We start from the raw sequence: 55,715 nt of genomic DNA, 5'->3' as shown, positions 1-55,715 counted from the left end.
GTCCTGATCATCAACCAGGCCGGGATGTACTACCTGGCGGCCCTCGCGGTGGCCATCGGCTTCCGCATGAACCTGTTCAACATCGGTGTGGACGGCCAGTACCGGCTCGCCGCGATGGTCACCGCCGTCGTCGGCGCGCACGTCGCGCTGCCGTCCTTCCTGCAGATCCCGATGCTCATGCTGGTCGCCATGCTCACCGGCGCCTTCTGGGCCGGCATCGCGGGCATCCTGAAGACCACGCGCGGCGTCAGCGAGGTGGTCGCCACGATCATGCTCAACGCCATCGCGACGAGCGTGATCGCCTACCTCACCCTCACCGAGAACTTCGGCGTCCCGGTCGGCAACAACCAGACGACCGGCGTGATGGAGAAGTCCGGCTGGTTCCCCGGCATCAAGGTGGCGGGCGGCGAGATCTACGGCTTCGTGGTCATCGCGGTCCTCGCGGGTGTCCTGTACTGGCTGGTGCTCAATCGCACCCGGTTCGGCTTCGACCTGCGCGCCACCGGCGCCTCCGAGTCGGCCGCCGCGGCCAGCGGCGTCAACGCCAAGCGCATGGTGCTCAGCGCGATGCTGATCTCCGGCGCGGTCTCGGGCCTCGCGGGCCTGCCGATCCTGCTCGGCGACACCCACACCTACAGCCTCTCCTTCCCCGCGGGCCTCGGCTTCACCGCCATCGGCATCGCCCTGCTCGGCCGCAACAACCCGGTCGGCATCGCCTTCGCCGCACTGCTCTGGGCCTTCCTCGACAAGGCGTCGCCCGCCCTCGACTACGCCCAGCCGGAGCCGTACGACAAGGAGATCGCGGTGATCATGCAGGGCCTCATCGTGATCGCGGTCGTCGTCTCCTACGAGGCCGTGCGCCGCTGGGGCCTGAGCCGTCAGCAGCAGCGCGTCGGCGAGGAACTGGCCGCCGCCGCACGGGCCAAGGCCCCCAGCGCCGGCAACGGCAACAACGGCAACAACGACTCCGTGAAGGAGGTGGCTGCCCGATGAGCACGGCAACCGTCGCCAAGCCCTCGGCCAAGCAGCCCGCGCCGGGCCGCCGCCGCGTCTCGCTCCCCGTCCTGCTGCTGATCATCGCGGGCGTCCTGGTCCTGACCTCCGTGGTCCGCATGATCACCGGCGCCGACGGCATCACCTCCACCGGTCAGATGTCGACGGCCCTCCAACTCGCCGTGCCGATCGGCCTCGCGGGCCTCGGCGGCCTGTGGGCCGAGCGCGCGGGCGTGGTCAACATCGGCCTCGAAGGCATGCTGATCCTCGGCACCTGGTTCGGTGCCTGGGCCGGCTTCCAGTGGGGCCCGTGGGTGGGCGTCCTCTTCGGTGTCCTGGGCGGTGCGCTCGGCGGTCTGCTGCACGCGATCGTGACGGTCACCTTCAACGTCAACCACATCGTCTCCGGTGTGGCCCTCAACATCCTGGCCCTGGGTGCCACGCGCTACCTCTCCACCTTCGCCTTCGAGGGCGAGGAGGGCGGTACGTCCAAGCAGTCGCCGCCCGTCGAATCGCTCGGCACCTTCTCCGTGCCGGGGCTCTCCGACTGGCTCTCCGACCTCAACGGCAAGCACTGGTTCCTGGTCTCGGACCTGGCGGGCCTGCTCGGCGGTCTGATCACCAACCTCTCCCCGCTCACCGTGGTCGCCGTCGCGATGATCCCGCTGAGCTGGTGGATCCTGTGGCGCACCTCCTTCGGTCTGCGCCTGCGGTCCTGCGGCGAGAACCCGATCGCCGCCGAGTCGCTCGGCGTCAACGTCTACAAGTACAAGTACCTGGCCGTGGTCGTCTCCGGCGGCCTCGCGGGTCTCGGCGGCGCCTTCCTCTCGCTGGTCGCCTCCAACATCTACCTGGAGGGCCAGACCGGCGGCCGCGGCTACATCGGCCTCGCCGCGATGATCTTCGGCAACTGGATGCCGGGCGGACTCGCGCTGGGCGCGGGCCTGTTCGGTTACACCGACAGCCTGAAGCTCCGGGGTGGCGGCACGAACGTGCACGCACTCCTGCTGCTCCTGGCGATCCTGCTGGTCATCGGCGCGATTTACCTGGCCTGGCGCAAGCGGTACGTCCCCGCGGTGATCACCGCGGCCGTCTCCGCGCTGATGTTCCTGTGGTACGGCTTGACCGACGAGGTGCCCAACCAGGTCGTCACCGCGACTCCGTACGTGGTGACCCTGCTGGTCCTCTCGCTCTCCGCCCAGCGGCTGCGGATGCCGAAGGCGGACGGAATGCCGTACCGAAAGGGACAGGGCAAGTGACGACTGCTGCCGCGGACACCGACTGGGACACCCTCAGGGAGGCCGCGCGCGAGGCCATGTCCCGCGCGTACGCGCCCTATTCGGGCTTTCCGGTCGGCGCCGCGGCACTGGTCGACGACGGCAGGACCGTCTCCGGCTGCAACGTGGAGAACGCCTCCTACGGCCTCGGCCTGTGCGCCGAGTGCGGTCTGATCTCGCAGCTCCAGCTGACGGGCGGCGGCCGCCTCACGCACTTCACCTGCGTGGACGGCAAGGGGGACATTCTGATGCCGTGCGGCCGCTGCCGCCAGCTGCTCTACGAGTTCGGCGGCGCGGAACTCCTCCTGGAGACGCCGTCGGGCATCCGGACCCTGGGCGACATGCTCCCCGACGCGTTCGGCCCGCAGCACCTCAACTGAAGCCGGGCCCCCGTCCGTTGACGGGGGCCTTCTCCACACCTCCGCTCTATGCGCGTAGAGTCGATCCGGTACGACGCCGTATCTGCTGGAAGGACATGCCATGGACGTCATCTCCGTCATCCGCACCAAGCGCGACCGGGGCGAGCTCAGCGACGAACAGATCGACTGGGTCATCGACGCGTACACGCGCGGCGCGGTCGCCGACGAGCAGATGTCGTCCCTCGCGATGGCGATCCTGCTCAACGGCATGAACCGCAAGGAGATCGCCCGCTGGACGGCCGCGATGATCGCGTCCGGCGAGCGCATGGACTTCTCGTCCCTGTCCCGCCCCACGGCGGACAAGCACTCCACCGGCGGCGTCGGCGACAAGATCACGCTGCCGCTCGCCCCGCTGGTCGCCGCGTGCGGCGCGGCCGTGCCGCAGCTGTCGGGCCGCGGCCTCGGCCACACCGGCGGCACCCTCGACAAGCTGGAGGCCATCCCCGGCTGGCGCGCCCTGCTCTCCAACGAGGAGATGCTGAACGTGCTCGACGGCGTCGGCTCGGTCATCTGCGCGGCGGGCGACGGCCTGGCCCCCGCCGACAAGAAGCTGTACGCGCTCCGCGACGTGACCGGCACGGTGGAGGCGATCCCCCTGATCGCTTCTTCGATCATGTCCAAGAAGATCGCCGAGGGGACGGGCTCGCTGGTCCTGGACGTGAAGGTCGGCACCGGCGCCTTCATGAAGAACCTCGACGACGCCCGCGAACTGGCCTCCACCATGGTCGAGTTGGGCACGGACAGCGGCGTCCGCACGGTCGCGCTGCTCACGGACATGTCGACCCCGCTCGGCCTGACCGCGGGCAATGCCCTCGAAGTACGGGAGTCGGTGGAGGTCCTCGCGGGCGGCGGTCCTGCGGACGTCGTCGAGCTGACCCTCGCGCTCGCCCGCGAGATGCTGGACGCGGCGGGCCTGAAGGACGCCGACCCGGCGAAGGCCCTCGCGGACGGCTCCGCGATGGACGTGTGGCGCCGGATGATCGCGGCACAGGGCGGCGACCCGGACGCGAAGCTGCCGGTGGCCCGCGAGAAGCACGTCGTGACGGCGCCGTCGTCCGGCGTCCTGACCCGCCTCGACGCGTACGACATCGGCGTCGCGGCATGGCGCCTCGGCGCGGGTCGTGCGCGCAAGGAGGACGTGGTGCAGGCGGGGGCGGGCGTCGAACTCCACGTCAAGCCGGGGGCGGCCGTGACCGAGGGCCAGCCGCTGCTGACCCTCCACACGGACACGCCCGAGCGCTTCGCGTACGCGCTGGAGTCGGTGGAGGGGGCGTTCGACATCGCTCCCGCGGGGACGGAGTTCTCGGCGACGCCGATCGTTTTGGACCGGATCGGCTAGGAGCTCGGCGGCGGTTCTGGTACGCCGACTGCGGGTTGTCCGTGGCTGATCGCGCAGTTCCCCGCGCCCCTTTCAGGGCACGGTCTGCCCTTCCGTACCTGGACCCGGCAGGGGCATTCCGCGTATGCAGGGATGAGTCGCATCCTGCGCGGGAAGGGCAGCCACCTTGCACGACCACGAACACAGCCGGGCCGCCGGGGCCGGGCCCGTCCGCGGCCCGGCCCCGCGGCATGCCGTCCAGGACTCGGCACCGCCCGCCGGACTCCTCGCCCTCCAGCACGCCGCGGGCAACGCGGCCGTCGTCCAGCTGCTGCGCCGGTCCGGGCACGCATGGGCGGGCGAGCAGCCGCAGGTGCAGCGCTCGGCCGTGCACGACGTGCTGCGTTCACCGGGGCGGGCCCTGGACGACGCGACCCGCACCGACATGGAGGCCCGGCTCGGCGCCGACTTCTCCGACGTACGCATCCACAGCGACGCCGCGGCGAAGGCCTCGGCGGCGGAGGTCGGCGCCCGTGCCTACACCTCAGGCAGCCATGTCGTCATAGGGGAGGGCGGGGCCGACCGGCACACCCTCGCCCATGAGTTGACCCACGTCATCCAGCAGCGCAAGGGCCCGGTCGCGGGCACCGACAACGGCGCGGGCCTGAAGGTCTCCGACCCCTCCGACCGGTTCGAGCGCGAGGCGGAGGCCAACGCCCACCGCGCGCTGACGGGCGACGCACCCGTGGTGGCCGCCCCGGAGTCCGACGCGACCCCCACCGGCGGCATCCAGCGCACCGGCATCCAGCGCTACGCCTCCGGCCGGGTCAAGAGCCTGGTCAGCGAGCAGGGCGAGGGCCCCTACTTCGAGTCGCAGTCACCGCAGGGCGTCCTCGTCCCCGACCCGGACCGCGTCTCGAAGCACTCGGTGGACCACCTCGGGGCCCGCACCCACGACCCGTTCCAGCAGGACGTGGAGGAGGAGACCGGGCAGCAACTGCCCGCCGGGGAGCTCGGACTGCCCCTGAGGGTCGCGGGAGACGGCACGCTGGCCGTGCACGACACCGAGCGCGAACCGAAGGAGTTCTACGCGGAGCCCGGCGTCCTCGCGGCGAGCAACCAGGCACTGACGGACGCCGGCAGCAACTACACCCTGGAGGCGCGCGGAGCGCGGATCTCCGTGCAGAACCCGTCCGACCCGCGCCAGGGCGTCGAACTCGTGCGGGTCCAGCCGAGGACGAGGGAGAACCCCAAGAACTCCGAGTCGGGCTTCGCGAACCTGATGAAGTCCGAATGCATCGACGTGGCACGGGAGTTGATGGGCGGCGGCAGGCAGACGGACGTCGTCCTGACGGGCGGCGTCAGGCCTTGGGGGAACAGCACCGCGGACTCCGTGGCGGGTGAACTCGCCGACCGCGTCGACGCACCGGAGGAAACCGTCCCGCAGCGGTACGGCGGCGCCCTGCGCGAGCATCCCGACGAGATGGACGCGGCGTCGGCGGACCTCGGCGTGAACAAGGCCGCGGCCCCCGAGGTCGGCGAGGGCTACACGACGGTCTCCCTGGGCCAGGGCGACAAGCTGGACTTCGCCGAGTCCGCCACCCCCACGGAACGGCCCCAGGACATCTGGGGCTTCCACTTCGCGGGCGTCGCGGCGCTCAGCGCGGACGGCCAGGACCGCGTCACCCTGGAGAACTACACCAGGACCGCGAACTCCGGGGACGCGCTGCAGGAGCTTCTCCCCAAGCTGGTGGAGGAGTTCAAGAAGAAGACCGCCATCCCGCTGCTCCGCCCCGGCGGCAAGACGCCGCCCACCGGCTTCGACATGGACCGCCTGAACAAGCTGCTGCGCGAGCTCTCCGGAAGCGCCGCCAAGGCGGGGGAGGAGTTCAAGCGGCTCTCGGACGCGAAGAACGAATGGAACAGCAAGTGGTTCTTCCGCATGTACGGCTCAGGGGCGGGCCAGACGTTCCATGAGCAGCAGTACGACAACGGGCGCGGCGACTTCGTGAACCCGCTGACGCTGCGGGTCCGCAAGCGGCAGCAGCCGACGGAGTCCTGACCGCCGCAGGCACCGATGAGTTCCACCGGCCCCGCGAGTCATCCTTGCGTGGCCGATTCCGAAGAGAACCTCATCCGCATCGCCGGGCCCCTGGGCCCGGACGATGTCCCGTCCCTGTGCCAACAGGTCGCGACGGCCCGGCACGGGCCCGGCGGCGATGTGATCTGCGACGTCGCCGCCGTCACCACCGCCGACCTGCCCACCGTCGACGTCATCGCCCGTCTGCAGCTTGCCGCCCGCAGGGCAGGGAGCCGGATCCGCCTCAGGAATCCCACCCCCGCCCTGCTGGCCCTGCTCGGGCTCGTCGGCCTCGTCGAACTCCTCGGCCTAGTCGTCGAGATGGAGGGGTACCCCGAACAGCGGGAACCACCGCTGGGTGTCCAGGAAGCAGTGGAAGCCGGCGATACGGCCCTCTGAGATCTCGATGACCTGGATCGACCAGGGCATGAAGCCGCCCTTGTCGGGGTCGGGCTTGTACTGCGCGAAGCCCGGCGTGCCGTTCACGTTCACCGGCAGCAGGCGGCCGTTGGCGCACGGGGCGCCCATCGTCGACATGAAGCCCGTGATGTCCGCGGTGCCGCGCAGCCAGAGGTCGAACGGCGGCATCGTCATGACGGCGTCCTCGGCGAGCAGCGCGGTGAGCGCCGCCATGTCATAGCCCTCGAATGCGGCGACATAGCGGTCGAGGAGCTTCTGCTGCTCCTCGTCCAGCGGGTCGGAGACCGCGGCGTCGTCCTCGGGCCGCTCGGCGAGGGTGGCGCGGGCCCGCTGCAGCGCGCTGTTCACCGAGGCGACCGAGGTGTCGATCAGCTCGGCGACCTCGCTGGCCTTCCACGCGAGGACCTCGCGCAGGATGAGCACCGCCCGCTGCTTGGGCGGCAGGTTCTGCAGGGCGGCGACGAAGGCCAGGCGCACCGACTCCTTGGCGACCGCGGCCTCGGCGGGGTCGCTGAGGCTCGGCAGCACACGGGCGTCCGGCATCGGCTCCAGCCAGGTGTTGTCCGGGCGCGGAGTGAGCGCGGCCTGGGCCAGCGGTGCGGCGGCGGTCAGGTCCATGGGGCGCGCGCGGCGGTTGCCGGCGTTCAGCATGTCCAGGCAGACGTTCGTCGCGATGCGGTACAGCCACGAGCGGACGCTGGAGCGGCCCTCGAACTTCTCGAAGCTGCGCCAGGCGCGCACCATCGTGTCCTGCACGGCGTCCTCGGCCTCGAAGGCCGAACCCAGCATCCGATAGCAGTACCCGGTCAGTTCGACCCGGTGCTTCTCCAGCGTGACGTCCAGATCGGTCGTCGTCCCTGCGGCGTCGCTCATCCCAACCCACCCCTGCGATTCCGAGAAGGGCCCGAGAGTGAGGCCCGACACTTCGGAAGCTACAGGAGCCCACTGACAACGGCCCCCGGAGTGGGAAAAACAGCAGGTCGAATCCGTCGGCGCGCGGTGAATCCGTCGGCGCGCGGTGAATGCGTCAGTGCTCGGCGAATCCGTCAGTACACGGCGAGTCCGTCAGTGCGCGGCGGCCACGACCCCGCGCCGCTCCTGCGTCCGCGCGGCGTGCGAGCCCCACACCGTGATCGACACGACGCCGAGCACCGCGAGGATCCCGAGCCCCACCGTCCCGGCCCAGCCGCCCGCGTGGAAGGCGACCGCGCCGAGCGTGCCGCCCGCGCTGGAGCCCAGGTAGTACGCGGACTGGTAGAGCGCGGATGCCTGGGCCCGCCCGGTGGTGGCCGTACGGCTCACGGACGAGGACGCCACCGCGTGCCCCGCGAAGAACCCGGCGGTGATCAGCACGAGCCCGAGCAGCACGAGGACCAGCGAGGCCGAGAGCGAGAGCAGCAGTCCGCCCGCCGTCGTGCTCACCGCGAGGTACAGCGCCCCGCGCCGCCCGAGCCGCGCCACGAGCCTGCCGGCCGCCGCGGAGGAGACCGTACCGACGAGGTAGACGAGGAAGATCGAGCCGATGACGCCCTGGGGGAGCGAGAACGGCGCCTCGGTGAGGCGGTATCCGATCACCGTGTAGACCGCGCCGAAGACGGTCATGAACAGCGCCCCGATCGCGTACAGACGGCACAGGAGAGGGTTCGACAGATGCGTACGCACCGTACGCGCAAGGGACTTGGGGCTCAGCGTGCCGGGCGTGAAGTGCCGCGGTGCGGGCAGCAGCGCGCGGAACGCGAGGGCGCACAGCACCGCGACGATGCCGACGACCCCGACCGCCACGCGCCAGCCCCAGGCCTGCGCGACCCAGCCGGTCACGATGCGCCCGCTCATGCCGCCGATGGAGTTGCCCGCCACGAACATACCGATCGCGGCGACCAGCGCCTTGGGCCGCACCTCCTCGGCGAGGAACGCCATCGCGGACGCGGGGAGCCCGGCGAGGGCCGCGCCCTGCACGGCGCGCAGCGCGATCAGTACCTCGACCGACGGGGCGAAGGGCACGACGAGCCCCACCGCGACCGCGACGGTCAGGGACGCGGTCATCACCGCGCGCCGCCCGTAGCGCTCGCTGAGGGCGCTGAGCGGAAGGACGAAGAGGGCCAGTGCGCCGGTGGCCGCCGACACCGTCCAGCTGGCCGTGCTCGCGCTCACGCCGAAGTCGGCGGAGACGAGGGGGAGAAGGGCCTGCGTGGAGTAGAGGAGGGCGAAGGTGGCGACGCCCGCGAGGAAGAGCGCGAAGCTCATGCGGCGGTAGCCGGGCCCGCCGGGGGTCAGGCGTGTGTCGGTGGAAGGGGACGGCGGGGGGAGGGCGACCGCATGGGTGGCGGCCGCCCCGCTACTGGCAGGAGGCATGCCATGAACGTACGACCACCTTTTTGATGCGTCCAATGCATGGAAAAGCCATAATCGTTCCCATGCCGCATCAGCAGAGGTCACAGCAGCGCCTGTCACGGAACAGTGACGCGGAGGACATCGTGACGCTGCTCGCGCCCCGCCTCGCGTACTTCGCGGGCGTCGCCCGCACCGAGCACGTCACGCGCGCCGCCCAGGAGATGCAGATCCCCCAGTCGACGCTCTCCCGCGCCCTCGTACGCCTGGAAAGGGACCTCGGCGTCGACCTGTTCGCGCGCCGCGGCCGCACCGTCTCGCTCACCCCGGCGGGCCGCACCTTCCTTGCCTCGGTCGAGCGGGCGCTCGGCGAGGTGGAGCGCGCCGCCGATTCGGTGCGGGCGGACGCCGACCCGGCCTCCGGCAAGGTCGCCTTCGGCTTCCTGCACACCATGGGCTCGGAGACCGTGCCGGGCCTGATCCGCGCCTTCCGCGCCGACCACCCGCGCATCCGCTTCAGCCTCGTCCAGAACTACGGCGAGGCGATGCTGGAGCGGCTGCGCGCGGGCGAGCTCGACCTCTGTCTCACCTCGCCGGTGCCCGACGCCCCCGACCTGGTCGCCCGCCGCCTGGACGAGCAGCGCCTGCGCCTGGTCGTCCCCGACGACCACCGCCTCGCCTCCCGCAAGCGCGTCCGCCTCGCCGAGACCGCCGACGAGGCCTTCGTGACCCTGGAGCCCGGGTACGGCCTGCGGCGCATCACGGACGACCTCTGCCAGGAGGCGGGCTTCAAGCCCCGCGTGGCCTTCGAGGGGGAGGAGGCGGAGACCCTGCGCGGCCTGGTCGCGGCGGGCCTCGGCGTGGCTCTCCTGCCCCCACCGGCCGTGCCCCGCCCGGGAGTTGTGGAGCTGACCGTGACGGGCCAGCGGGCGGTGCGTGAGATCGGCGTGGCCTGGCTGGGCGGCCACCCGGACACACCGCCGGTGGCGGCGTTCAAGGAGTTCCTGCTGAGCCGGAAGGGCAAGCTGCTGCATTCGAGCTTGTCAGGGGGGTCCCTCCCCGCTCCTCAAGGGCTTGGGGGAGATTGAGGGCGAACTCGGCGAAGCCGGTGATCGACGCCGGGCCCACCGCGGGGTCACCGTCGAAGCGACTGACCGAAGCCGGAGGCGAGCGGCATGCGCAGACCCAGCGGCGGCGGTGCCGCCAAGGCGTCCTCCAGGGGCCGGGCGAAGTCCGTCCCGAACAGCACGCCCATCACGAAGTCCGAGGCCAGCGCCAGGACTTCGGACTGATGCTGATGCAGCCGGTGCCCGTCGGAGTGCACCTCGAACCGGCACACGTCGCGGTTCGCCTTCTTGGCCCGCTCGGCAAGCCGGAACGACAGCTCGGGATCGGTCCGCTCGTCGTTCGTGCCGTGCACGATGAGCACCCGCCGCCCCATGAGCTGCTTCACCGGCTCCGGCGGCGCCGCCATGTCCGCCTCGGGAAGCCAAGGGGCCAGCGCCAGAACGGAGTTGACCGCTTCGTGGCCGCCCGCGCGCAGCGCCGCACGACCGCCCATGTCCACTCCGGCCAGGCAGATGGGGACGTCGCCGTAGAGACGTACGATCTCGTCCGCCGCCCAGGTCGTGTCGTGGGCGAGCTGCGCCTGCGCGCCGTTCCAGCCCCGGCAGCGGTAGTGCACGACATGCGTGGCGAGGCCTGCCTCGCGGCCGTCGTGGGCCAGTCTGCGCCCCAGTGCCCGCACGCCGACGGTCGCCATCGGCGAGGGCTTGCGGGTGGAGGTCTCGGTGCCGCCGGGCAGCAGGAGCACCACTCCGCTGACCGCCGAGGGCGCCGTCCCGATCACGCGCCCGAGCCTGGCCGCGCCCGCCGGCCCCGCGGTCCCTTGCTGTGCCATGACAGAACAGTGTCAGAAGCCATGGTGTACGCCACCCGTCCGCAGGGTCACTGTTACGTATCGACCAGTGAGTTCTACGCGCGTAGGGGCTACAGTGCCGAAATGACGAGCCAGACTCACACCACCGGTCACACGGACCGTGAAACGCCCAGCGCCGAACAGATCCGCCGCGCCCCGAAGGTGCTCCTGCACGACCACCTCGACGGCGGCCTGCGCCCCGGCACGATCGTCGACCTCGCCCGCGAGACGGGGTACGACGGCCTGCCCGAGACCGACCCCGACAAGCTCGGGATCTGGTTCCGCGAGGCGGCCGACTCCGGCTCCCTGGAGCGGTACCTGGAGACCTTCGCCCACACCTGCGCGGTGATGCAGACGAAGGACGCCCTCAAGCGCGTGGCCGCCGAGTGTGCCGAGGACCTCGCCGAGGACGGCGTGGTCTACGCCGAGATCCGGTACGCCCCCGAGCAGCACCTGGAGAGCGGCCTCACCCTCGAAGAGGTCGTCGAGGCCGTGAACGAAGGCTTCCGCGAGGGCGAGCGCCGCGCGAAGGCGAACGGCCACCGCATCCGCGTGGGCGCGCTGCTCACCGCCATGCGGCACGCCGCCCGCGCCCTGGAGATCGCCGAACTCGCCAACCGCTACCGCGACTTGGGCGTCGTCGGCTTCGACATCGCGGGCGCGGAGGCGGGCTTCCCTCCCACCCGCCACCTCGACGCCTTCGAGTTCCTCAAGCGCGAGAACAACCACTTCACGATCCACGCGGGCGAGGCCTTCGGCCTGCCGTCGATCTGGCAGGCCCTGCAGTGGTGCGGCGCCGACCGCCTCGGCCACGGCGTGCGGATCATCGACGACATCGAGATCGCCGACGACGGCACCGTGAAGCTCGGCCGCCTCGCCTCCTACGTGCGCGACAAGCGGATCCCTCTGGAGCTCTGCCCGACCTCCAACCTCCAGACGGGCGCCGCCACGTCCTACGCCGAGCACCCCATCGGTCTGCTGCGCAGGCTGCACTTCCGTGCGACGGTGAACACCGACAACCGCCTGATGTCGGGCACCAGCATGAGCCGCGAATTCGAGCACCTGGTCGACACTTTCGGCTACACGCTCGACGACATGCAGTGGTTCACAGTCAATGCGATGAAATCAGCATTCATTCCTTTCGATGAACGGCTGGCCATGATCAACGACGTCATCAAGCCCGGCTATGCCGAGCTGAAGTCCGAATGGCTGTTCCGCCAGACCGTCTCGACCAGCGCTTCTGTCGGGAACTGACGGAAGTTCGTTCGCCTTTGCGTACGGCGTCAGCGGCCGGGAGTTCTCGACTCCCGGCCGCTTTCCGTTGTTTGCGGCCCGTGATCGGGGCTGTTTACGGTCGTTGAACCGCTCAAAGCCCCCCCCAAGCAAACCGCTCAGCAAAGACGTTAAGGACGCATTGAAGATGAAGCAGTCTGCCGCCAAGACCCTCGGTGTCGCCGCCCTCGGTGCCGCCTTCGCCGCCGCCGGTGCCGGTGCCGCGAACGCCGCCCCCGCCGTCCCCGACGCCGCCGCTGCCCTCGGCACCGTCTCCTCCGTGCTCCCGCTGGAGGACGCCGCGAAGACCCTGCCCGCCGGTGCCCCCGAGTCCCTGGCCGCCGGACAGAACGCCCTCGCCAGCGGTCTGAGCACCGCCAAGCCCACCGTCGAGCAGACCGCCCCCGCGGTGGGTCTCGCGGGCGACAAGGCCGGCCCCACGCCCGGCGGCGACCCGGTCTCCGGTCTGCTCGGCGGCCTGCCGGTGAGCCCGGACAACCTGCCGGTGAGCAGCAGCAGCCTGCCGGTCGGTGGCGCGGGCGGCGGCCTGCCGGTCAGCATGGTCTGACTCTCTTCCCGTACATGCGCCGATGGGGCGCCCCTCACAAGGAGGGGCGCCCCATCGGCGTACTGCGGTATGGCCTGTCGGTCACCAGGCCTGGCGGGCCTTGCTCTCGGAGGGCAGCAGGACCCACAGCGCGATGTAGAGCAGGAACTGCGGGCCCGGCAGCAGACAGGAGAGCACGAAGATCACGCGCATCGTCGTCGCGGAGGTGCCGAAGCGCTTGGCCAGGGCTGCGCACACTCCGCCGATCATCCGGCCGTTGGTGGGGCGGGCAAGGGCGGTCATGTCGGGCTCCTTCGCGAACCGTGGGTGTGAGGCTTCCTCGTCGGCCTCGATGACTCAAAGCTACGTTCGCGAACCAGGTCAAAGCATCGCTCTACGGTGCGATGCCGACCCTGGGAATCGTCGGGGTCGGACCCTGAGGAGTGTCCTCCCGCAGGAGGGCCGCGCGGTGCTCCCCGTCCTCACGGCGGCGGAGCCTGGCCCGCACCGCGGGCACGATCAGCACATGCGCGAGGGCCACCCCGAGGGTGTTCAGGAGCAGCGAGTCGATGTCGACGACCTGTCCGGGGACCCCGGTCTGCAGCAGTTCGATGCCCAGCGAGAGCAGGGCTCCGGCCGCGACCGTACGCACCAGCGAACCCCACGGAGAGACGACGAGCCGCCCGCCGGCCAGCGGAAGCAGCACCCCGAGCGGGGCGAGCAGCAGCACGCTCTCGCCGATCCGGCGGGCCGCCTGCAGACCGCCGAGCGCCAGGTCCGCCTTGATCCCGGCGAGAGGCTGCAGATTCGCGGCACTCACCCAGGGGACGTCCAGCGGACGCAGCGTGATCCACCCGACGAGCAGGAGGTGCGCGACGAGGAGGAATCCTCCCGCCGCGCGGAAGCGGATGGCGGCAACACGGCCGCCCGAGCCTTGACGCACGCCCCCCAAGACGTCCCGGGCGGCAGGATCGGTTCCGCGTAACAGAGGCGGTTACGTGCCGGTTACCGAAGGGTTTCCGTGGGCGGGGCCACCGTCCCGGGACGGGACCGGACCTCCGCGCCGCACTCGTACTCGCGCAGCGGGTCGTCCGCGGGACCGCCCATGATCACCGAGTTTTCGCCCGACGACGCCGCGCTGTCGGCCAGCGTGCACACGATCTGTGCCAACGCGAACGCCGAAAGGTCCTCCGGCGGCGTACTGAAGCGCAGCGTGTCGGCGGGGTCGCCCTCGCGCGGCCCCGAGACGGTGATGCCGCCGCGCACGTCCGTCGCGAAGCCCGCCTGCTTCTCGGGCTCCGACGGGGTCGTCGCCAGCTCGTCGAGGAGCGCCTGGGCGATGTGCAGCCGGTCGGTGTCCGCCTTGTCCGTGCGGATCTGCACGGTCCGGTCGACGCTCACCAGCTGGGCCGCGCACACCAGGAAGACCTGCACGGGAACGCCGTTGCCCGACTGAGAGGCGATGCTGGAGCCCGACATCACGCACGGCACCCGGGACGGGGCGGGGCCGTAATCGGTCGGGACCTCCGTCGACCTGATCCCGCACCCGGCGAGCGCGGCGGTGAGCCCCACGGCGGCGGCCACGGCACTGATCCGTCGCCTGTTCATGCCTGGCTCCCTTCGGCCCTGTCGTCCTCGGCCCGGCCCGCGCCGTCGCCCTCGCCCTCGGCCTCGCTCCCGCCGTCACGCGGCAGCCACAGCGTGAAGACCGCGCCGCCCTTGGGCGAGTTCGCGGCGGTGATCTCGCCGCCGTGGATGTGTGCGTTCTCCAGGGCGATGGAGAGGCCGAGGCCACTGCCCTCGGACCGCGGCCGGGACGCGCTCGCCTTGTAGAAGCGGTCGAAGACGTGCGGCAGGACGTCCTCGGGGATGCCGGGGCCGTGGTCGCGTACGGAGATGACGAGCTTGGCGTCCTCCAGGCGCACCGACACCTTCACCGGGGAGCCGCCGTGCTTGAGGGCGTTGCCGATGAGGTTGGCCAGGATCACGTCGAGGCGGCGCGGGTCGAGGCGGACCATGACCCCGCGTTCGGCGTCGAGATCGACCGCGTCCAGCCAGGCGCGGGCGTCGATGCACGCGGTGATCTGGTCGGCGATGTCGACGTCGTCGAGGACCAGGCGCGCCGTGCCCGCGTCGAAGCGGGTGACCTCCATGAGGTTCTCCACGAGGTCGTTCAGACGGCGGGTCTCGCTCACCACCAGGCGCACGGCCGGCTCGATCATCGGGTCCACGGAGCCGGTCTCCGCGTCGAGCTCCTCCTCCAGGACCTCGGTGACGGCGGTGATCGCGGTCAGCGGGGTGCGCAGCTCGTGCGACATGTCGGCGACGAAGCGCCGGGACGCCTCGTCACGGGCGCTCATGTCGGCGACCTTCTTCTCCAGGTTCTCGGCGGTTCTGTTGAACGTCCTGGAAAGATCGGCCAGTTCATCGGTGCCCGACACCCTCAGCCTGGTGTCCAGCTTGCCCTCGCCGAGCCGCCGCGCGGCAACTCCCAGGCGGTGCACGGGTTTGAGCACGGTGGTGGCCGCGGCCTGCGCGAGCAGCGCGGAGCCGATCAGCGCGAGACCCGTGGCGATGGCCAGGGACCAGCCCAGCGAACTGAGGTCCTTCGCCTCCGGTTCAAGGGACTTGAGCATGTAACCGGTGGGGCCGCCGCCGATCACCGTGGCACCGCCCACCAGATACGGGGTGCCGTGGTCGACGGTGCGCTGCCAGTACAGGTGGTAGGGGCTCTTGTTGCCCGAGGTGATCGACTGCTTCTTGTTCACCGCCTTCTGCAGCGATTCCGGCACCTTGGCGAGCGTGAAGGCGTCCAGGTCGGAGTAGCCGACGATCTGGCCGCCGCCCTTCTTCTCGGCGACCAGGAGCACGCTGTAGCGCTGGCTGCTGTTCGCCATCTGCGCGGCGGTCGCCTGCAGTTCCTCCTGCGAGGGGTTGGTCGGCAGCGCGCCGGCGCGGTTCTGCATCTGCTGGCGGAAGTCCTTGAGCGCCGCGTCCTGCGCTCGGGTGAGCACGGCCTCGCGGTTGAGCCAGTACGCGATGCCGGAAGCGGAGACGGCGGCGGTGAGCGCCACGAGCCCGAACACGACGACGAGCCTGAGGCGCAGACTCGTGAAACGCAGCCCCGCCAGTATGGCCTTGCGCGCCGCGGCCCAGCCGCGGAGCTTGTCCTGCGGTTTGGTCACTGAGGCGTGTCCAGCCGATAACCGACGCCGCGCACCGTACGAATGAGGGTCGGTGAGGACGGCACGTCCTCCACCTTCGCGCGCAGTCGCTGTACGCACGCGTCGACGAGCCGTGAGTCACCGAGGTAGTCGTGCTCCCACACCAGGCGCAGCAACTGCTGCCGGGACAGGGCCTGTCCGGGCCTGCGGCTCAGTTCGAGAAGGAGACGCAGCTCGGTCGGCGTGAGCTGAAGGTCCTCGCCGTTCTTGGTCACGGTCATCGCGGCCCGGTCGATCACGAGCGAACCGAACGTCGCCGCGTCGTTCGACTCGCGCTCACCGCGCCGCAGCACGGCACGGATGCGGGCGTCGAGCACCCGTCCCTGCACGGGTTTGACCACGTAGTCGTCGGCGCCGGACTCCAGACCCACGACCACGTCGATGTCGTCGCTGCGCGCGGTGAGCAGGATGATCGGCAACTGGTCGGTGCGCCGGATGCGACGGCACACCTCGAACCCGTCGATGCCCGGCAGCATCACATCCAGCACGATCAGGTCCGGCCGCTGCTCGCTGAGCAGTTTCAGGCCGTCCTCGCCGGTGGCAGCAGTGGCCACCCGATGTCCCTGGCGCGTCAGCGAAAGCTCCAGGGCCGTCCGGATGGCGTCGTCGTCCTCGATCAGCAACAGGGAAGGCACGGACGTCATTCTGTCCCATGCCACGGCCCCAGTTCGACTGCTGGAGCGCTCCCACACGGCACCCTCACGCGTGGAAGGGGTCACAAGCCGCTGTGACAGGCCTGTGACAGTCGGCGGACACCGTCATGAAGTGGGTCGGGCAGAGTTTTGGTCACACGCAAGAAGCCGGACTCCACCGACGGGGGGCGCGAGATGAATACGCTGCACAGCACCAGCTCAAGCGCAGTTGTCACGCGTCTCCACGACGTCGGACGGGGATCTGAGAAGTCCGGTGCCGTGAGCGGGCGGGGGTGCGCTCGCGGCACCGGGCGTCAGCACACCGGGTTCATGACGGTGGTTGACGCGTTCCAGGGGAGCCACGGGGGACACGGGGCTCATGGGGGAACGGACGGGGGAGCTCACGGGGGAGCCGCGTACGGGGAGGTCTCGGGGGAGCGGAAGTCGCTGTCGGAGGCGGAGTTCACCGCCTACGTCCAGGAGCGCCGCGCCTCCCTGTACGCAACCGCCTACCACCTGACCGGTGACCGCTTCGAGGCCGAGGACCTGCTGCAGAGCGCCCTCTTCTCGACGTACCGGGCCTGGGACAGGATCAGCGACAAGGCCGCGGTCGGGGGCTACCTCCGCCGCACCATGACCAATCTGCACATCAGCGCGTGGCGCCGCCGCAAGCTGAACGAATACCCGACCGAGGAGCTGCCGGAGACGGCGGGCGACACGGACGCGATGCGTGGCACGGAGCTGCGCGCGGTTCTCTGGCAGGCCCTGGCCCGCCTTCCCGAACTGCAGCGCACGATGCTGGTCCTCCGTTACTACGAGGGCCGCACCGACCCGGAGATCGCGGACATCCTCGACATCAGCGTGGGCACGGTGAAGTCCAGCATCTGGCGGTCGCTCCGCCGGCTGCGCGAGGACGAGGTCCTCAGCTTCGGCCGTGACCAGGAGGAGTCCTTCGGCGAGTTGGTCGCCTGAGGATCGGGGGGACACGGGGGAAAGCACGGGGGAAGTACGGGGGCCGCCGCTCCGGGGGGACGCGGCGGAAGCACGGGGGAAAGTCAGCGGGACCGGAAGGCCGGGGGGTCTTTCCGGTCCTTCTGCATGTACGGGGGTGTTCTACGAGTCACGAGACTCCGGCCCCGTCACGAACCGCTCTGACCCGTCACGAACCGCTCCGCACCCGCGCCTTCACGCACCGCCCGGCCGCGGCCGCCGCGACGCGTCCCAGCGCCTCCTCCTTGCCGCAGGCGTGCGCGCCGAGAGCGGTCTGCCGCGCCACGATCGCGCGCTCGGCACGCATCAGCCGCCACCCGCGCCGCAGCAGGAAGGGCACGGACTTCCTCCCCTCGCGCAGGTCCCGAAGCAGCCTGCGGCGGAACGTGGTGGAGGGCCGTCCCCGCAGACAGATCGCGTCGGCGAGCACGCCGAGCTCCCTGCACCGCTCCACGATGTCCGCCGCGAAGATGCCCTCCGCGATGAACAGGGGCGTCCGCTCGATGTCGAGCGCCTCCTGCCCGACGCGCGAGCTGGTGGCGATGTCGTACACCGGAACCTTCGTACGGCCCGTGCGGCACAGCTCCTCGATGGCGGCGACCGCGACGTCCGCGTCCCAGGACGCCGCGGAGTCCCAGTCGATGTCCGAACTGCCCGGCACCTGCGGCAACGTGGGGTCGTCGGCCTCCTTGTAGAAGTCGTCCAGACACAGGACGGGCAGCCCCGAGCGGATGGCGAAGGACGACTTGCCCGAGCCGGAGGGGCCGGCGAGCAGGACGACGCGGGTGGGTATCGGGGGATGGGAACCCAATGCAGTGAACCTTTTCACCTGGGGTTTTGCTGGCGGTCGGGAGTCATTATCAACCGAGACGCAAAGGGTTCCCAGACTGCGGCCCCTGGGACGTCAGTCACGTACGTCAGTCACGTACGGATGAGGGCAGGCGGTAGCCGTCGAGGTCCACGGGGCCCGGGAGGCGGTACGCGGGGCGGCCCTGCGAGGTCGTCCCCGTGGGCATTCCCGGCTGCGGGGCCGGGGCGGTGACCTCCTTGAAGGAGATGCCCGGCGGCACATCGACCGGACGCGTCCTGCCGGGGGCGGTCAGGGGCTTGTCCTGCCCCGGACAGGAGGCCGCCGCGCGCGGCAACGGTGCCGGACTGGTCGGCGACGCCCCGTTGCCCGCGAAACAGTTGCCGCCGGTGCGCCGTGCCTCCAGGACCAGGGCCGTGTCGCGGCGGCCGATGGCGTTGCCGGTGACGTGGTTGGCCTTGACGGGATAGCCCTGGACGTCGCTGAGGACGAACGCGGCGACCCGGTGGCCCTCGACGCGGTTGCGCTCGAAGCGGTTGCGGGTGCCGCCGCCGACACCGACGCCGATGCCGTATCCGCCCTCCGCCTGTTCGGGGCTGCGGTCGTCGTTGTTGTCCGTGATGGTGTTGCCGACGACGACGGCCTCGTGCTGCGGGCCGAGCGCCTCCAGGTTGTTGGAGTTGACCGTCATGCCCACGCGGTTGCGGCGCATCACGTTGCCGAGGAAGTACAAGTCGCGCGAGGCGTTGGTGACTTCGACGCCGATGGCGTTGTGCTCCAGGGTGTTGTTCCGCACCACCGTGTCGCAGGGGTCGCACTGGCCCACGTAGATCCCGGAGTCGGACTGGCCGGAGGCGTAGGAGTGCTCGATGACGCCGCTGCGGGCGTCGAAGGCGTAGATCCCGTACAAGGCGTTGTTGTACGCCGTGACGTACGACGCCCGAAATCCCTTCAGCGGCGGGAACTCGGCGGTGTCCAGAGGGTCGTAACCGGCGCCGCCCGCACCGGACCCCTGGAGCCGCTCGTCGGTCACGCCGGTGAACAGGACGCCGTTGGCGAGGTGATTGCGTACCGTCAGGTTCTCCACCACCGAGGCCTTGCCCGTCACGGTGATGCCGTTGGCCCGCTTGAACTCCCCGTCGATGACGGTCCGCGAGCGGTCGGCGCCGCGCAGTGTCACCCCGGGCCGCCGGACGGCCACGGACTCCTGGTAAACCCCCGAAGAGACCAGCACCACGTCGCCCGATCGTGCGACGTCAACTGCCTTCTGGATTGACGGGTATTGCCCCGGTACGCGCAGTACCGCGGGAGGGCCGCTCGGGCCGGGGCGGCCGTCGGAGCCGGGGGATCCGCAGCCGGAAAGGGACGCGAGCACCGCGCCCGCCAACACGGCAGCGCTCAGGCGTACGGGCTGACGCCAACGGGATGGCGAGAAGCGACATTTCGCAATAACTGACTTCATGTCGCAAAGGTGTACCGTCATGCCTGCCTTTCCGGCCCACGATGGCGCGCACTCTGTGAGGAGTACCGGTGACCGCTCCGCCGTCCCTGCCCCGCCGCTCCCTGCTCACCGCCACGACCGTCGCCCTGACGGGCGCGAGCGGCTGCATGCCCCGTGGAACCGAGCCCGACGACGAGCGCCCGCAGCGCCGCGTCCAGGCAGGTGTCTCGGAGGCGCAGCCCCGCCATGTCCTGCTGATCGCCTATGACGTACGTACCAAGGGCGAGGCGAAAGCAACGGCCGCGGACGGTGTGCGGCGCGCCCTGGCCGCGTGGACGGCGCACCCGGTGCGGCGGGTGACGCTGACCGTCGCCGCGGGCCCCGACCTCTACCGCAAGCTGGGCCTTCCCGCCCCGGACGGCCTGCGGGACCTGCCCGCCTTCCCCGGTGACCGGCTTGAGGCACGGCGCAGCGGCGGCGACCTCCTGGTCCAGCTGTGCGCGGACGATCCGCTGGCCTGCCGCCGCGCCGCCGCCCGCCTGACCGACCAGGCGAAGGGCGCCCTCGGCCCGCGCTGGCGGCAGAGCGGATTCCTGCCGCCGCACGCCGCCCGAGAGACCCCGCGCAATCTCTTCGGCTTCAAGGACGGTACGGAGAACCCTCCGCCGGACGAACTGCCCCGCTGGGTGTGGGACAACGGCGGCGGCACGCACCTCGTCTACCGCCGCATCCACATGGACGTCGACCGCTTCACGGCGCTGCCCATGGACCGGCAGCAGAACGTGATCGGCCGCCACCGCGGCAGCGGCGCCCCGCTGGGTGCCCGCATGGAACACGACGCCGTCGACCTGTACGCCAAGACACCGCAGGGCCGCTATGTGATCCCCGCCGACGCCCATGTCCGCCTGGCCCACTCCCGCCTGGACGGCGGGGCCCGGATGCTCCGGCGCGGCTACTCCTACGACGACGGCGGCGATGACAAGGGACTGCTCTTCATCGCGTACATGAAGGATCCGGCGCTCTTCGTCCGTGTCCAGCAGCGGCTGGCGGACGAGGACGCCATGAGCGCCTTCACCGAGCACCGCGCGTCGGCCGTCGGCTACGTCCTGCCCGCGCCCGGACCGGGCGAACACCTGGGCGACCGGCTGGCCTGATCCGGCCCGGCCCCGGCAACTGGAAGGACTGTTCTTTGGCCAGGGATTCGCTGTCGTGGCTCCAGGAGAAGCTGGGCCGGCTGCGCGGCCTGGAGCCCGACCCGGACCCGGCACTGCCCCCGCCCGACGATCCCTGGCAGCCCGACGCGGCGTTCGTCATCGCCCTCGCGCTGATGATCGGTGAAGCGCTGATCGCCAACGGCGCGTCCGCCGAGGAGACGGCCGCGGGCATGCTGACGACGGCCGAGTCCTTCGGGCTCCACTGGTGCGAGCCGGACGTGACGATGTGGGTGGTGTCCCTGTCGGGCCGGATGCCCGGAGACGCCCGGCCGCTGGTGGAACAGCGGGTCGTCCGCCGCAGGACCAACGACTTCACGGCTCTGGGGCGGACGCACCGGCTCGTCGAGGAGATCAGCGAGCGGACCGTACCCGCGACCGAGGCGCGGGAGCGTGCGCTGGCCCTCAGCCCGCCGCCGGAGGGCGTGGTGAAGCGGGGCCCGGCCGCCAGGTGGGGCGTCGCCGCCGCGCACAGCGGGGTCGTCGCCGCGTCGGGAAGCCTGGTCGCGGGCGGCGACCTGCTGGTCGTCGTCCCGTCCTTCGTCGCCGCGACGCTGGGCGGGTACCTCGCCAACACCCTGTGCGCGCTGGGCGTCCTGCCCTTCTACCGCTTCGCGTTCGCCGCCATGCCCGCCGCCCTCTTCGCCTATCTCGCCGAGATCCTCGGGTACGGCGACATCAGCCCGGCCCTCGTCGTCGGCGGGGTCCTTTCGCTGCTGCCCACGCTCACCATGGTGAGCGCCGTGCAGGACGCGCTCGCCGGGCACTATCTGACCGCGTACGCACGGGTGATGGACGCGGCGCTGGTGTTCGTCGCGATCGTCGCCGGCATCGGCGTGGTCCTCGTCGTCGCCACCAAGAACGGACAGGACCTGCCGCTCCTGTCGCCCAACACCACGATCGACTACTTCTCCTGGCGCTTCGTGGGCGCGGCGGCGTTCGCCGTGGCCATCGCCTCCCGGATGTGCGTGCCGCCCCGGAAGTGGTTCACCGTGATGCTGCTCGGCGCGAGCGGTGTGCTGGCGTACGTCGCGCTGCGCGACATGGGCTACTCGCGCATGCTGATCACCGGTGTCGTCGCGATGTGCATCAGCCTGGTGGGACGGCTCATCGCCCGGCGTACGGGGGAGTCGGCGCTGCCCCTGGTCATTCCCGCGGTCACGCCGCTGCTGCCGGGAAGCGTCCTCTACCGCTCGCTGAGCGAGCTCGCCATCAGAGAGGCCGACCACGGCGTGACGCACATGGTGCAGGCCATCGCCTTGATGGTGGTGCTTGCCACGGGTGTCAGCTTCGGAAATGAAGCGGCCTACTTCTTTCGGCAGTTGCGCCGTCGGCGCGCCAGGGCGTGATGCCCGATCCGCCTTCTCTTTCTTCGACCTTCTGTTCCTTCGACTTTCTGTTCCCTCGCCCGGATGGGCGCCCGGGACGTTCCAATTTGATCATCCCGTGGCGCGCCTACCTATTCCTTATGTGAGAAATGTGCAGTTTCGGTGAGGTTCTCGAATTCGAGATCAGAGAGGACAACCGTGGAACTACATATGAAGCGGCGAGCGCTGAGCGGTATGACGGTGCTGCTCACCGCCGCTACCGCCGGGGCCGGGCTGCCGGCCTTCGCGTCGGCGGCCCCTCAGGCCCGCGACGCCGGTGACGGTTCGGTCAAGGTCCGCGTCGTCCGCGCCGTGGACGCCAACGGCGAGTGGGACAAGGCGCTGGAGCCCGGGATGTCCGGGGTCGAGGTGGTTCTCACCGACGCCGACGGCAAGAGCATCAAGGGCAAGACCGGGGCGGACGGCACCGTCAATCTCGCGCCCGGCACCAAGCTGCGCGGCGGCAAGTACCGCGTCGAGGCGAAGAACCCCAAGCCGGGCGTGCTCTTCTCGGGCTTCGCCCAGCCCAAGGACGACCTGAGCGACCCGAACATCATGTCCTCGAACGTGGAGTTCGTGGACCTCAAGGGCGGCAAGGACGTCGAGTTCACGACGTCCTTCTGGTACCCGGGCGACTACTGCCAGAAGAACGCCGAGCTGGTGACCGCCTGTATCGGCAAGGACATCGACGGGTTCTCCGAGCCCGACACCCGGCGGACGCTGGTCGGCTTCCCGTACAACGCCCGCGGCAACAACAACCAGACGACGGACCTGTCGGACAAGGGCACCACGGGCGTGGTGTACGGCATCGGCTGGAGCAAGCCGAAGAAGTGGATCTTCTCCGGGGCGATGACGCGCCGGGCGGCCAAGTACGGTCCGGACGGTCCGGGTGCCATCTACCTCACCGACCGCGAGAGCCAGCAGACGACGCTGTTCACGAAGGTCCCCAACGTCGGCAACACCCCGCACAACATGATCGCGAGCGGTCCGGAGGGCTTCGACATCGGCATCGTCCCGGCGGTGTCCAAGGAGTCGCTGGGCGATGTGGATGTGACGGATGACGGCAAGGACCTCTACGTCGTCAACCTGAAGGACCGCAAGCTGTACCGGTACGACGCCACGAAGAAGACGGCGAGCGCGCCGAAGGGGTCGTACGCGATCCCCAACCCGGGCTGCAAGGCCGACGGCGACTGGCGTCCCTACGGCCTCGGCCTCCAGGACGGCACGGTCTACGTGGGCGGTGTCTGCTCGGGCGAGTCGAGCCAGAGCAAGGCCGACATGCGGGCCGTCATCCAGACGTTCAACCCGAAGAGCGGCAAGTTCACCGGCACGATCATGAACGACCGGCTCGACTTCTCGCGTGGCGTCGCCGACGACCTGCCCGGCACCTGCAAGGGCGCGGGCTGGTTCCCGTGGGCGAACGGCTGGCGTCCCACCCAGAAGGTGAAGACCGCGAGCGGTGAGGTCGAGCAGTCCTGTGGGGCGCGACACGCCTACCCGCAGCCGATCCTCGGCGACATCATCGTGGACACCGACGGGGAGCTGATCCTCGGCTTCCGCGACCGCTACTCCGACCAGACGGGCAACGGCCTCTCCAGGACGCCCGGAGGCGCCGCGGACGCCGACCCGTCCTCGGGCGGTGACATCAACCGCGCGTGCAAGAAGGACGGCAAGTTCGTCCTGGACGGCAACGGCGGCTGCAAGAACAACGCCACCACCGCCAACAACGGCGGACGCGCGACCCCGGACGGGAGTCTCCCGAAGGAGTACTACCCCGGCGACTACCGGGCCACCTGGCACACGGAGTCCGCCCACTCCGGCATCGCCCTGTCCAAGGTCGAGGACACCATCGCCACGTCCGGCATCGACGTGATCGACGGTGTCTGGAACGGCGGCACGATGTTCATCAACCGCTTCGACCCGGCCCGCGCCTCGGGCCTGGGCAACCAGCTGACCACCACCTTCGGCAAGGGCGGCTCCATGGCCGACCTGGAGGTGCTGTGTGACGAGGCGCCGTTCCAGATCGGCAACCGCGTCTGGTACGACAACGGCAAGCGCCAGAAGAACGGCATCCAGGACGCGGACGAGAAGCCGGTCGTGGGCGCCACGGTCAACCTGTACGACGCCAAGAACAAGAAGATCGGCACGGCCAAGACCAACAAGCGGGGCGAGTACTACTTCGACTCCACGCTGGTCAAGAACGTCGCCGAGGAGGACTGGAAGTACGGCCGCAAGTACTTCGTCCGCATGGACAACCCGGCCGACTACGCCAAGGGCGGTGTCCTGGAGGGCTACAAGCCCTCGCAGTTCGGCAACGGCGGCAACATGGCCGTCGACTCCAACGGCAAGCCGTACGGCAACGGCTTCTCCGCCGCCGACGTCAAGATCGACGGCGCGGGGCAGAACGACCACGACATCGACTTCGGCTTCCACAGGCCGACGAAGATCATCCTGACCAAGGTCAGCGCCAAGGACCGTACGCCCGTGATGGGTGCGGTCTTCCAGCTGTGGCAGGAGTCCAACGGCAAGAAGGGCCTGCAGCGCAAGGGCAAGGCCGACAAGCGTCTCGGCGAGTGCGCCACCGACGCCAAGGGCAAGTGCACCTTCTCCAAGATCATGATCGGCAGCTACTACCTGGTCGAGACCGCCACCCCCGAGGGCTTCATCAAGCCCGTGGGCGCGGCGGCCGTGACGGGGCCGCTCAAGGTCACCCAGAAGAACTGTGAGTTCAACCCGCTCCGGGTCACGCTCAAGAACAAGCCGGAAGAGCCGATCAAGAAGAAGTAATACGGCTCTCGCTCGACTTGGACTCACTGCGGCAGTCCGCCCCGGCCCCACGGCCACGGGCGGGCTGCCGTCCCACTTTTCCACGGATTGTCCAACGGAAGTTCCACGGAAGTTCTACGGAAGGCAGGTCCCTGTGCCCCTCGAGAACCCGCTGCGTCGGCTGCGCCGCCGCACCCTGATCGCCTGTGCGGCGGTGGCCGCGGCCGGTGCGGCCCTGACGGCCGGCGTCACCATGCGCGGACCGGACGCCGAGCCCGAGCGGGCCCTCACCGGCGCCGAGGTCCAGCGCTTCGCCATGGCCCGGCTCAGCACCTACGAGGCCAGCCCCGCCGAGCTGCGGATCACCATCCCCCAGGACGAGGAGGAGGCGATGGTCGTCCACGGCCTCGTCGACTACCGCGCCCACCGCGCCGTGGGCCGCTACAGCACGACGGACCGTTCCTCGCGGGGCGACACGGGCCTGCTGGCCTGGGACATGGGCGGCCTGGGCGTGGCTCCGGACAAGGGGGCGCGTGGCGCCGACGCGGGCGTCCAGGGCATCGCCAGGACCGCGTCGGGCATGCGTGGCCAGGCCTGGTCGTCCCGCGCCTACACCACCGACCCGCTCGACATCGCCCTTCGGATGACGCACATGCTGGGCAACAACCGTCCCGAGAACGCCCAACTGCTCGCCCAGTCCGGGCCCCGCTGGCTGGGCCGGGAATCGCTCGGCGGCACGGAGTACGACATCGTCTCCGGGCCCCGACCCTCCGCGAAGGAGAAGCCCGCCGTGCGCACCACCCGCTCCCCGCTGCGGTACTGGATCGGCCCGACGGGGGACCTGCGGCGGGTGGAGGCGGCCGTGCGCGGTCTGCCCGGTCCTGTGCGCATCGACATCGTGGCGGGCAAGACCGCCTCCAAGGTGCCCGACGCCCCATGGGGAGGCCCCGCCCGCCGCGCCTGAGGCCGGGCTAGCGGGCGACGGGCGGCCCCTGCGGCTCCTCGTGCGCCGAGCCGTCCTCGTACCCCCACATCGTGGTCGCGATCAGCTCGTCGTCGGTCAGGACCGCGTGGTTGCGCTTCTTGGTGCCGGGCTTGCGGCCGAAGACGTAGACGTGGGTGCCCTTGCGGGCCAGCTTCCACAGCCGGGCGGCGTCCTGGAGGCGCATGTTGACGCAGCCGTGCGATCCGCCCCCGTCGTAGATGTCCCGGTAGGAGCCGTGCAGCGCCTGCCCGCCGCTGAAGTACTGCGAGTACGGCATGCGGGCATTGCCGAAGAGAGTCGAGCGGTCGTGGCGGACCCGCTTGCGGATGTAGTGCATGCCGCCGCGCGTCTCCACGCCGTGCGCTCCGGTGCGGACCGGGACCGGCTTCATGACCAGCTTGCCCTTGGTGCCCGTCTGCACCCACAGCAGCTGCCGGGTGCGGTCCACGCAGATCACCTTGTAGCGGCGCTGGGGGCAGCGGCGCGCCTTGTTCGGGGTCGTGCCCGCCTGGACGATCAGCAGCATCCGGTACGTACGCAGATTCGCCTGGCCGGTGGCCGGCTTGATGCCGTGGCGCTGCTGGAAGGTGCGGATGGCGACACAGTCCGCCTCGGACTGGACGCCGTTCTGCTTCAGCTTCAGGTACTTCTCCAGCTGCCACTGGTAGGGCCCTGTGGCGGCCCGGCACCGGGCCGGGGCCTGTGCGCTCGCCGCTTCCGCCGGCAGGAGCGTCACGCCGACGGCGAGAACCAGGCCGGCCAGGGTCGCGGCCCGTGCCGCACGCCGAACGGCCCGCCGGCCCGGCGCGCCGCGCCTGCTGCCGTCGGCTTCGTCTATCGCTCTGTCCATGAAGTGATCATGCGATGAGGAGGTGTCCGGCGCAGCGGGCCGTAGGCCGAACAGGGCGGTCGGCGGCCGTGCCCCCTTGGCGGGTTTCCATGTGGGCGCGTGGGCGCGAACCGGTGGATCAAGGGGGTCGGGGAGGCGTAAACCTGCAAAGGGTCCGGAGAGACGCGCCCTGCTTCGAGAAGTGCCTCGCCAGGTGTTATTGCGCCCCTCTCAAGGGCTGGCCATGCATTGCGAATGCGAGTTCACTGGGTGAATATCCTCGGCCTGATGTTGCCGGATGCCGTTCTCCGGCAGGGCGACCGCCGAGTGAAGTGGTCCCCCGCGTACCGGTAGTGGCGCGGCTGGGCCCGGAGCAGGTGCCCGCCGACGCGGTGCGCGGGCCCTGCGAATGACTCGCTGCCTCAAGCGGAAAGCAAGCCATGTCGCACGTCGAACGTACTCCTGAAAGGGATATCGCCCGGGCGAGGAAGCGCCTGGACGAACTGGACCGCCAGATCGTGAGAATCCTGAAAGAGCGGGTGTCGTTCTCGGCGCTCGTGCAGTCGGCCCGTATCGCGGAGGGAGGGTGCCGTACCGACAACCGGCGCGAGAACGTCGTCGTCAGCAGATACCACCGGAGCCTGGGCCCCGCCGGACGGGACATCGCGCTGAGCCTGTTGCGGCTCTGTCGCGGCAGGGATCCCGTGCCCCTGACCGCGTACGGTGGTCCGCCGACCCGGCGGGCCTTCCTCGGACCCGCGGCCTCCGTCTCCCAGCAGGCCGCCGAACTCCTCGAGCCCGTCGCGGCGCGGGAGTTGGTGCCCCTGGACACGTTGGACGACGTGATGGGCGGCCTGGTGAGCGGGCGTGCCGAGGAGGCGGTGCTGCCTCTGGAGAACAGCCTGTCGGGGCCCGTCCACGACAGCATCCGCGCCCTCGCCGCCTCCGACGAGGTCTGTGTCACCGGGCAGTTGCGCATCGCCGTCGACTGGGTCCTCGCGGCCGCCCCCGGCACGCGCCTGGCCGACGTCGTCACGGTGGCCAGCCACCCCCACGCCCTGGCCCAGACCCGGAAGTGGCTCACGTCGCTGCTGCCGCGGACGACCACGAAGGGCGTCGCCTCCACGTCCGCATCGGCTGCGGGGCTGCGTGCCCCCGATGCCCCGTACGAGGCCGCCGTGTGCACCCGCAGGGCGGCGGAGCACTACCGCCTGAACGTCCTCGCGGCCCCCGACGTGTCGCAGATCCCCGTCACGCGCTTCGCCCTGGTGAGGCACGCCGCCGCGCTTCCCGCGCCGTCCGGCAACGATGTCACCAGCCTGGCCGTGACGGTGCCCACCCGGTCCCTGACCGATGTCGTGGAGTGCCTCGCCCGAACGCACGCCGAAGTGCTGGGACTTCACACGCTGCCCGCGGGGAAGGCCGGCCACCTGTTGTGGCTGGACTGCCGCGGACACGCCACCGACCCCGGGATGGTGCGCACCTGGGCCGAGTTGCGCGAGCCCTGCGACCAACTGCGGATGATCGGCACCTATCCGGCCGGCGGAGCCGCGGAGCCCTCCCCCCACCGTCTGGAGACCCCATGACGACACCTGCCGTCGATGCGCCGAGCCTGAGCGGTGCCGAACTCGTGCTGCGCGTGCTCCGGGAGGAAGGCGTCGACCACGTCTTCGGCAACCCCGGCACCACCGAACTCCCCCTGATCCAGCGGCTGGCCGACCAGCACGACATCACCTACGTACTCGCGCTCCAGGAGGCCTCCGCCGTGGCCATGGCGGACGGCCACGCCCGTATCACCGGACGCCCGGCCTTCGTCAACCTGCACGCGGCCGCCGGTCTCGGCAACGGCATCGGGGCGCTGACCAATGCCGCGGCCGCCCGGGTGCCCATGGTGGTCACCGCAGGTCAGCAGGATCTGCGCCACCTCATCCACGAGCCGGTGCTCGCGGGCGACTTGACCGGCATGGCCACGGCCACCGTCAAGTGGGCCCACGAGGTCGGCACCCGTGCGGAACTCGGCGAAGTCCTGAGCCACGCCTTCCGGGTCGCCAAGGCGCCGCCGACCGGACCGGTCTTCGTCTCGCTGCCGATGAACCTGCTGGACGAGATGGGCCCGCCCCCACCACCGCGTACGACCATTCGTTACGCGGCGGCCGCGCCCACGGACGACCTCGCCAAGCTGCTCAACGAAACCCCGGCCGACGAGATCGCGCTGGTCTTCGGGGACGAACTGGCCCGCCACGCACCGGCCGAAGGTCTGGCTCTCGCGGAGGCCCTCGGGGCGCCGGTGTGGGGAGCGGGCTGGCCCGCCACCAACCCCTTCCCGACGGCACACGCACTGTGGCGCGGCTATCTGCCCACGCACCTGCCGGGCATCCGCGCCACGCTCGCCCCGTTCCGGCTCGTACTCGTCGCGGGAACGCGGACCTTCCCGCTCTACTACCCGTACGCACCCCGCCCGCTGCTCGACGAGAACACCCACGTCGTCCAGATCACCGCCGACCCGGCAGGGCCCGGCCGCGACACTCCGGTCGACTGTGCGCTGAACGGCCACCTCCGGCCCACGCTGCGTGCCCTGCTCGCCGCGCTGCCGTCTTCGGAGTGTTCCGTACGGGAGACGGCTCCACCGTCAACCGGGTCAACCGGCCTGCCAACCGGCCCGCCAAACGGCCCACTTGACCTGCAGAGCCTCTCCGCGGCTCTGGCCGCCGCCCTTCCCGACGACGCCTTGGTCGTCGACGAGGCGCCGCACGCCGCACGCAGCATTCGCGCGGCACTGCGCCTGGCGGAGGCGAACCGGTACCAGTGGGTGTCGGGGGGCCTCGGGTGGGCCATGCCCGCGGCCGTCGGCGTCAGCCTGGCCCACCCGGGCGGACGGGTGCTGTGCACGGTCGGCGACGGCGCCACGATGTACTGTCCCCAATCCCTGTGGACCGCCGCCCACTTGGGCCTGCCGATCGGTTTCGTGGTCGCCAACAACCGCGAGTACCGCGTCCTGAAGGACAACTGGCACCACCGGGAACCGGGGGCGAAACGTCTCCTCGGCATGGACCTGACCCGGCCCGCGGTCGACTTCGGCGCGTTGGGACGGTCCATGGGGGTGCCCGCCCGGCGTGCGACCACGAGCACCGAGCTCATGGAAGCCGTGCGGGACGGCTACCGCGCCGAAGGGCCGTTCCTCGTCGAAGCCGTCCTCGACGAAACTGTCCTCGCCGAAGCCGCCCTCGACGAAGCCGCTCCCGACGAAGCCGCTCCCGACGGACGCTAGAACGCTAGTCGGCCTGCGGGGCGGGGCGCAGTCGCGTCGCGGTGCGGATCAGGGCGTGGCCGATCAGGCCGCCCGCGACGGCGCCGACCCCGATGGCCGCCGTGGACAGCAGGGCGAGCAGGGCGGCCGTCCCGGCGCCTTCGCGCCCCACCGAGAGCTGGGTGAGGCTCTCGTACACCTGGAGGCTGGGCAGGAGGGCGCCGGTGGTTCCCGGGACGACGACGGCCGCCGCGGGCACCCGCAGCGCCGGGCTGCACGCTGCCCCGCCCACCCCCAGGGCCGCCGCCGCGCACAGCACCGCCAGCGCGGGAGCGTGCACGGCGTGGGAGACCGCCATGTTCACCGCGCCGCCCAGGACTCCGGCGGCGACGGCCACGGGCAGCAGCCGCCGGGTGCCGCCCATGGAGAAGCAGTTGCCGAGCGCCCCGACCGCGGAGACGACGAGCCCGCCCCAGACGGGCAGCGTGGCGTGGTCGATGTACGGCGCGTAGAGGTCCGCCGTCGCCTCGTCGGCGAGCACGGCGACGACGAGCACCCCGGTGGCCATGCCCGCCAGGGCCAGGGTCACGTTGACGGCCCGGGTGGCGGCCATCAGGGAGAAGCCGGTGATGCCGTCCTGCGGCAGCGCGATCAGTGGCACGATCGGCAGCAGCACCACCAGGTTCGCCGCCATCACGGCCGTGCTGTAGGGAACGACGAGGCCGGTGTTGAGCAGCGCGATGCCCAGGACCACGGCCAGCGCGGCCTGGGCCGCGATGACGAAGAAGAACGGCATGGCGGCGCGGAACAGCAGCCAGCCGAGCCGGTCGCACGCCATCAGCACGACCACCGCGGTGACCGCGGCCCACACCGAGCCGCCCACCTGCAACGTCACCGAAGCGGCGAGCACCCCGCCGCCCGCCGTGCGCACCCACCAGGGCCAGTAGGGCGGGGTGTCCTGGATGTGCTGCAGGGCCTTCATGGCCTGGCGCACGTCGAGGCGGCCCGCGACCACATGGCCCACCAGGCGGTGCAGCGCCGCCATCCGCCTGAGGTCGCGGGGGTCCTCCGAGGTCCGGGTGACGCGCATCATCGACGCCGGTACTTGGTGCGGAGGCGCGTACTGGAGGTGGATGGTGCGGGCCGTGATGTCGACCTCCAGGTGGTTGAGCTCCAGGGCCGTCGAGACCGCGATCACGGAGGACTCGATGGTCTGCGTGTCGAACCCGGAGAGGAACAGCTCCTGGCCGAGGCGCAGGGCGAAGTCCATGACCCGGCGGGCGTCGCGCCCGGACAGCTGTTCCGAGCTGACGTCCACCGCCCCGTCGAAGGCCGTGTGCTTCAGGCGCTCCAGGACCTCCCCGCCCTCGGATTCGCGCCGCTTCCTGCGCTCCTTGTCCTTGTGCTCCTCGTGATCCGCTTCGTCACCCATGTGCTCCTCGCCGCCCTCGCTCGTGCCCGGCCCCAGCCTCGGGCACGCGCGGGAGGCCGGGGCGGCGCGACGGCGTGAGGCGCACGGCAACCACTGGCGTGGAGTAGCTGCCCGGTCGACCCGCGGGTCGCCTTTGGCCGCCACCCCAGGCGTCAACTACGCTACGTGCTCGCTCGGTTACGCGTGATCGGCGATCACTCGCAACGTACGGATACTCGCAACGCACGGATATGGGCGGTACCCATGGCACGACACGCAGCACCCAAGTCACCCAGGCCCGGCTCCCGCGCGCTGTTGCGTGCGGGGCTGACCGTCACGGCCGCGGGCGCCGCCCTCGGTGCGGGCGGGGCGGCGACGGCCAGCGCGGCGCCGGTGTCGGCGACGCAGGCGGTCGGGTTCTCCACCCCGCTCGGCGACGTGGACGCGGCGACGCCGGGGCAGGCCCTCGCGGAGGCGGTGCACCGCTCGACGGCGGGCGGCCTCGCCCCGGCCAAGACCCTCCAGCTCGACCCGCTGGCCGGCACCGGCGTCGACCCGCTCGACAACTCGCTCGGCACGCAGATCGCGGACTTCAAGCCGGTCAGCACGGCGGCCGCCACCGGCCCGCTCGCCCAGGGCGGCTCCCTGGACGACATGCCGGTGGTGGGTCCCGCCACGGGGCTGCTGCCCGGTTAGTCGGTCGCGGAAGAGGCCCCGGCCGACGACCGCAGCGGCACCTCGCGGATCAGCCAGGCCGCCGCGAACGTGATCGCGCACAGCGCCGCCGTGCCGATCATGATGCCGTGCAGGCCGCCGGTGACGGCGGAGCGGAAGGCGTCGCGGACCGGTTCGGGCAGGGAACGCAGGACCTCGGGCGTGAGCTCGTGGCCGCCCGCCAGACGTGCGCCGTCCTGGCCGAGGCGGTCCGTGAGGCTGTCGGTCATGCGGGCGGTGTGGACGGAACCGAGCACGGCGACGCCGAGCGAGCCGCCGATGGTGCGCAGCAGTGTGGTGGTGCCGCTCGCCGCGCCCATGTCCCGGGGCTCCGCGCTGTTCATGGTGATCAGCAGCGAGGGCTGCATCAGGCAGCCGAGGCCCACGCCGAGCAGCAGAGTCAGCGCGGAGGCCATGCCCGTCGCGGTGTCCGTGCCGAGGGTGAGCAGGGCCAGGGCGCCCGCCGTGGCCACCGCGCCGCCCGCGATCGGGTACGCGCGGTACCCGCCGCCCTTGCCGACCGCCCTGCCGATGTACAGCTGGGCGCCCATCATGCCGAGCATCAGGGGGAGCAGGAGCAGTCCGCTCTCCGTCGACGAGGCACCGCGTACGAACTGCATGTACTGCGGCAGATAGCTCGCCGCCCCCAGCATCGCCGCGCCCGCGAGGAAGGTGAGGACCTGGGCGAGCGTGAAGTTGCGGTCGCGGAACAGGCGCGGCGGGATGACGGGTTCCGCGGCGCGCCGCTCCACGCGGACGAAGGCGGCGAGCGCGGCCGCCGCGAGCAGCGCGAGGCCCGCGATCTGCGGGGAGATCCAGTCGTACGTCGTTCCGCCCCAGGTGCCGAGCAGCGTGAGCGCGAGGATGCCCGCCGTGAGGAGCGCGGCGCCCGCGTAGTCGATGCGGGCCCTGCTGCGTTCGGTGTGCACATGGACGAGTAGGCCGACGATCAGGAGCGCGGCGCCGCCGAAGGGCACGTTGACGTAGAACACCCAGCGCCAGTCGAGCTGGTCGGTCAGGAAGCCGCCGAGCAGCGGCCCGCCGATCATGGCGGCCGGCAGCATCACACCGATCATCGACTGCGAGCGCCCGGCCTGCGCGGGCGGGAGCAGCGTCCCGATGAGGGAGAGCGCACCCACGAAGAGGCCGCCCGCGCCGAGCCCCTGCAGGGCGCGGAAGGCGATCAACTGCCCCATGTCCTGGGCGAGTCCGCAGAGCACGGACCCGATGAGGAAGACGGCGATGGAGGTCATGTAGCTGCCCTTGCGGCCGTACAGGTCGCCGAGCTTGCCCCAGATCGGGGTGGAGACGGCGGTGGTGAGCAGGTAGGCCGTCACCACCCAGGAGAAGTGGCCGAGGCCGCCGAGTTCGCCGACGATCGTCGGCAGTGCGGTGCCGACGATGGTGCCGTCGAGCGTCGCCAGGACGATGCCGAGCAGCAGCCCGAGGACGGCGAGGCGGGAGGGTGACGGGGCCTCGGCGGTGGCGGGTTCCGCGGTCACGGCGGACGGCGCGGCTTCTCGCGTACGTTGATTCATGGCTTCCCCCCGGGGGTGTTGGCGTGGCGTGGCGTCAGGCGGCGTACGGGCGGGCGGTCCTCGCCGCGCGCAGGGCCTCGGCCCACCAGGCCAGTTGGTCGAGCATCGACTTGGCCGCGGCGTCGCTCTGCGGGTCCTTCATCGCGTGGTCCTCGTCGAACAGGCCCCAGACGTGGTGCAGGCTGACCGTGTTGCGGATGGTCGTCGCGTTCAACTCGGCCATGACCAGGCGGAGTTGTTCGACCGCGCGCAGGCCTCCTGAGATGCCGCCGTAGGAGACGAAGCCGATCGGCTTGGCGTGCCACTGCTCGTTGTGCCAGTCGACGGCGTTCTTCAGCGAGGCCGGGAAGCTGTGGTTGTACTCCGGCGTGACGAACACGAACGCGTCGGCGGCCGCGAGGCGCGGCGAGACCAGGGCGAGCGCCTCCTCGGTGCCCGGCGCGGGCGGCTGGCCGAAGGCAGGGAAGACGGTGGGGAGCGGGGTCTCGGCCAGGTCGACGACGTCGAGGTCCATGTCGGCGCGCTGTGCGATGTGCCCCTTGATCCACTCGGTCACGACGGGTGCGAAGCGGCCCTCGCGGGTGGAGCCGACGAGGACGGCGACGCGGAGTGCGGCCGAGACGGTGGCGGTGGCGGACATGGGGAACCCCCTGGAATGTGTACGACGTATCTTTCGCGTACAACGTACACATCGATGTGTACGGCGTCTACAAGGGATACGGTGTACGCATGGCCACACAGAAGAAGGGCGAGCCCGAGGTCTCGCTCTGGGAGCGCATGGAGCGCCCGGCAGCCACGCAGCGTGCCGCGCTGACACCGCAGAAGATCGCGGCGGTGGCGGTGAAGGTCGCCGACGCCGAGGGCTTCGCGGCCGTCACCATGCGCCGCCTCGCCACCGAGCTGGGCGTCGCGCCCATGGCCGCGTACCGCCATGTCTCAGGCAAGGACGACCTGTGGGCGCTGATGGTCGACCGGGTCACGGCCGAGGTCGTCGTCCCCGAGGACGCGACCGGCTGGCGCGAGGTGCTGCGCGCGTACGCCGTCGGCAGCCGTCGGCTGATGCTGGAGCACCCCTGGCTCGCCCAGCTCCCCACGCCGCACTTCGCCCTGACGCCGAACCGGATGGCCATGGCCGAACGGCAGTTGGCGGCCCTGGAGAACCACGGCCTCGACGCCGACACGATCATGACGGCGTTCCGCACCGTCGGCGCCTACGTGCACGGCGTCAGCCAGTCGGAGGTGGCGCTGCGCCAGTACATGGAGGACAACGGCTGGACCAGTGGCGACGAGACGCGCCGCGGACTCGCGCCGCAGATGAGGTACCTGATGGACACCGGCCGCTACCCCGCCTACCGGCGCTACGCCCTCGGGGCGGGCCGCAAGGACGACGCCACCTGGCAGTTCGAGACGGGGCTCGACTGCGTCCTGGACGGCATCGGGGTGCGGCTCGGCCTCGACCCGCGGGCATGACGGAGCCCCGGCCTCCTGGACGGAGGAGGCCGGGGCTCCGGTGTGCGGGAGTGGCTAGTAGGCCGAGCCCGACGCGCCCAGCGAGCCCGTCGGGTGCCAGACCGTCTTGGTCTCCAGGAAGGCCGTCAGGCGGTGCGTGCCGGGGTCGGCCGCGAAGTCCACAGGCTGTGGACGCAGCACGCGCTTGAGGTTGTCCGCGGCCGCGATCTCGAGCTCGCGCGCCAGGTCCGCGTCCGCGCCCGTCAGGTCGATCGCGTTGACGTCCTGGTGGGCGGCGAGCGGCGTCGCGATCTCGGCGGTCTTGCCGGTGAGGATGTTGACCACGCCGCCGGGGACGTCCGAGGTCGCGAGGACCTCGCCCAGGGAGAGCGCGGGGAGCGGGGCCTTCTCGGAGGCGATCACGACGGCCGTGTTGCCCGTCGCGATGACCGGGGCGAGCACCGAGACCAGGCCGAGGAACGACGACTCCTGGGGTGCGACGACCGCGACCACGCCCGTCGGCTCCGGCGTCGAGAGGTTGAAGAACGGGCCCGCGACCGGGTTCGCCCCGCCCGCGACCTGGGCGATCTTGTCCGTCCAGCCCGCGTACCAGACCCAGCGGTCGATCGCCGCGTCCACGACCGCGGCGGCCTTGGACTTGGACAGGCCCTCGGCGTCCGCGACCTCACGGACGAACTGCTCGCGGCGGCCCTCCAGCATCTCGGCGATGCGGTAGAGGATCTGGCCGCGGTTGTACGCGGTCGCGCCCGCCCAGCCGCCCTGCGCCTTGCGGGCCGCCACGACGGCGTCACGCGCGTCCTTGCGGGACGACAGCGGGGCGTTGGCCAGCCACTTGCCCTTCGAGTCCGTCACCTCGTACACCCGGCCGCTCTCGGAACGCGGGAACTTCCCGCCCACGTACAGCTTGTAGGTCTTGAAGACGCCAAGTCGCTGCTGCTCGGACTTCTCAGACATCGAGGTACGCCTCCAGACCATGGCGGCCGCCCTCGCGGCCGAAGCCCGACTCCTTGTAGCCGCCGAAGGGCGAGGTCGGGTCGAACTTGTTGAATGTGTTGGCCCAGACGACGCCCGCCCTGAGCTTGTTCGCGACCGCCAGGATGCGGGAGCCCTTCTCCGTCCAGATGCCGGCGGAGAGCCCGTACTGCGTGTTGTTGGCCTTGGCGACGGCCTCGTCCGGTGTACGGAAGGAGAGCACCGAGAGCACCGGGCCGAAGATCTCGTCGCGGGCGATGGTGTGCGCCTGCGTGACGTTCGTGAAGAGCGTCGGCGCGAACCAGTAGCCGGAGGACGGCAGTTCGCAGGCGGGCGACCAGCGCTCGGCGCCCTCCGCCTCGCCGGTCTCGGCGAGCGCGGTGATGCGGGCGAGCTGCTCGGCGGAGTTGATCGCGCCGATGTCGGTGTTCTTGTCGAGCGGGTCGCCCAGACGCAGGGTCGACAGGCGGCGCTTGAGGCTGTCGAGCAGCTCCTCCTGGATCGACTCCTGCACGAGCAGGCGCGAACCGGCGCAGCAGACCTGGCCCTGGTTGAAGAAGATGCCGGTGACGATGCCCTCGACGGCCTGGTCGATCGGGGCGTCGTCGAAGACGATGTTCGCCCCCTTGCCGCCCAGTTCGAGCGTGACCTTCTTGTCGGTGCCCGCGACCTGACGGGCGATGGCCTTGCCCACGGCGGTGGAGCCGGTGAAGGCGACCTTGTTGACGTCGGGGTGGGCGGTCAGGGCCGCGCCCGCGTCGCCGTACCCGGGAAGGATGTTGACGACGCCCTTGGGCAGGCCCGCCTGGCGGCAGATGTCCGCGAAGAAGAGCGCGGACAGCGGGGTCGTCTCGGCGGGCTTCAGGACGACCGTGTTGCCGGTCGCGAGCGCCGGGGCGATCTTCCAGGCCAGCATCAGGAGCGGGAAGTTCCACGGGATGACCTGGCCCGCGACGCCGAGCGGCGCCGGGTTCGGCCCGTACCCCGCGTGGTCGAGCTTGTCGGCCCAGCCCGCGTAGTAGAAGAAGTGCGCGGCGACCAGGGGGAGGTCGGCGTCGCGCGTCTCCTTGATCGGCTTGCCGTTGTCCAGCGTCTCCAGGACGGCCAGCTCGCGGCTGCGCTCCTGGATGATCCGGGCGATGCGGAACAGGTACTTGGCGCGCTCGGCGCCCGGCAGCGCCGACCACTTCTCGAAGGCCTTGCGGGCGGCCTTCACCGCGCGGTCGACGTCCTCGGAGGAGGCCTGCGCGACTTCGGAGAGGACCTCTTCGGTGGACGGGGAGACCGTCTTGAAGACCTTGCCGTCGGCGGCATCGGTGAACTCGCCGTCGATGAACAGGCCGTACGACGGGGCGATGTCGACGACGGAGCGGGACTCCGGCGCGGGTGCGTACTCAAAGGGAGTGGAGGTCATGGGTCAGTCCACCGTCACGTAGTCGGGGCCGGAGTAGCGTCCTGTGGCCAGCTTCTGACGCTGCATCAGCAGGTCGTTGAGGAGCGAGGAGGCGCCGAAGCGGAACCAGTGGTTGTCCAGCCAGTCGGGCCCGGCCGTCTCGTTCACCAGGACGAGGAACTTCACCGCGTCCTTGGTCGAGCGGATGCCGCCCGCGGGCTTCACCCCGATCTGCACCCCGGTCTGCGCACGGAAGTCGCGCACGGCCTCCAGCATCAGGAGCGTGTTGGCGGGGGTGGCGTTGACGCCGACCTTGCCGGTCGAGGTCTTGATGAAGTCGGCGCCCGCGATCATGCCGATCCAGCTGGCGCGCTTGATGTTGTCGTACGTCGAGAGCTCACCGGTCTCGAAGATGACCTTCAGGCGGGCGGTGCCGCAGGCCTCCTTCACGGCGCGGATCTGCTCGAAGACCGTCATGTAGTCACCGGAGAGGAAGGCTCCCCGGTCGATGACCATGTCGATCTCGTCGGCGCCCGCAGCGACGGCCTCGCGCACGTCACCGAGCTTCACGTCGAGGGCGGCGCGGCCCGCGGGGAAGGCGGTCGCGACGGACGCGACCTTCACGCCGCTGCCCGCGACGGCCTCCTTGGCGGTGGCGACCATGTCCGGATAGACGCAGACGGCGGCGGTGCGCGGGGTGCCGCGGTCGGTCGGGTCGGGGTTGACGGCCTTCGCGCCGAGCGCCCGGACCTTGCCCGGGGTGTCGGCGCCCTCCAGCGTCGTCAGGTCGATCATCGAGATGGCCAGGTCGATGGCGTACGCCTTCGCCGTGGTCTTGATCGAGCGGGTACCGAGCGAGGCGGCGCGCGCCTCCAGGCCGACCGCGTCGACGCCGGGCAGCCCGTGGAGGAAGCGGCGGAGCGTGCTGTCGGACGCGGTCACGTCAGCGAATGCAGTGGGCATGGTCACGAGGGGAGCATATCTACGCGCGTAGCTGCTGTACAGGGGTGGGGGCCGGGGCCCCGGGCGGGGCTTCAGGCAGAATCAGGGTATGAGCGACCCCCAGAACCCCGTGGCGGAGCCCGCGTACAAGGACCGCACCTTCCGGTCCCCGGCCGGCATCGCCGGCGGTGTCCTGCTGCTCGCCCTGGGCGCCTGGCTCGGCATCGACGCCGTGGTCCGCGGCGAGGGCCGCACCCCGTGGCTCGCGCTCGCCGGGCTGCTGCTCGCCGTGCCGCTGGTCGTCGCGTTCACCGTGCGCCCCGTCGTGTACGCCAACGACGACCGGCTCCGCGTCCGCAACCCCTTCAGGACCATCACGCTGCCCTGGGGGTCCATCGCGACGCTCCGCTCGGGCTACTCGAACGAGGTCCTCACCAACGACGGCACCAAGTACCAGCTCTGGGCGATCCCCGTCTCCCTGCGCGGCCGCAAGAAGGCGGCGCGCAGGCAGTCGCAGGCCGCGGCCTCGGGCGACCCGACGGCAGGCGGCCGCCCCTTCCTCGACCCCAAGGCCCCGCCGGCGCGCGCCACCGGTGACCAGGCCATGGACGAACTCCGCGAGCTCTCCGAAGCGCGGGCCTCCGCCGAGTCCGCGCAGGGCGAGCCCGCGGTGCGCTGGTCCTACGAGGTCATCGCGCCGTGCGCGGTGGGGGCGGTGCTGCTTGTGGTGCTGCTGGCGGTGGCCTGAGGTCTTCGGGTGACCTGGGGTCTTCAGGTGGCCTGAGGTCTTCGGGTGACCTGGGGTCTTCAGGTGGCCTGAGGTCTTCAGATGACCTGAGGCTTTCTGCGGAGGGGCCGGGTTCCCTGCGGAGGGTCCGGGTTCTCTGCCGGAAGTCCGGGTTCTCTACGGAGGGCCCAGCCACGCCAGGAGCATGTGGCCGCCGAACGCGGCCGAGCCCAGTGCCGCGGCCGACAGCAGCGTCACCATCACGTGCGTGCGCGCCCGAGCCAGCGCCACGGCGAGCGGCAGCAGCAGCGGGAAGCCGGGCAGCAGGAAGCGCGCCCGAGGGAAGTAGACCCCGCTGCTGCCGAGCACGATCAGCAGGAGCAGGCCCGTGAAGAGCAGCAGGGGCAGCGGCTGGCGGTCGGCCGCCGAGAGCACGTAGAGGACCACCGAGCCGAGCAGCACCGCCGTCACCATGGCGAGGAACAGCTGCGGCCGCTCGATCACGAACAGGCCGTGCATGCGGCGCAGCGTCTCCACGCCGCCGTCCCACTCGTTGTGCCACAGCTTCTGTACGGCGAAGTAGCCGTCCCAGCGGCCCAGGCGCAGGCCCACCCAGCCGACGTACGTGAGCCAGCCCAGCGGGGCGAGCAGGGCGCCCAGGAGGGTGCGTACGAGAAAGTCGCGGCGCAGCGCGAGCAGTGCCGTCAGGGAGACCGCCGCCGCGAGGGCCACCCCGGTGGGGCGGGTCAGTCCCGCGAGCGAGGCCAGGGCGCCTGCCCACAGCCAGCGGCCCGTCAGGACCGCGTACAGCGACCATGCGGCCAGTGCCGTGAACAGCGACTCCGTGTAGCCCATCCACTGCACGAGCGCCACGGGCAGGCTGCCCCAGAGCGTGGCCAGGACGACGCCCGTACGGCGGCCGTACAGGCGGTCGCCCACCGCGAAGATCCCCCACGCGGCGACGAACGAGGACACCAGCGCGACCGCGAGGCCGACCGCTCCGCGCGGCAGTGCGGGGGCGAGGGCCTCACCCGCCCTGATGAGGGTCGGGAGCAGCGGGAAGAACGCCAGGTTGTTCGCGTCGAACTGGGAGCCGAGGGTGTCCGCGTACCCGTGCTCCGCGATCTTCAGATACCAGTCGCAGTCCCACGACTCCGCCAGCAGGTGCCACACGCCGCGGTGCTCCCTGCGCGCCCACAGGGCGAAGGCCAGCGCGCCGAGCAGGCGCACCGCCGCGTACGCCAGGAGCGCGGGCGACGCGTGGCGCAGGGCGCGGGCCGCGCGCTGGGCGCGGCCGGGGCGCGGATGCGCGGCGTTGCGGGGGCTCCTGGACGCGGGGACGACCGGGGACGGGGCGGCGGTCGAGGACTCGGAGATTCCGTACGGCACTGCGGCAGCTCCCGGAACGTGATCGTGCGCTACCGGTCGTCCCTTCCTGGGGGACCGGCAGCGCACCGGATCGCTGCGGCAGCTGCGCTAGCGGAACCACCCGTCCGGGTGGCCCGCGGTGGGGCGGGGGCCGCTCAGATGCCCGCCGCCGCGGAGAGGTCACGCTTGATCGCCGCGAGGAGGTCCGTGGCCTTGGCGCGGGCCGCGGGGAGCCCGGACGTGTCCGACACCGGGACCACGACCTCCAGGTAGCACTTGAGCTTCGGCTCCGTGCCGCTCGGGCGGACGATGACGCGGGCGCCGTCGAGGGTGTAGCGCAGGCCGTCGGTGGGCGGGAGCTTGTCCGTGCCCCGCGTCAGGTCCTCCGCCTTGGTGACCCGCAGTCCCGCGAGCTCCGTCGGCTGCCGCTCGCGCAGGCGGCGCATGGCGTCCGCGATCAGGGACAGGTCCTCCACGCGGACCGACAGCTGGTCGGTGGCGTGCAGGCCGTGCTCCACCGCGAGGTCGTCGAGCAGGTCGAGGAAGGTGCGGTTCTGCTCCTTGAGCTCGGAGGCGAGCTCGGTGAGCAGGAGGGCGGCGGTGATGCCGTCCTTGTCGCGGACGCCCTCGGGGTCCACGCAGTAGCCGAGCGCCTCCTCGTAGCCGTAGCGGAGGCCGTCGACGCGGGCGATCCACTTGAAGCCGGTGAGGGTCTCCTCGTACGGGAGGCCCGCCTTCTCGGCGATCCGGCCGAGGAGGGAGGAGGAGACGATCGATTCGGCGAAGGTGCCCTGTGCTCCGCGGTTCACCAGGTGCGCGGCGAGGAGGGCTCCCACCTCGTCGCCGCGGAGCATCCGCCAGTCCTCGCCGTCCTTGACCGCGGCGGCGCAGCGGTCCGCGTCCGGGTCGTTGGCGATGATCAGGTCAGGGGCGGGAGTGGTGCGGGCCGCCGTCGCGAAGGCCAGGTCCATCGCGCCCGGCTCCTCCGGGTTCGGGAACGCGACCGTCGGGAAGTCCGGGTCCGGCTCGGCCTGCTCGGCGACGAGGACCGGGGCGGGGAAACCGGCGCGGGCGAAGGCCGCGAGGAGGGTGTCCTTGCCGACGCCGTGCATCGCCGTGTAGACGGCGCGGGCGGTGCGGGGGGAGTCCGGGGCCAGGACGGCGTCCGTGCGCGCCAGGTAGGCCTCCAGGACGTCGTCGCCGAGGGTCTCCCAGCCGGCCTCGGGGCGGGGGACGTCGTGGAGCGACGCGATGGCGTCGATCTCGGCTGCGATCTCCGCGTCCGCGGGCGGGACGATCTGGGAGCCGTCGCCGAGGTAGACCTTGTAGCCGTTGTCGCGCGGGGGGTTGTGGCTGGCCGTCACCTCCACGCCCGCCACCGCGCCGAGGTGCCTTATGGCGAAGGCGAGGACGGGGGTGGGCAGGGGGCGGGGGAGCACGGCGGCCCTGAGGCCCGCGCCGGTCATGACGGCGGCGGTGTCGCGTGCGAAGTCGGCCGACTTGTAGCGGGCGTCGTAGCCGATGACCACGAGGCCGTCGGTCCGGTTCTTGGACTTCAGGTACGCGGCGAGGCCGGCGGCGGCGCGGATGACCACGTTGCGGTTCATGCGCATGGGGCCCGCGCCGAGTTCGCCGCGGAGTCCCGCGGTGCCGAACTGGAGGGTGCCGGAGAAGCGTGCGGTCAGCTCGTCGGTGTCCGCGGAGTCGATGAGCTTGGCCAGCTCTTCGCGGGTCTCGGGGTCCGGGTCCTCGGCCAGCCAGGCCTGGGCACGCGCGATGAGTTCGGTGTCCTGCGAGGAGTCCTGCACGGTTTCTTCAGCCTCTCGTGCGGTTTCTGGCGGGGGCGCCTTGGGCGGGGGTTCGCCTTGTCATCGTCTTGGGGGCGGGGCCGCGGGGGTATGTCCGTGCTCGCCATCTTTGTTGCGGGGCCTGGTTGCTGCGGTGCCGGCGGGCGTTGTGCGCGGTGCTCCGCGCGCACATACCCCCACGTCCCCTCATGCGCGTGCGCGACTGCGGGTGGGTGGGGGCGTGCTCTCCACAGGCTGGGGAAGGGGGTTGTGACACCGCCTCCCCCACCCACCCTCTGCTCCCGCACGCACAAGGCCACCGCCTGCCCACCCCCTTTGTTCCTGCTCGCGCATGTCCACTACGGGGGAAACGGGCGGGTGGGTGGGAGACATCCGCCGCGGAGCGGCGGGGTGGGGGATGCCGCCGGGCAAGCAAGAGACCCGGCGGCATCCCCGGAGGGATCAGATGCGGCCGAGGACCTGGCCGAGGAGTTCGCCCATGCGGGTGGCGCTGTCGCGGCCCGCCTGAAGCACCTCCTCGTGGTTCAGCGGCTCACCCGTCATGCCCGCGGCGAGGTTCGTGACCAGGGAGATGCCGAGCACCTCCGCGCCGGCCTCGCGGGCGGCGATGGCCTCGAGGACCGTCGACATGCCCACCAGGTCCGCACCGATCGTGCGGGCCATGCGGATCTCCGCCGGCGTCTCGTAGTGCGGGCCGGGGAACTGCGCGTACACACCCTCTTCGAGGGACGGGTCGATCTCCTTGCAGAGCGCCCGCAGCCGCGGCGAGTACAGGTCCGTGAGGTCCACGAAGTTCGCGCCGACGATCGGCGACGTCGCCGTGAGGTTCAGGTGGTCGCTGATCAGTACCGGCTGGCCGGGGCGCATGCCCTCGCGCAGGCCGCCGCAGCCGTTGGTGAGCACGATCGTCTTGCAGCCCGCGGCCACGGCGGTGCGGACGCCGTGCGCGACGGCCGCGACGCCGCGGCCCTCGTAGTAGTGGGTGCGGCCCAGGAAGACCAGGGCCCGCTTGTCACCGACCTTGAAGGAGCGGATGCGGCCGCCGTGGCCCTCGACCGCCGGCGGCGGGAAGCCGGGCAGCTCGGTGACCGGGAACTCGGCCTCGGGGGTGCCGAGCGCGTCGACGGCCGGCGCCCAGCCGGAGCCCATCACGAGGGCGACGTCGTGGGTCTCGGCGCCCGTCAGCTCGCGCAGGCGCGCGGCGGCGGCGTCGGCGGCGGCGTAGGGGTCGCCCTGGATGTCGTCCGGAATAACTGAAGCGTTCACGTCGATGAGAGTAGCCGGTCGCGCCCTACGCGCGTAGATGACGATGCTCACGGGATTTCGATCGTTGTCTTGTCGTTTCCGACGAGAGCTGGACGGGAGGCGTCAGCAGGGGCGCTTGCGGAGTTCCATCACGTAGTCGTGGGGTGCCCCGGCCGACTCCGCGGCGTCCGCCAGTTCGCCCAGGTAGCGGGCTGACGGGAGGCCGCCTTCGTATCCGTTGAGGACGTACACCCAGGCAGGCTCCTCGCCCTCCAGGGTGTGGACGCGCACGCGCATGCGGCGGTAGATGTCCAGGCCCACGCCTTCCCAGCGGTCCATGGAGTCCTCGTCCATGGGGGCGATGTCGTAGAGCGTGACGAAGACCTGGGAACGGGGGGCCTCGACGATGGTGGCGAGGGCGCCCTCCCAGCCCATGTGCTCTCCGCCGAAGGTGAGCCGCCAGCCGTTCAGCCAGCCGGTCGCGCGCAGCGGGGAGTGCGGGGCGCGGCGTGACATGAGCCGCGGATCCAGATTGCCGGCGTACGCGGCGTAGAGCGACATGAGGTCGAGGGTACGGCAGCGATCGGGTGTGCCACCGCCGCGGCGGAAGGACCGCTCGGACGGGGTGCGTGCACGGACGGAGGGCCCCGGGGCGAAGCTGGTTGAAGCGTGCGGGACAATGGAGTACGTGACTCGGATCGTGATCATTGGCGGCGGACCCGGCGGATACGAGGCGGCTCTTGTGGCCGCCCAGCTCGGCGCGGAGGTGACCGTCGTCGACTGCGACGGTCTGGGCGGGGCGTCGGTGCTCACCGACTGCGTTCCGTCGAAGACTCTGATCGCGACGGCCGAGGTGATGACCAGCTTCGATTCGTCGTACGAAGAGCTGGGGATCATCGTCGCGGACGACACCCCGCACATCGACACCCCCGCGCGCGTGGTCGGCGTGGACCTGGGGAAGGTCAACCGCCGTGTGAAGCGCCTCGCGCTCGCGCAGTCCCACGACATCACCGCCTCCGTCACGCGTGCGGGCGCGCGCGTGCTGCGCGGCCGCGGCCGCCTGGAGGGGCAGCAGGACATCGACGGGTCGCGCAAGGTGATCGTGCGCGCCGCCGACGGGAGCGAGGAGACCCTCGTCGCCGACGCGGTGCTGATCGCGACCGGCGGCCACCCGCGCGAGGTGCCCGACGCCCAGCCCGACGGCGAGCGCATCCTCAACTGGACCCAGGTGTACGACCTGGACGAGCTCCCCGAGGAGCTCATCGTGGTCGGCTCGGGTGTCACCGGCGCCGAGTTCGCCGGTGCCTACCAGGCCCTCGGTTCCAACGTCACCCTCGTGTCCAGCCGTGACCGCGTGCTCCCGGGCGAGGACCCGGACGCCGCCGCGGTCCTGGAGGACGTCTTCCGCCGCCGCGGCATGAACGTCATGTCCCGCTCCCGCGCCGCATCCGCCAAGCGCGTCGGGGACCGGGTCGAGGTCACGCTCGACGACGGCCGCGTCATCTCCGGCACGCACTGCCTGATGGCCGTCGGCGCCATCCCGAACAGCAGCGGCATGGGTCTGGAGGAGGCCGGGGTCAAGCTGAAGGACTCCGGGCACATCTGGACCGACAAGGTCTCGCGCACGTCCGCCCCCGGTGTGTACGCCGCCGGTGACGTCACCGGCGTCTTCGCGCTCGCCTCCGTCGCCGCCATGCAGGGGCGCATCGCGATGTACCACTTCCTGGGCGACGCGGTGACGCCGCTGAACCTGAAGACCGTGTCCGCGAACGTCTTCACGGACCCGGAGATCGCGACTGTCGGCTACAGCCAGGCCGACGTCGACGCGGGCAAGATCGACGCCCGGGTCGTCAAGCTGCCGCTGCTGCGCAACCCGCGCGCGAAGATGCAGGGCATCCGCGACGGCTTCGTCAAGATCTTCTGCCGTCCGGGTACGGGCATCGTGGTCGGCGGTGTGGTCGTCGCGCCGCGCGCTTCGGAACTGATCCATCCCATCTCGATCGCGGTCGACAACAATCTGACGGTCGAGCAGATCGCGAATGCGTTCACCGTGTACCCATCGCTTTCGGGGTCGATCGCTGAGGTGGCGCGTCAACTCCACACGCGGAAGGCGGCGGGCGAGGGCTGATCCGGGCCGCGGCTTGAATCAACTCTTCGCAGGTCACGCACTGTTGCGGCCCATTCGCGCGGCATAGGCGGAGCGAGTACGCACCTATACCACTTCCCACCCTGTCGTGCGAACAACTTCTGTAATTCGGCGCAAACTGCTGAAAGCAGACGGTCGTTGGGGTTACTGTCAGTTTCGTGTTCGCTGCAGAACGTCGCCAATTGATCCTCGAAATGGTGCGAGCCAACGGGGCAGTATCGCTCCGTGAGCTCGCCCGCGTCGTCCAGACCTCCGAAGTGACCGTACGGCGGGACGTGCGCGCGCTGGAGGCAGAAGGACTCCTCGACCGCCGACATGGCGGTGCGGTATTGCCGGGCGGATTCACGCGGGAGTCCGGCTTTCCGCAGAAATCACATCTCGCGACCGCCGAGAAGACGGCCATCGCCGATCTCGCGGCGGGTCTCGTCGAAGAAGGCGAAGCCATCGTCGTCGGGGCGGGTACGACCACGCAGGAGCTGGCCCGACGGCTCGCGCGGGTCCCCGGTCTGACCGTCGTCACCAACTCCCTGCTGGTGGCACAGGCGTTGGCCCACGCCAACAGGGTGGAAGTCGTCATGACAGGCGGCACCCTGCGCGGTTCCAACTACGCACTGGTGGGCAGCGGCGCCGAGCAGTCCCTCCAGGGGCTGCGCGTGTCGCGCGCGTTCCTCTCGGGCAGTGGTCTGACCGCCGAGCGCGGTCTGTCCACGTCCAACATGCTCTCCGCGAGCGTGGACCGTGCCCTGGTCCAGGCGGCCGCCGAGGTCGTGGTCCTGGCCGACCACACCAAGCTCGGCACCGACACGATGTTCCAGACGGTGCCGACGGACGTCATCACCCGCCTGGTCACGGACGAGCCGCCGGGGCACGACGACCGGGCGGCCACGGAACTGCAGGCCCTGGCCGACCAGGGCGTGCAGATCGCGGTGGCGGGCGGATCCGCCGCCGTCCCTAACGCGGGGCCCGGTGCCGATTCCGTCCCGGCGGGGCGCCAGCCGCGCCGGGACGTGCCCCTGCCGGGTCAGCGTCGCAACCACGGGGCGGGCCCTGGCCAGCAGCTGCGCAGCGCGATCCTCGGGGAGCAGCCGCCCGGGGAGCGGGCCGCGCGGGTGGCGGATCTGCGCCGCCGCTGAGACCCGGGCGGGGCCGGAGCGGTGGCGCCGACGGGCCGTGACAGTCCGTGACGGCAGGGGTGCCGGAGCGGGCGCTATGCCGCGGCCTGCCCGTCGGCCTTCAGGCCCCGCAGGGTCAGCGTGAGCAGTCGGTCGGCCAACTCCGGGTCGTCCGGGGTCTCTTCGGCCGCCAGTGAGATCGCGTTGGTCAGCTGGAGCAGATCGGAGATGGAGACGTCGGGGCGCACGGCCCCCGCCTCCTGCGCGCGGGCGAGCAGCGCCGAGCCCGCCTCGCGCATCGGCTTGCTGCACTGCGCGAGCGCCGAACTGTCGTCGTGCGACGCCGACATGAGCGCGCTCGACAGGCCGCGGTACTCACCCGCATGAGTGACGATCGAACGCAGCCACGCCACGAGAGCGGCGCACGGCTGCGGGGCGTCCAGCAGGGCGTGCGAGCGGGCGAGCAGGTCGCTCACCGCGTCCTCCCAGACCGCGCTCATCAGCGCGTGCCGGTTGGGGAAGTGCCGGTACAGCGTGCCGATGCCGACGCCCGCGCGGCGTGCCACGTCCTCCAGGGAGGCGCCCGTGCCGTGCTCGGCGAAGGCGGCGCGCGCCTCGGCGAGCAGCCGGTCGTAGTTGCGGCGGGCGTCGGCCCGCATGGTGCGCGCCGACTGTGCCGCCTGCTGCGGCGGTCTCGCCTGCTGGCCCGTGCCGGTCGTCATCCCCGCACCCTTCGTGAACGTACGCGTCCCTCAAGGATGCCACTGCCCGCCGGGCACGTCCGGGCGAGGTCAGGACAGCCGGTGGCCGAAGAAGGCGTCCAGCTCCGCCCTGGCCCTGCGCTCGCGCCGGTGCGGGGGCAGGGTGCCGCCGCGCAGGTTCCTGGTCAGCCAGAGGACCAGGGGGTACGTGACGCAGGTGCCGATGACGGCTCCGCTGAGGATGCCGGTGGCCAGGTCTCCCATGATCGTCAACTCACCTTCGCGCGGGTCTTCTTGGCGCTCGGGCGGAAGCCGTCGCGGGCCGTGGCGATCATCGTGGCGCCGTTGTCGGGGACGACCGCGCCGTAGCCGAGCAGCCGCCAGCGCGCGTCGACGGCGTCGCTCTCGTAGTAGGGCACGGGACCGGCCGCGGAGGGCACGAGGAGTGGTGCGGGCTCCTTGGCGCAGCCGTGGCAGGCGGCGACCTCGTCGGCGCCGTCCACGGCGACCGGGGGCGCCACGCGCGCGTGCCCGCGTTCGTGCAGCGGGTTGAAGTAGCAGGGCGGGTCGGGGCGCAGCGGCCGCTCCGTCACCAGGGCCTCCAGGGCGCACATCCCGATGCGGCTGAACTCGATGCCCGCGACGAGCTCTCCCAGGGCGTACGCGGTGTCGTACGCGGGATCCGGGCTCCGCGGCCCCTCGTCCGCGGCGCTGAGCGCGGAGTGGATCACCGAGTTGCTCGCCTGGATCGACGCCGTCACGGCGAACGAGGCAAGCTCCGTGCGGAGTTGGGGCGGCAGGGAGCAGGTGTGGCGCAGGGTGTCGCCGAGCGCGGACGCGTCGGAGAGCAGCGCCGCGCGCTCCTCGGCCTGCGGGCGCAGGGCCTCGGGATCACCGCCCGGGTCGGGCAGTGGGGCCCGCCAGTCGGGCGCGGGCAGCGGCAGGGCGAAGGTGTAGGGCCGTCGCCGCCCCATCGGCAGCCCGGTGAAGCGCCGCAGCAGCGCCACGGACAGGCCTGCGGCCAGGCCCAGCACGAGCCCTGCCTCGTAGCGCTGGCCGGTGTCCGCGGCTGCCGCGAGCCAGCCGCCTCCGGCGAGGGCGCCCGCGGCGGCGAGCAGGCCCCATATGTCCCCCGTACGTGTCACTGAAGTCCCCCCGTGGTCTTCGGTTCTACGTGGGAGTAGGACGCGGGGAGGGGGTGCGGCGGTTGCGAGTGCCCTGCGTCATGGCTCGCTCTGTCACCGGCTCCGCCGAGCTCGTCCTCAAACGCCGGACAGGCTTGAAATGCCGTCGGCTCAGGCTGCCTTGAAACGCCACCGGGCCGGACTGGAAGAACCAGCCCGGCCCGGGAAGAATCAGCCTCTCCGGCGATTGGGGAGCGGGGTTCGGGGCGGAGCCCCGTGTGCCTCGCCCCGTCGCCGGGTCAGTCCTTGATCTCGCAGATGACCGCACCGGAGGTCAGGCTCGCGCCCACCTCCGCGGCGAGGCCCTTGATCGTGCCCGATCGGTGGGCGTTCAGGGGCTGTTCCATCTTCATGGCCTCCAGGACGACGACCAGGTCGCCCTCCTTGACCTCCTGGCCCTCCTCGACCGCGACCTTGACGATCGTGCCCTGCATGGGCGAGGCGAGGGTGTCGCCGGAGGCGGCCGGGCCCGACTTCTTGGCCGCGCGGCGCTTGGGACGGGCACCGCCCGCGGCGGCCGTGCGCGCGATCGTCATGCCGAGCGAGGAGGGCAGGGAGACCTCGAGACGCTTGCCGCCGACCTCGACGACGACCGTCTCGCGGCCCGGCTCCTCGTCCGCTTCGGCATCCGTGGCGGGCGCGGCGAACGGCGGGATCTCGTTGACGAACTCGGTCTCGATCCAGCGGGTGTGGACCGTGAACGGGTCGCTGGAGCCGGTCAGTTCGGGCGCGAACGCCGGGTCCTTGACGACGGCGCGGTGGAACGGGATGGCGGTCGCCATGCCCTCGACGTTGAACTCCGCGAGCGCGCGGGCGGCACGCTGCAGCGCCTGCTCGCGGGTCGCGCCGGTGACGATCAGCTTGGCCAGGAGCGAGTCCCAGGCCGGGCCGATGACCGAGCCCGACTCGACGCCCGCGTCCAGGCGGACGCCGGGGCCCGACGGAGGCGCGAAGGCGGTGACGGTGCCCGGCGCGGGCAGGAAGCCCCGGCCCGGGTCCTCGCCGTTGATGCGGAACTCGAAGGAGTGGCCGCGCAGTTCGGGGTCGCCGTAGCCGAGTTCCTCGCCGTCGGCGATGCGGAACATCTCGCGTACGAGGTCGATGCCCGCGACCTCTTCGGTGACCGGGTGCTCCACCTGCAGACGGGTGTTGACCTCCAGGAAGGAGATCGTGCCGTCGACGCCGACGAGGAACTCGACGGTGCCCGCGCCGACGTAGCCGGCCTCCTTCAGGATCGCCTTCGAGGCGCTGTAGAGCTCCTCGACCTGGGCGTCCGAGAGGAACGGCGCCGGGGCCTCCTCCACCAGCTTCTGGTGGCGGCGCTGCAGCGAGCAGTCACGGGTGGAGACGACGACCACGTTGCCGTGCTGGTCGGCGAGGCACTGGGTCTCCACGTGCCGCGGCTTGTCGAGATAGCGCTCCACGAAGCACTCGCCGCGGCCGAACGCGGCCACGGCCTCGCGCACCGCGGAGTCGTACAGCTCGGGGACCTCTTCGAGGGTGCGGGCCACCTTCAGACCGCGGCCGCCACCACCGAACGCCGCCTTGATGGCGATCGGCAGGCCGTGCTCCTCGGCGAAGGCGACGACCTCGTCGGCGCCGGACACCGGGTCGGGCGTGCCCGCGACCAGCGGGGCGCCCGCGCGCTGCGCGATGTGGCGGGCGGCGACCTTGTCACCCAGGTCACGGATGGCCTGCGGCGGCGGGCCGATCCAGATCAGACCGGCGTCCAGCACGGCCTGCGCGAACTCGGCGTTCTCCGAAAGGAAGCCGTATCCGGGGTGGATCGCGTCCGCCCCCGCGTCCTTGGCCGCGGCAAGCACCTTGGAGATGTCCAGGTAGCTGGTGGCCGGAGTGTCACCGCCCAGGGCGAACGCCTCATCTGCCGCACGGACATGCAGAGCGTCCCGGTCAGGATCTGCGTAGACGGCTACGCTCGCGATCCCTGCGTCCCGGCATGCCCGAGCAACGCGGACAGCGATTTCGCCACGGTTGGCGATGAGCACCTTGCGCACGATGGCTCCCTCCTTGAAACAAGCCGAGTTTAGGGACTGCCGACACGGCGTTACGACCCGTCCCCAATGGTGAGCTTGCCCACACGGAGTGTGACTCGAGGCCCGCTCGATCCGCGAAATCCCTTGTCGTACCACGGTACGCAGGATCTCTCCCCGGCAGCGTAGCCCTCCGATGTGGTCAAGGTCTCTGTGAGGCAGCGCTGCGGCGAAGCGGCTTTCTTTGTGGAGTCCCTACGAATGGCCCAATGATTCTTTGCCTTCGACGCAGCCCTTGTCCCGGGGTTTACCCGTTAGTAGCGTTCGCGATGGCTCGAACGTACTTGGGGTAACAGCAGTGGGAAGAGGGTGGGGCGCCGTGGCGCGCAGACCGGTGGCCTGGGTGGGCGCGATCGTTCTCGTCGCGGAGGCGATCGGCATCGCGCTCCTCAACTGGTTCCTCGGCCTCGTCGTCGACAAGCAGGAGATGTCCCTCGCGGGCCTCGACCCGCGCGCGATGTCCGTGTCGACCTGGGTCGGCGGCATCGTCTTCGGCGGCTATCTCGCCCTGTGCGCCCTCGTCATGGCCCGCGCCGCCGCACGCGACCGCGCCCCCGGCGGCTTCGGCCGGCTGCTCCTGATCAGCTGCGCCGTCGTGCACGGGCTCCTCGGGGCCTTCTCCGTGGGGCTGGTGGGCTGGCTCGCGTTCGCGTTCATGATGGTCGTGCTCGGCCTGATCGTCCTCACGCTCGTGGCGTACGACAAGAAGGCGCAGCAGGACGAGGGCGAGGCGCGGCGGGACGGCGCGGCACAGAACGACGCGACACGGAACGATGCGGCACAGAACAACGGGGCGCCGGAGAGCGGCGCCCCGCAGCACGCCTGAGCCGCCGTCCGCGGCCCGCGGCTACTTCTGCCACAACTGCGTGATGCCCACGCCCAGTTCGGCGAGCAGGCGGCGCAGCAGCGGCAGCGAGAGGCCGATGACGTTGCCGTGGTCGCCCTCGATGCCGTCCACGAACGGCGCCGAGCGGCCGTCCAGGGTGAACGCCCCCGCCACGTGCAGCGGTTCGCCGCTCGCGACGTACGCGGCGATCTCCTCGTCCGAGGGGTCGCCGAAGCGGACCACGGTCGAGGCCGTCGCCGACGCGTAACGGCCCGAGACGGTGTCGTACACGCAGTGGCCGGTCTGCAGGACGCCCGCGCGGCCGCGCATGTCCTTCCAGCGCGCGGTGGCCTCCTCGGCGTCGGCGGGCTTGCCGAGCGCCCGGCCGTCCAGTTCGAGGACCGAGTCGCAGCCGACCACCAGCGCGCCCTTGGCCTCGGGCCGTGCGGCGACCACGGACGCCTTGGCCTCGGCCAGGGCGAGCGCGAGCTCGGCGGGGGTGGGCGCGGAGACCTTGTCCTCGTCGACGCCGCTGACGATCACCTCGGGGGCGAGGCCGGCCTGGCGGAGCAGGCCGAGGCGCGCGGGGGACTGGGAGGCGAGCACGAGACGGCGGGGCTGATCACTCATGCGGTCAGGGTAGGCGCTCCGCCCGAGCCCCGGGCGCGGGGCGGGCGAGGGCGCTCAGTGGATGCTCAGCACGAACATCGCCACCACCATGGCCAGGGCCAGGACGACTCCCGCGCGGCGCATCTTCGCCTGCATGTCCCGCATGTCCTTGGGAGGGTTGTCCTCCGGATCCGACCACAGCATGGAGTCGATACTGCGGCCGGGGCGGCCGGGGCGCCTGAGTACGCGTACTCAAGTTCCCCGGCCCAACTCACCTATGGCGTCCGTGCCCTCGCCTAACCCGGCCAGTAGGTGCGGCCCCACGCCGTGGGCGAGGGGGCGGGCAGGCGATGGCGGGCCACCCGCGCGGGGTCGGCCCAGGAATCGGGCAGCGCGGGCGCGCCGGACGGCTGGTTCGCCACCGCCGCGGCGCGCGCCTGGACCACCGCCAGGGCGGCGGCGAGCTCCTCCGGGGTCGGGTTGCCCCGTACGACCTTGATCATGACCGCTCCCTGAAGGACTAGAGGGGGATGTTGCCGTGCTTCTTCGGAGGCAGGGATTCCCGCTTCGTACGCAGCTGACGCAGGCCGCGTACGAGATGGGACCGGGTCTCCGAAGGCATGATCACGGCGTCGATGTAGCCGCGCTCGGCCGCCGTGTAGGGGTTGAGCAGCGCGTCCTCGTACTCCTGGATGAGCCGCGCGCGGACCTCTTCGACGTCGTCCCCGGCCTCGGCGATCGTGCGGCGGTGCAGGATGTTCACCGCGCCCTGCGCGCCCATCACCGCGATCTGCGCGGTCGGCCAGGCGAGGTTCAGGTCGGCGCCCAGGTGCTTGGAGCCCATGACGTCGTACGCGCCGCCGAAGGCCTTGCGCGTGATGATCGTGATGAGCGGGACCGTGGCCTCGGCGTACGCGTAGATCAGCTTCGCGCCCCGGCGGATGATGCCCGTGTGCTCCTGCTCGACGCCCGGCAGGAAGCCCGGCACGTCGACGAAGGTGATGACCGGGATGTTGAACGCGTCGCAGGTGCGGACGAAGCGGGCGCCCTTCTCGGACGCGTCGATGTTCAGACAGCCGGCGAACTGGGTCGGCTGGTTGGCGACGATGCCCACCGGGTGGCCCTCGACGCGGCCGAATCCGGTGAGGATGTTCGGCGCGAACAGCGGCTGCGTCTCGAAGAACTCCGCGTCGTCCAGGACGTGCTCGATCACGCCGTGCATGTCGTACGGCTGGTTCGCGCTGTCCGGGATGAGGGTGTCCAACTCCCGGTCCTCGTCGGTGAGTTCCAGGTCCGCCTCCTCGGGGAAGGCGGGCGGCTCACTGAGGTTGTTCGAAGGCAGGTAGGAGAGAAGGGACTTGACGTACTCGATGGCGTCCTTCTCGTCGCCCGCCATGTGGTGCGCGACGCCGGACGTGGCGTTGTGGGTGCGGGCGCCGCCCAGCTCCTCGAAGCCGACGTCCTCGCCGGTTACCGTCTTGATGACGTCGGGCCCGGTGATGAACATGTGCGAGGTCTGGTCGACCATGACCGTGAAGTCGGTGATCGCGGGGGAGTAGACCGCGCCGCCCGCGCACGGGCCGACGACCAGGCTGATCTGCGGAATCACGCCCGAGGCATGGGTGTTGCGGCGGAAGATCTCGCCGTACATCCCGAGGGCCATGACGCCCTCCTGGATGCGGGCGCCGCCCGAGTCGTTGATGCCGATGACCGGGCAGCCGGTCTTCAGGGCGAAGTCCATGACCTTGACGATCTTCTGGCCGAAGACCTCGCCGAGCGCGCCGCCGAAGACCGTGAAGTCCTGCGAGAAGACGGCGACAGGACGGCCGTCGACCGTGCCGTATCCGGTCACCACGCCGTCGCCGTACGGCCGGTTCTTCTCCAGGCCGAAGTTGGTCGAGCGGTGCTGCGCGAACTCGTCGAACTCGACGAACGAGCCCTCGTCGAGGAGGAGTTCGATCCGCTCGCGCGCCGTCAGCTTCCCCTTGGCGTGCTGCTTCTCGACCGCTCTGGCCGAGCCCGCGTGCTTGGCCTCCTCGATGCGGCGCTGGAGATCCGCGAGCTTGCCGGCGGTCGTGTGGATGTCGATCTCGGACATAGGGATGCGGCTCCCTGCCTGCTCAAAGGTGCGTACGGCGGCTTACGGCTGGCTACTGACCCGTAGCGTATCGGCGCGGATACCGTTCGGCAGTGCGGCGTTTACCACACCTAAGGTGGCTTGCATGACGTCGTCAGATGCTGAAGACAACCGCTGGTCCGACCTCGACAGGCCGCCGCTCGGCGCTGCCTCCCTGCGGCGGGCGCTGGTGCGCGACGGCGGCCTGTGGACCTCGCTCGACGTGGTGGCCGCCACCGGGTCCACCAACAGCGACCTCGCGGCACGGGCCGACGAGCTCGCCGAGGGCACGGTGCTCGTCGCCGAGGAGCAGAGCGCCGGGCGCGGCCGCCTTGACCGGCAGTGGTCGGCGCCGCCGCGCTCGGGCCTCTTCCTCTCCGTACTGCTCAAGCCTTCGGAGGTGCCGGTGGAGCGGTGGGGCTGGCTGCCGCTGCTCACCGGCGTGGCCGTCGCGACGGGACTGTCCCGGGCGGCCGGTGTGGACACCGCACTCAAGTGGCCCAACGACCTCCTGGTCACCGTCGGTGACCAGGAGCGCAAGGCGGGCGGCATCCTCGCGGAGCGGGCGGGCTCCGTGTCCGGCGGGGGCGTCGTCGTCGGCGTCGGCCTCAACGTGACGCTGCGCGAGGACGAGCTGCCGGTGCCGACCGCGGGGTCCCTCGCGCTCGCCGGGGCGAAGGTCACGGACCGCGATCCGCTGCTGCGGGCCGTGCTGCGGTCCCTGGAGCAGTGGTACGGGGACTGGCGCGCGGCCGGCGGCGACCCCGCCGCGTCCCGGCTCCAGGAGGCGTACGCCGCGGGGTGCGCGACGCTCGGCCGACGCGTACGGGCCGAGCTGCCGGGCGACCGCGCCCTGGTCGGCGAGGCGGTGGCGGTGGACGGCGACGGCCGCCTCGTCCTGGCCACGGAGGACGGGGTGCAGCAGCCGGTGGGAGCGGGGGACATCGTGCATCTGCGCCCGGCGGAATGAGGGTGCGCCCCGCAGGGGCGCGGGGAACTGCGCGATCGGCCACGACGTACCCGCAGGCGCCCGACGGCATGGCGTGGCGCATCCGCGGAGCGCTTGGCGGCGGTCGCGGGAGTCGGGAGTGATCGGGAGTGAGCTGCGGCACACCTGCCGTGCTGTGTTTTCCCGGGGGGCGACCCCCGGACCCCCAGCCGTCAAGCGGCGGGTCGCGGGAGTCGGGAGTGATCGGGAGTGAGCTGCGGCACGCCTGCCGTGCTGTGTTTTCCCGGGGGGCGACCCCCGGACCCCCAGCCGTCAAGCGGCGGGTCGCGGGAGTCGGGAGTGATCGGGAGTGAGCTGCGGC

Annotated in this window: 52 protein-coding genes (1 of these 52 only partly in view); 23 read left to right on the top strand and 29 right to left on the bottom strand. The window is 71.2% G+C overall.

From position 1 onward, the window contains the following. The 6 genes from AB0B50_RS17825 to AB0B50_RS17800 all read left to right on the top strand — a co-directional run. A protein-coding gene (locus tag AB0B50_RS17825; protein WP_362332126.1) for an ABC transporter permease crosses the window boundary here: on the top strand, window positions 1–993 show its 3' portion. Its footprint begins 165 nt before the window's first position; the window shows 993 of its 1,158 coding nt (coding positions 166–1,158); the start codon falls outside the window, past its left edge; the stop codon is at window positions 991–993. Beyond that, on the top strand, window positions 990–2,252 hold the full coding sequence (locus AB0B50_RS17820; RefSeq protein ID WP_362332123.1) for an ABC transporter permease: 1,263 nt from the start codon (window positions 990–992) through the stop codon (window positions 2,250–2,252). Before AB0B50_RS17825 ends, AB0B50_RS17820 begins: the two co-directional genes overlap by 4 nt. Next, the gene (locus AB0B50_RS17815; RefSeq protein WP_362332120.1) at window positions 2,249–2,650 is read left to right on the top strand and encodes a cytidine deaminase; all 402 of its coding nucleotides are present in this window, start codon (window positions 2,249–2,251) and stop codon (window positions 2,648–2,650) included. Before AB0B50_RS17820 ends, AB0B50_RS17815 begins: the two co-directional genes overlap by 4 nt. 100 nt (window positions 2,651–2,750) lie before the next feature. Then, complete coding sequence (locus AB0B50_RS17810) at window positions 2,751–4,028, top strand: thymidine phosphorylase (protein ID WP_362332117.1); 1,278 nt, start codon at window positions 2,751–2,753, stop codon at window positions 4,026–4,028. Between the two features lie 166 nt (window positions 4,029–4,194). Then, window positions 4,195–6,069 carry a DUF4157 domain-containing protein gene (locus AB0B50_RS17805; RefSeq protein ID WP_362332115.1) on the top strand — a complete coding sequence of 625 codons (1,875 nt, stop codon included), beginning with the start codon at window positions 4,195–4,197 and terminating at the stop codon, window positions 6,067–6,069. A gap of 48 nt (window positions 6,070–6,117) precedes the next feature. Next, the gene (locus AB0B50_RS17800) at window positions 6,118–6,486 is read left to right on the top strand and encodes an STAS domain-containing protein (protein ID WP_362332112.1); all 369 of its coding nucleotides are present in this window, start codon (window positions 6,118–6,120) and stop codon (window positions 6,484–6,486) included. Here the strand turns inward: AB0B50_RS17800 and AB0B50_RS17795 are convergent. Together AB0B50_RS17795 and AB0B50_RS17790 are read right to left on the bottom strand one after the other, a co-directional pair. After that, the gene (locus AB0B50_RS17795; protein WP_362332109.1) at window positions 6,397–7,380 is read right to left on the bottom strand and encodes a sigma-70 family RNA polymerase sigma factor; all 984 of its coding nucleotides are present in this window, start codon (window positions 7,378–7,380) and stop codon (window positions 6,397–6,399) included. The two genes, AB0B50_RS17800 and AB0B50_RS17795, sit on opposite strands and share 90 nt — an antisense overlap. A 192-nt stretch (window positions 7,381–7,572) precedes the next feature. Continuing rightward, window positions 7,573–8,859, bottom strand: a complete 1,287-nt coding sequence (locus AB0B50_RS17790; protein ID WP_362332106.1) for an MFS transporter — start codon at window positions 8,857–8,859, stop codon at window positions 7,573–7,575. A gap of 62 nt (window positions 8,860–8,921) precedes the next feature. On the opposite strand from AB0B50_RS17790, the gene AB0B50_RS17785 reads away from it, so the two are divergent. After that, on the top strand, window positions 8,922–9,923 hold the full coding sequence (locus AB0B50_RS17785; RefSeq protein WP_362332103.1) for a LysR family transcriptional regulator: 1,002 nt from the start codon (window positions 8,922–8,924) through the stop codon (window positions 9,921–9,923). 47 nt (window positions 9,924–9,970) lie between these two features. Here the strand turns inward: AB0B50_RS17785 and AB0B50_RS17780 are convergent, their stop codons facing one another. Beyond that, entirely contained in the window at window positions 9,971–10,735 is a 765-nt protein-coding gene (locus AB0B50_RS17780) for an alpha/beta hydrolase (protein ID WP_362332100.1), read from the bottom strand. Between the two features lie 102 nt (window positions 10,736–10,837). On the opposite strand from AB0B50_RS17780, the gene AB0B50_RS17775 reads away from it, so the two are divergent. Both AB0B50_RS17775 and AB0B50_RS17770 read left to right on the top strand, forming a co-directional pair. Beyond that, window positions 10,838–12,007: an adenosine deaminase gene (locus AB0B50_RS17775; RefSeq protein WP_362332097.1), complete on the top strand. Its 1,170-nt coding sequence runs from the start codon at window positions 10,838–10,840 to the stop codon at window positions 12,005–12,007. Window positions 12,008–12,173: 166 nt separating this feature from the next. Continuing rightward, window positions 12,174–12,593 carry an ATP-binding protein gene (locus tag AB0B50_RS17770; RefSeq protein WP_362332094.1) on the top strand — a complete coding sequence of 140 codons (420 nt, stop codon included), beginning with the start codon at window positions 12,174–12,176 and terminating at the stop codon, window positions 12,591–12,593. An 81-nt stretch (window positions 12,594–12,674) separates the two neighbouring features. Here the strand turns inward: AB0B50_RS17770 and AB0B50_RS17765 are convergent, their stop codons facing one another. The 5 genes from AB0B50_RS17765 to afsQ1 form a co-directional block, all read right to left on the bottom strand. Further along, a complete protein-coding gene (locus AB0B50_RS17765; RefSeq protein ID WP_362332091.1) occupies window positions 12,675–12,875 on the bottom strand; it encodes a PspC domain-containing protein in 201 nt (66 codons plus the stop codon). A gap of 91 nt (window positions 12,876–12,966) precedes the next feature. Further along, complete coding sequence (locus tag AB0B50_RS17760; RefSeq protein WP_362332088.1) at window positions 12,967–13,515, bottom strand: VanZ family protein; 549 nt, start codon at window positions 13,513–13,515, stop codon at window positions 12,967–12,969. A gap of 62 nt (window positions 13,516–13,577) precedes the next feature. Then, on the bottom strand, window positions 13,578–14,180 hold the full coding sequence (locus tag AB0B50_RS17755; RefSeq protein WP_362332085.1) for a hypothetical protein: 603 nt from the start codon (window positions 14,178–14,180) through the stop codon (window positions 13,578–13,580). Next, the gene (locus AB0B50_RS17750) at window positions 14,177–15,757 is read right to left on the bottom strand and encodes a HAMP domain-containing sensor histidine kinase (RefSeq protein WP_362332082.1); all 1,581 of its coding nucleotides are present in this window, start codon (window positions 15,755–15,757) and stop codon (window positions 14,177–14,179) included. The genes AB0B50_RS17755 and AB0B50_RS17750 overlap by 4 nt, the downstream gene beginning before the upstream one ends. Then, complete coding sequence (afsQ1, locus tag AB0B50_RS17745; RefSeq protein WP_362332079.1) at window positions 15,754–16,431, bottom strand: two-component system response regulator AfsQ1; 678 nt, start codon at window positions 16,429–16,431, stop codon at window positions 15,754–15,756. Before afsQ1 ends, AB0B50_RS17750 begins: the two co-directional genes overlap by 4 nt. Before the next feature lie 192 nt (window positions 16,432–16,623). Here afsQ1 and AB0B50_RS17740 point away from each other — a divergent pair, with 192 nt between their 5' ends. Further along, window positions 16,624–17,400 (top strand): SigE family RNA polymerase sigma factor, encoded by a 777-nt coding sequence (locus tag AB0B50_RS17740; RefSeq protein WP_362332076.1) that lies wholly within the window; start codon window positions 16,624–16,626, stop codon window positions 17,398–17,400. Window positions 17,401–17,587: 187 nt separating this feature from the next. On the opposite strand, the gene AB0B50_RS17735 is transcribed toward AB0B50_RS17740, so the two are convergent. Further along, window positions 17,588–18,229, bottom strand: a complete 642-nt coding sequence (locus AB0B50_RS17735) for an ATP-binding protein (RefSeq protein ID WP_362332073.1) — start codon at window positions 18,227–18,229, stop codon at window positions 17,588–17,590. 106 nt (window positions 18,230–18,335) lie between these two features. Beyond that, entirely contained in the window at window positions 18,336–19,463 is a 1,128-nt protein-coding gene (locus AB0B50_RS17730; RefSeq protein WP_362332070.1) for a right-handed parallel beta-helix repeat-containing protein, read from the bottom strand. 293 nt (window positions 19,464–19,756) lie between these two features. On the opposite strand from AB0B50_RS17730, the gene AB0B50_RS17725 reads away from it, so the two are divergent. The 4 genes from AB0B50_RS17725 (at window position 19,757) to AB0B50_RS17710 (ending at window position 25,975) form a co-directional block, all read left to right on the top strand. Then, window positions 19,757–20,821, top strand: a complete 1,065-nt coding sequence (locus AB0B50_RS17725; protein WP_362332067.1) for a Dyp-type peroxidase — start codon at window positions 19,757–19,759, stop codon at window positions 20,819–20,821. Between the two features lie 35 nt (window positions 20,822–20,856). Beyond that, entirely contained in the window at window positions 20,857–22,227 is a 1,371-nt protein-coding gene (locus AB0B50_RS17720; RefSeq protein ID WP_362332064.1) for a threonine/serine exporter family protein, read from the top strand. Between the two features lie 189 nt (window positions 22,228–22,416). Then, window positions 22,417–25,032: an SdrD B-like domain-containing protein gene (locus AB0B50_RS17715; protein WP_362332061.1), complete on the top strand. Its 2,616-nt coding sequence runs from the start codon at window positions 22,417–22,419 to the stop codon at window positions 25,030–25,032. 133 nt (window positions 25,033–25,165) lie between these two features. Beyond that, entirely contained in the window at window positions 25,166–25,975 is an 810-nt protein-coding gene (locus AB0B50_RS17710; RefSeq protein ID WP_362332058.1) for a hypothetical protein, read from the top strand. A 7-nt stretch (window positions 25,976–25,982) separates the two neighbouring features. On the opposite strand, the gene AB0B50_RS17705 is transcribed toward AB0B50_RS17710, so the two are convergent. Continuing rightward, window positions 25,983–26,846, bottom strand: coding sequence for a L,D-transpeptidase (locus AB0B50_RS17705; RefSeq protein ID WP_362332055.1), 864 nt, complete (start codon window positions 26,844–26,846; stop codon window positions 25,983–25,985). A gap of 419 nt (window positions 26,847–27,265) precedes the next feature. On the opposite strand from AB0B50_RS17705, the gene AB0B50_RS17700 reads away from it, so the two are divergent. Together AB0B50_RS17700 and AB0B50_RS17695 are read left to right on the top strand one after the other, a co-directional pair. Then, window positions 27,266–28,411, top strand: a complete 1,146-nt coding sequence (locus tag AB0B50_RS17700; RefSeq protein WP_362332053.1) for a chorismate mutase — start codon at window positions 27,266–27,268, stop codon at window positions 28,409–28,411. Further along, the gene (locus AB0B50_RS17695; protein WP_362332050.1) at window positions 28,408–30,093 is read left to right on the top strand and encodes a thiamine pyrophosphate-binding protein; all 1,686 of its coding nucleotides are present in this window, start codon (window positions 28,408–28,410) and stop codon (window positions 30,091–30,093) included. The genes AB0B50_RS17700 and AB0B50_RS17695 overlap by 4 nt, the downstream gene beginning before the upstream one ends. A gap of 4 nt (window positions 30,094–30,097) precedes the next feature. Here AB0B50_RS17695 and AB0B50_RS17690 read toward each other — a convergent pair whose 3' ends face one another. Next, complete coding sequence (locus AB0B50_RS17690) at window positions 30,098–31,504, bottom strand: threonine/serine exporter family protein (RefSeq protein WP_362332048.1); 1,407 nt, start codon at window positions 31,502–31,504, stop codon at window positions 30,098–30,100. A gap of 243 nt (window positions 31,505–31,747) precedes the next feature. On the opposite strand from AB0B50_RS17690, the gene AB0B50_RS17685 reads away from it, so the two are divergent. After that, window positions 31,748–32,179: a hypothetical protein gene (locus AB0B50_RS17685; RefSeq protein WP_362332045.1), complete on the top strand. Its 432-nt coding sequence runs from the start codon at window positions 31,748–31,750 to the stop codon at window positions 32,177–32,179. Here the strand turns inward: AB0B50_RS17685 and AB0B50_RS17680 are convergent. Then, window positions 32,176–33,735: a DHA2 family efflux MFS transporter permease subunit gene (locus AB0B50_RS17680; RefSeq protein ID WP_362332042.1), complete on the bottom strand. Its 1,560-nt coding sequence runs from the start codon at window positions 33,733–33,735 to the stop codon at window positions 32,176–32,178. The two genes, AB0B50_RS17685 and AB0B50_RS17680, sit on opposite strands and share 4 nt — an antisense overlap. Before the next feature lie 34 nt (window positions 33,736–33,769). Beyond that, window positions 33,770–34,375, bottom strand: a complete 606-nt coding sequence (locus tag AB0B50_RS17675) for an NAD(P)H-dependent oxidoreductase (protein ID WP_362332039.1) — start codon at window positions 34,373–34,375, stop codon at window positions 33,770–33,772. An 89-nt stretch (window positions 34,376–34,464) separates the two neighbouring features. Here AB0B50_RS17675 and AB0B50_RS17670 point away from each other — a divergent pair, with 89 nt between their 5' ends. After that, on the top strand, window positions 34,465–35,205 hold the full coding sequence (locus AB0B50_RS17670; protein ID WP_362332036.1) for a TetR/AcrR family transcriptional regulator: 741 nt from the start codon (window positions 34,465–34,467) through the stop codon (window positions 35,203–35,205). A 54-nt stretch (window positions 35,206–35,259) separates the two neighbouring features. Here AB0B50_RS17670 and AB0B50_RS17665 read toward each other — a convergent pair whose 3' ends face one another. Genes AB0B50_RS17665 through deoC form a run of 3 tightly spaced genes read right to left on the bottom strand, consistent with a single transcriptional unit; the run spans window position 35,260 to window position 38,533 of the window. Beyond that, on the bottom strand, window positions 35,260–36,159 hold the full coding sequence (locus AB0B50_RS17665) for an aldehyde dehydrogenase family protein (RefSeq protein WP_362332033.1): 900 nt from the start codon (window positions 36,157–36,159) through the stop codon (window positions 35,260–35,262). Beyond that, the gene (locus tag AB0B50_RS17660) at window positions 36,152–37,591 is read right to left on the bottom strand and encodes an aldehyde dehydrogenase family protein (protein ID WP_362332030.1); all 1,440 of its coding nucleotides are present in this window, start codon (window positions 37,589–37,591) and stop codon (window positions 36,152–36,154) included. Before AB0B50_RS17660 ends, AB0B50_RS17665 begins: the two co-directional genes overlap by 8 nt. A 3-nt stretch (window positions 37,592–37,594) precedes the next feature. Beyond that, the gene (deoC, locus tag AB0B50_RS17655) at window positions 37,595–38,533 is read right to left on the bottom strand and encodes a deoxyribose-phosphate aldolase (protein WP_362332027.1); all 939 of its coding nucleotides are present in this window, start codon (window positions 38,531–38,533) and stop codon (window positions 37,595–37,597) included. A gap of 88 nt (window positions 38,534–38,621) precedes the next feature. Between deoC and AB0B50_RS17650 the strand changes: the two genes are divergently transcribed. After that, entirely contained in the window at window positions 38,622–39,260 is a 639-nt protein-coding gene (locus tag AB0B50_RS17650; RefSeq protein WP_362332025.1) for a PH domain-containing protein, read from the top strand. Between the two features lie 156 nt (window positions 39,261–39,416). Here AB0B50_RS17650 and AB0B50_RS17645 read toward each other — a convergent pair whose 3' ends face one another. The 4 genes from AB0B50_RS17645 to AB0B50_RS17630 all read right to left on the bottom strand — a co-directional run bounded on the left by AB0B50_RS17645 (window position 39,417) and on the right by AB0B50_RS17630 (window position 44,221). After that, window positions 39,417–40,628, bottom strand: a complete 1,212-nt coding sequence (locus AB0B50_RS17645; RefSeq protein WP_362332022.1) for a hypothetical protein — start codon at window positions 40,626–40,628, stop codon at window positions 39,417–39,419. Window positions 40,629–40,762: 134 nt separating this feature from the next. Further along, window positions 40,763–42,415 (bottom strand): phospho-sugar mutase, encoded by a 1,653-nt coding sequence (locus tag AB0B50_RS17640; RefSeq protein WP_362332019.1) that lies wholly within the window; start codon window positions 42,413–42,415, stop codon window positions 40,763–40,765. Between the two features lie 441 nt (window positions 42,416–42,856). Further along, window positions 42,857–43,681, bottom strand: coding sequence for a purine-nucleoside phosphorylase (locus tag AB0B50_RS17635; protein WP_362332016.1), 825 nt, complete (start codon window positions 43,679–43,681; stop codon window positions 42,857–42,859). 102 nt (window positions 43,682–43,783) lie between these two features. Next, on the bottom strand, window positions 43,784–44,221 hold the full coding sequence (locus tag AB0B50_RS17630) for a gamma-glutamylcyclotransferase (RefSeq protein WP_361170463.1): 438 nt from the start codon (window positions 44,219–44,221) through the stop codon (window positions 43,784–43,786). A 118-nt stretch (window positions 44,222–44,339) separates the two neighbouring features. Between AB0B50_RS17630 and AB0B50_RS17625 the strand changes: the two genes are divergently transcribed. Together AB0B50_RS17625 and AB0B50_RS17620 are read left to right on the top strand one after the other, a co-directional pair. Beyond that, the gene (locus AB0B50_RS17625) at window positions 44,340–45,788 is read left to right on the top strand and encodes an NAD(P)H-quinone dehydrogenase (RefSeq protein WP_362332013.1); all 1,449 of its coding nucleotides are present in this window, start codon (window positions 44,340–44,342) and stop codon (window positions 45,786–45,788) included. Between the two features lie 176 nt (window positions 45,789–45,964). Further along, window positions 45,965–46,939, top strand: coding sequence for a DeoR/GlpR family DNA-binding transcription regulator (locus tag AB0B50_RS17620; protein WP_362332010.1), 975 nt, complete (start codon window positions 45,965–45,967; stop codon window positions 46,937–46,939). A gap of 74 nt (window positions 46,940–47,013) precedes the next feature. Here AB0B50_RS17620 and AB0B50_RS17615 read toward each other — a convergent pair whose 3' ends face one another. The 4 genes from AB0B50_RS17615 to AB0B50_RS17600 all read right to left on the bottom strand — a co-directional run bounded on the left by AB0B50_RS17615 (window position 47,014) and on the right by AB0B50_RS17600 (window position 50,818). Next, window positions 47,014–47,577: a helix-turn-helix domain-containing protein gene (locus AB0B50_RS17615; RefSeq protein WP_362332783.1), complete on the bottom strand. Its 564-nt coding sequence runs from the start codon at window positions 47,575–47,577 to the stop codon at window positions 47,014–47,016. A 132-nt stretch (window positions 47,578–47,709) separates the two neighbouring features. Beyond that, complete coding sequence (locus AB0B50_RS17610) at window positions 47,710–47,883, bottom strand: hypothetical protein (protein ID WP_362332007.1); 174 nt, start codon at window positions 47,881–47,883, stop codon at window positions 47,710–47,712. Window positions 47,884–47,888: 5 nt separating this feature from the next. Then, the gene (locus AB0B50_RS17605) at window positions 47,889–48,764 is read right to left on the bottom strand and encodes a hypothetical protein (RefSeq protein WP_362332004.1); all 876 of its coding nucleotides are present in this window, start codon (window positions 48,762–48,764) and stop codon (window positions 47,889–47,891) included. A gap of 278 nt (window positions 48,765–49,042) precedes the next feature. After that, entirely contained in the window at window positions 49,043–50,818 is a 1,776-nt protein-coding gene (locus AB0B50_RS17600) for a biotin carboxylase N-terminal domain-containing protein (protein WP_362332001.1), read from the bottom strand. Between the two features lie 355 nt (window positions 50,819–51,173). Between AB0B50_RS17600 and AB0B50_RS17595 the strand changes: the two genes are divergently transcribed. Next, window positions 51,174–51,680, top strand: coding sequence for a hypothetical protein (locus AB0B50_RS17595; RefSeq protein WP_362331999.1), 507 nt, complete (start codon window positions 51,174–51,176; stop codon window positions 51,678–51,680). A 21-nt stretch (window positions 51,681–51,701) separates the two neighbouring features. On the opposite strand, the gene AB0B50_RS17590 is transcribed toward AB0B50_RS17595, so the two are convergent. The 4 genes from AB0B50_RS17590 to AB0B50_RS17575 all read right to left on the bottom strand — a co-directional run bounded on the left by AB0B50_RS17590 (window position 51,702) and on the right by AB0B50_RS17575 (window position 54,387). Next, entirely contained in the window at window positions 51,702–52,310 is a 609-nt protein-coding gene (locus tag AB0B50_RS17590) for a nucleoside triphosphate pyrophosphatase (protein WP_362331996.1), read from the bottom strand. A 54-nt stretch (window positions 52,311–52,364) separates the two neighbouring features. Continuing rightward, window positions 52,365–52,493 carry a hypothetical protein gene (locus tag AB0B50_RS17585; RefSeq protein ID WP_362331993.1) on the bottom strand — a complete coding sequence of 43 codons (129 nt, stop codon included), beginning with the start codon at window positions 52,491–52,493 and terminating at the stop codon, window positions 52,365–52,367. Window positions 52,494–52,585: 92 nt separating this feature from the next. After that, the gene (locus tag AB0B50_RS17580; protein ID WP_362331990.1) at window positions 52,586–52,792 is read right to left on the bottom strand and encodes an acyl-CoA carboxylase subunit epsilon; all 207 of its coding nucleotides are present in this window, start codon (window positions 52,790–52,792) and stop codon (window positions 52,586–52,588) included. A gap of 17 nt (window positions 52,793–52,809) precedes the next feature. Continuing rightward, window positions 52,810–54,387, bottom strand: a complete 1,578-nt coding sequence (locus AB0B50_RS17575) for an acyl-CoA carboxylase subunit beta (RefSeq protein WP_362331987.1) — start codon at window positions 54,385–54,387, stop codon at window positions 52,810–52,812. A 124-nt stretch (window positions 54,388–54,511) separates the two neighbouring features. Between AB0B50_RS17575 and AB0B50_RS17570 the strand changes: the two genes are divergently transcribed. Next, window positions 54,512–55,375 carry a biotin--[acetyl-CoA-carboxylase] ligase gene (locus AB0B50_RS17570; RefSeq protein WP_362331984.1) on the top strand — a complete coding sequence of 288 codons (864 nt, stop codon included), beginning with the start codon at window positions 54,512–54,514 and terminating at the stop codon, window positions 55,373–55,375. Window positions 55,376–55,715: the final 340 nt, after the last annotated feature.

Origin of the sequence: Streptomyces sp. NPDC041068, from assembly GCF_040647455.1 — a bacterium.
Taxonomy (GTDB): domain Bacteria; phylum Actinomycetota; class Actinomycetes; order Streptomycetales; family Streptomycetaceae; genus Streptomyces.
The sequence above is the reverse complement of the archived record's forward strand: the minus strand, read 5'-3'. Positions and strand labels throughout refer to the sequence as shown.

What these genes read in the sequence shown, in the direction of transcription:
- AB0B50_RS17705 (WP_362332055.1), bottom strand. Translation starts at nt 26,846, where the DNA reads ATGGACAGAGCGATAGACGAAGCCGACGGCAGCAGGCGCGGCGCGCCG.
- AB0B50_RS17670 (WP_362332036.1), top strand. Translation starts at nt 34,465, where the DNA reads ATGGCCACACAGAAGAAGGGCGAGCCCGAGGTCTCGCTCTGGGAGCGC.
- AB0B50_RS17590 (WP_362331996.1), bottom strand. Translation starts at nt 52,310, where the DNA reads ATGAGTGATCAGCCCCGCCGTCTCGTGCTCGCCTCCCAGTCCCCCGCG.
- AB0B50_RS17775 (WP_362332097.1), top strand. Translation starts at nt 10,838, where the DNA reads ATGACGAGCCAGACTCACACCACCGGTCACACGGACCGTGAAACGCCC.
- AB0B50_RS17740 (WP_362332076.1), top strand. Translation starts at nt 16,624, where the DNA reads ATGAATACGCTGCACAGCACCAGCTCAAGCGCAGTTGTCACGCGTCTC.
- AB0B50_RS17755 (WP_362332085.1), bottom strand. Translation starts at nt 14,180, where the DNA reads ATGAACAGGCGACGGATCAGTGCCGTGGCCGCCGCCGTGGGGCTCACC.
- AB0B50_RS17715 (WP_362332061.1), top strand. Translation starts at nt 22,417, where the DNA reads ATGAAGCGGCGAGCGCTGAGCGGTATGACGGTGCTGCTCACCGCCGCT.
- AB0B50_RS17765 (WP_362332091.1), bottom strand. Translation starts at nt 12,875, where the DNA reads ATGACCGCCCTTGCCCGCCCCACCAACGGCCGGATGATCGGCGGAGTG.
- AB0B50_RS17695 (WP_362332050.1), top strand. Translation starts at nt 28,408, where the DNA reads ATGACGACACCTGCCGTCGATGCGCCGAGCCTGAGCGGTGCCGAACTC.
- AB0B50_RS17795 (WP_362332109.1), bottom strand. Translation starts at nt 7,380, where the DNA reads ATGAGCGACGCCGCAGGGACGACGACCGATCTGGACGTCACGCTGGAG.
- AB0B50_RS17615 (WP_362332783.1), bottom strand. Translation starts at nt 47,577, where the DNA reads ATGCGGGCCGACGCCCGCCGCAACTACGACCGGCTGCTCGCCGAGGCG.
- AB0B50_RS17780 (WP_362332100.1), bottom strand. Translation starts at nt 10,735, where the DNA reads ATGGCACAGCAAGGGACCGCGGGGCCGGCGGGCGCGGCCAGGCTCGGG.
- AB0B50_RS17570 (WP_362331984.1), top strand. Translation starts at nt 54,512, where the DNA reads ATGACGTCGTCAGATGCTGAAGACAACCGCTGGTCCGACCTCGACAGG.
- AB0B50_RS17665 (WP_362332033.1), bottom strand. Translation starts at nt 36,159, where the DNA reads ATGTCTGAGAAGTCCGAGCAGCAGCGACTTGGCGTCTTCAAGACCTAC.
- AB0B50_RS17680 (WP_362332042.1), bottom strand. Translation starts at nt 33,735, where the DNA reads ATGAATCAACGTACGCGAGAAGCCGCGCCGTCCGCCGTGACCGCGGAA.
- AB0B50_RS17580 (WP_362331990.1), bottom strand. Translation starts at nt 52,792, where the DNA reads ATGATCAAGGTCGTACGGGGCAACCCGACCCCGGAGGAGCTCGCCGCC.
- AB0B50_RS17790 (WP_362332106.1), bottom strand. Translation starts at nt 8,859, where the DNA reads ATGCCTCCTGCCAGTAGCGGGGCGGCCGCCACCCATGCGGTCGCCCTC.
- AB0B50_RS17585 (WP_362331993.1), bottom strand. Translation starts at nt 52,493, where the DNA reads ATGCTGTGGTCGGATCCGGAGGACAACCCTCCCAAGGACATGCGGGAC.
- AB0B50_RS17625 (WP_362332013.1), top strand. Translation starts at nt 44,340, where the DNA reads ATGGAGTACGTGACTCGGATCGTGATCATTGGCGGCGGACCCGGCGGA.
- AB0B50_RS17610 (WP_362332007.1), bottom strand. Translation starts at nt 47,883, where the DNA reads ATGGGAGACCTGGCCACCGGCATCCTCAGCGGAGCCGTCATCGGCACC.
- AB0B50_RS17650 (WP_362332025.1), top strand. Translation starts at nt 38,622, where the DNA reads ATGAGCGACCCCCAGAACCCCGTGGCGGAGCCCGCGTACAAGGACCGC.
- AB0B50_RS17785 (WP_362332103.1), top strand. Translation starts at nt 8,922, where the DNA reads ATGCCGCATCAGCAGAGGTCACAGCAGCGCCTGTCACGGAACAGTGAC.
- AB0B50_RS17660 (WP_362332030.1), bottom strand. Translation starts at nt 37,591, where the DNA reads ATGACCTCCACTCCCTTTGAGTACGCACCCGCGCCGGAGTCCCGCTCC.
- deoC (WP_362332027.1), bottom strand. Translation starts at nt 38,533, where the DNA reads ATGCCCACTGCATTCGCTGACGTGACCGCGTCCGACAGCACGCTCCGC.
- AB0B50_RS17820 (WP_362332123.1), top strand. Translation starts at nt 990, where the DNA reads ATGAGCACGGCAACCGTCGCCAAGCCCTCGGCCAAGCAGCCCGCGCCG.
- AB0B50_RS17575 (WP_362331987.1), bottom strand. Translation starts at nt 54,387, where the DNA reads ATGTCCGAGATCGACATCCACACGACCGCCGGCAAGCTCGCGGATCTC.
- AB0B50_RS17690 (WP_362332048.1), bottom strand. Translation starts at nt 31,504, where the DNA reads ATGGGTGACGAAGCGGATCACGAGGAGCACAAGGACAAGGAGCGCAGG.
- AB0B50_RS17810 (WP_362332117.1), top strand. Translation starts at nt 2,751, where the DNA reads ATGGACGTCATCTCCGTCATCCGCACCAAGCGCGACCGGGGCGAGCTC.
- AB0B50_RS17700 (WP_362332053.1), top strand. Translation starts at nt 27,266, where the DNA reads ATGTCGCACGTCGAACGTACTCCTGAAAGGGATATCGCCCGGGCGAGG.
- AB0B50_RS17685 (WP_362332045.1), top strand. Translation starts at nt 31,748, where the DNA reads ATGGCACGACACGCAGCACCCAAGTCACCCAGGCCCGGCTCCCGCGCG.
- AB0B50_RS17675 (WP_362332039.1), bottom strand. Translation starts at nt 34,375, where the DNA reads ATGTCCGCCACCGCCACCGTCTCGGCCGCACTCCGCGTCGCCGTCCTC.
- AB0B50_RS17630 (WP_361170463.1), bottom strand. Translation starts at nt 44,221, where the DNA reads ATGTCGCTCTACGCCGCGTACGCCGGCAATCTGGATCCGCGGCTCATG.
- AB0B50_RS17770 (WP_362332094.1), top strand. Translation starts at nt 12,174, where the DNA reads ATGAAGCAGTCTGCCGCCAAGACCCTCGGTGTCGCCGCCCTCGGTGCC.